At 67.4% G+C, this 56944-nt stretch carries 55 protein-coding genes (1 of these 55 cut by a window edge); 18 read left to right on the top strand and 37 right to left on the bottom strand.

The window, feature by feature from the left end; genetic code table 11:
• Together gltB and CEX88_RS21320 are read right to left on the bottom strand one after the other, a co-directional pair.
• Positions 1-2436, bottom strand: the 5' portion of a protein-coding gene (gene gltB, locus CEX88_RS21325; RefSeq protein ID WP_094295013.1) for a glutamate synthase large subunit. The gene continues 2157 nt to the left of window position 1, outside the view; the window shows 2436 of its 4593 coding nt (coding positions 1-2436); the start codon lies at positions 2434-2436; its stop codon lies off the left edge, out of view.
• A gap of 413 nt (positions 2437-2849) precedes the next feature.
• Positions 2850-4937: a heavy metal translocating P-type ATPase gene (locus CEX88_RS21320; RefSeq protein ID WP_094295012.1), complete on the bottom strand. Its 2088-nt coding sequence runs from the start codon at positions 4935-4937 to the stop codon at positions 2850-2852.
• A gap of 54 nt (positions 4938-4991) precedes the next feature.
• Between CEX88_RS21320 and CEX88_RS21315 the strand changes: the two genes are divergently transcribed.
• Both CEX88_RS21315 and CEX88_RS21310 read left to right on the top strand, forming a co-directional pair.
• Positions 4992-5795: a PaaI family thioesterase gene (locus tag CEX88_RS21315; RefSeq protein ID WP_094295011.1), complete on the top strand. Its 804-nt coding sequence runs from the start codon at positions 4992-4994 to the stop codon at positions 5793-5795.
• A gap of 24 nt (positions 5796-5819) precedes the next feature.
• Positions 5820-7244: a chloride channel protein gene (locus CEX88_RS21310; protein ID WP_094295010.1), complete on the top strand. Its 1425-nt coding sequence runs from the start codon at positions 5820-5822 to the stop codon at positions 7242-7244.
• Here CEX88_RS21310 and CEX88_RS21305 read toward each other — a convergent pair.
• The 3 genes from CEX88_RS21305 to CEX88_RS21295 form a co-directional block, all read right to left on the bottom strand.
• Positions 7237-7800, bottom strand: a complete 564-nt coding sequence (locus CEX88_RS21305) for a Dps family protein (RefSeq protein WP_094295009.1) — start codon at positions 7798-7800, stop codon at positions 7237-7239. The genes CEX88_RS21310 and CEX88_RS21305 overlap by 8 nt on opposite strands.
• Positions 7801-7881: 81 nt before the next feature.
• Entirely contained in the window at positions 7882-8793 is a 912-nt protein-coding gene (locus tag CEX88_RS21300; RefSeq protein ID WP_094295008.1) for a DNA-3-methyladenine glycosylase family protein, read from the bottom strand.
• A 9-nt stretch (positions 8794-8802) separates the two neighbouring features.
• On the bottom strand, positions 8803-9183 hold the full coding sequence (locus tag CEX88_RS21295) for a DUF427 domain-containing protein (RefSeq protein ID WP_094295007.1): 381 nt from the start codon (positions 9181-9183) through the stop codon (positions 8803-8805).
• Between CEX88_RS21295 and CEX88_RS21290 the strand changes: the two genes are divergently transcribed.
• Together CEX88_RS21290 and CEX88_RS21285 are read left to right on the top strand one after the other, a co-directional pair.
• Positions 9182-10780 carry an HNH endonuclease signature motif containing protein gene (locus CEX88_RS21290; protein ID WP_238382145.1) on the top strand — a complete coding sequence of 533 codons (1599 nt, stop codon included), beginning with the start codon at positions 9182-9184 and terminating at the stop codon, positions 10778-10780. The two genes, CEX88_RS21295 and CEX88_RS21290, sit on opposite strands and share 2 nt — an antisense overlap.
• A 124-nt stretch (positions 10781-10904) precedes the next feature.
• A complete protein-coding gene (locus CEX88_RS21285; RefSeq protein WP_066841894.1) occupies positions 10905-11561 on the top strand; it encodes an enoyl-CoA hydratase-related protein in 657 nt (218 codons plus the stop codon).
• 71 nt (positions 11562-11632) lie between these two features.
• Here CEX88_RS21285 and CEX88_RS21280 read toward each other — a convergent pair whose 3' ends face one another.
• From CEX88_RS21280 to CEX88_RS21265, 4 genes are read right to left on the bottom strand one after another with little or no spacing between them, the layout of a single operon-like run.
• Complete coding sequence (locus tag CEX88_RS21280; RefSeq protein ID WP_094295006.1) at positions 11633-12451, bottom strand: class I SAM-dependent methyltransferase; 819 nt, start codon at positions 12449-12451, stop codon at positions 11633-11635.
• Positions 12452-12464: 13 nt separating this feature from the next.
• Entirely contained in the window at positions 12465-13469 is a 1005-nt protein-coding gene (locus CEX88_RS21275) for an NAD-dependent epimerase/dehydratase family protein (protein WP_094295005.1), read from the bottom strand.
• Positions 13466-13972: a nuclear transport factor 2 family protein gene (locus tag CEX88_RS21270; protein ID WP_094295004.1), complete on the bottom strand. Its 507-nt coding sequence runs from the start codon at positions 13970-13972 to the stop codon at positions 13466-13468. The genes CEX88_RS21275 and CEX88_RS21270 overlap by 4 nt, the downstream gene beginning before the upstream one ends.
• Positions 13973-14010: 38 nt before the next feature.
• The gene (locus CEX88_RS21265) at positions 14011-14409 is read right to left on the bottom strand and encodes a hypothetical protein (RefSeq protein ID WP_094295003.1); all 399 of its coding nucleotides are present in this window, start codon (positions 14407-14409) and stop codon (positions 14011-14013) included.
• Positions 14410-14468: 59 nt separating this feature from the next.
• Between CEX88_RS21265 and msrB the strand changes: the two genes are divergently transcribed.
• Together msrB and msrA are read left to right on the top strand one after the other, a co-directional pair.
• Positions 14469-14930: a peptide-methionine (R)-S-oxide reductase MsrB gene (gene msrB, locus CEX88_RS21260; protein ID WP_094295002.1), complete on the top strand. Its 462-nt coding sequence runs from the start codon at positions 14469-14471 to the stop codon at positions 14928-14930.
• Positions 14927-15442, top strand: a complete 516-nt coding sequence (msrA, locus tag CEX88_RS21255; RefSeq protein ID WP_064418161.1) for a peptide-methionine (S)-S-oxide reductase MsrA — start codon at positions 14927-14929, stop codon at positions 15440-15442. The genes msrB and msrA overlap by 4 nt, the downstream gene beginning before the upstream one ends.
• 4 nt (positions 15443-15446) lie before the next feature.
• On the opposite strand, the gene CEX88_RS21250 is transcribed toward msrA, so the two are convergent.
• Together CEX88_RS21250 and CEX88_RS21245 are read right to left on the bottom strand one after the other, a co-directional pair.
• Complete coding sequence (locus CEX88_RS21250) at positions 15447-16778, bottom strand: cytochrome P450 (protein WP_094295042.1); 1332 nt, start codon at positions 16776-16778, stop codon at positions 15447-15449.
• Between the two features lie 8 nt (positions 16779-16786).
• The gene (locus tag CEX88_RS21245; RefSeq protein ID WP_094295001.1) at positions 16787-18154 is read right to left on the bottom strand and encodes a cytochrome P450; all 1368 of its coding nucleotides are present in this window, start codon (positions 18152-18154) and stop codon (positions 16787-16789) included.
• 99 nt (positions 18155-18253) lie between these two features.
• Here CEX88_RS21245 and CEX88_RS21240 point away from each other — a divergent pair, with 99 nt between their 5' ends.
• Positions 18254-18859, top strand: coding sequence for a TetR/AcrR family transcriptional regulator (locus CEX88_RS21240; protein WP_064395038.1), 606 nt, complete (start codon positions 18254-18256; stop codon positions 18857-18859).
• Between the two features lie 3 nt (positions 18860-18862).
• Here CEX88_RS21240 and CEX88_RS21235 read toward each other — a convergent pair whose 3' ends face one another.
• Positions 18863-19432 carry a TetR/AcrR family transcriptional regulator gene (locus CEX88_RS21235; protein WP_066841911.1) on the bottom strand — a complete coding sequence of 190 codons (570 nt, stop codon included), beginning with the start codon at positions 19430-19432 and terminating at the stop codon, positions 18863-18865.
• A 66-nt stretch (positions 19433-19498) separates the two neighbouring features.
• Here CEX88_RS21235 and CEX88_RS21230 point away from each other — a divergent pair, with 66 nt between their 5' ends.
• Positions 19499-20149 carry a class I SAM-dependent methyltransferase gene (locus CEX88_RS21230; RefSeq protein ID WP_094295000.1) on the top strand — a complete coding sequence of 217 codons (651 nt, stop codon included), beginning with the start codon at positions 19499-19501 and terminating at the stop codon, positions 20147-20149.
• Here the strand turns inward: CEX88_RS21230 and CEX88_RS21225 are convergent.
• From CEX88_RS21225 to CEX88_RS21215, 3 genes are read right to left on the bottom strand one after another with little or no spacing between them, the layout of a single operon-like run.
• Entirely contained in the window at positions 20146-21225 is a 1080-nt protein-coding gene (locus CEX88_RS21225) for an MMP endo-(1,4)-3-O-methyl-alpha-D-mannosidase (protein WP_094295041.1), read from the bottom strand. The two genes, CEX88_RS21230 and CEX88_RS21225, sit on opposite strands and share 4 nt — an antisense overlap.
• On the bottom strand, positions 21212-21943 hold the full coding sequence (locus tag CEX88_RS21220) for a class I SAM-dependent methyltransferase (RefSeq protein ID WP_067080230.1): 732 nt from the start codon (positions 21941-21943) through the stop codon (positions 21212-21214). The genes CEX88_RS21225 and CEX88_RS21220 overlap by 14 nt, the downstream gene beginning before the upstream one ends.
• On the bottom strand, positions 21937-23172 hold the full coding sequence (locus CEX88_RS21215) for an MMP alpha-(1->4)-mannosyltransferase (RefSeq protein ID WP_094294999.1): 1236 nt from the start codon (positions 23170-23172) through the stop codon (positions 21937-21939). Before CEX88_RS21215 ends, CEX88_RS21220 begins: the two co-directional genes overlap by 7 nt.
• 222 nt (positions 23173-23394) lie before the next feature.
• Here CEX88_RS21215 and CEX88_RS21210 point away from each other — a divergent pair, with 222 nt between their 5' ends.
• From CEX88_RS21210 to CEX88_RS21190, 5 genes are all read left to right on the top strand, one after another.
• Positions 23395-23796 carry a DUF3224 domain-containing protein gene (locus tag CEX88_RS21210; protein WP_094294998.1) on the top strand — a complete coding sequence of 134 codons (402 nt, stop codon included), beginning with the start codon at positions 23395-23397 and terminating at the stop codon, positions 23794-23796.
• A 220-nt stretch (positions 23797-24016) separates the two neighbouring features.
• Positions 24017-25372, top strand: coding sequence for a type VII secretion-associated serine protease mycosin (gene mycP, locus CEX88_RS21205; protein WP_094294997.1), 1356 nt, complete (start codon positions 24017-24019; stop codon positions 25370-25372).
• Positions 25369-26766 (top strand): type VII secretion protein EccE, encoded by a 1398-nt coding sequence (eccE, locus tag CEX88_RS21200; RefSeq protein ID WP_094294996.1) that lies wholly within the window; start codon positions 25369-25371, stop codon positions 26764-26766. The genes mycP and eccE overlap by 4 nt, the downstream gene beginning before the upstream one ends.
• A gap of 26 nt (positions 26767-26792) precedes the next feature.
• Entirely contained in the window at positions 26793-28319 is a 1527-nt protein-coding gene (locus tag CEX88_RS21195) for a PPE domain-containing protein (protein WP_094294995.1), read from the top strand.
• Positions 28316-28645: a YbaB/EbfC family nucleoid-associated protein gene (locus tag CEX88_RS21190; RefSeq protein WP_238382144.1), complete on the top strand. Its 330-nt coding sequence runs from the start codon at positions 28316-28318 to the stop codon at positions 28643-28645. Before CEX88_RS21195 ends, CEX88_RS21190 begins: the two co-directional genes overlap by 4 nt.
• Here the strand turns inward: CEX88_RS21190 and CEX88_RS21185 are convergent.
• Genes CEX88_RS21185 through CEX88_RS21170 form a run of 4 tightly spaced genes read right to left on the bottom strand, consistent with a single transcriptional unit; the run spans position 28642 to position 31747 of the window.
• Positions 28642-29136 carry a TIGR04338 family metallohydrolase gene (locus CEX88_RS21185; protein ID WP_094294994.1) on the bottom strand — a complete coding sequence of 165 codons (495 nt, stop codon included), beginning with the start codon at positions 29134-29136 and terminating at the stop codon, positions 28642-28644. The genes CEX88_RS21190 and CEX88_RS21185 overlap by 4 nt on opposite strands.
• The gene (locus CEX88_RS21180) at positions 29133-29909 is read right to left on the bottom strand and encodes a DUF2786 domain-containing protein (RefSeq protein WP_094294993.1); all 777 of its coding nucleotides are present in this window, start codon (positions 29907-29909) and stop codon (positions 29133-29135) included. The genes CEX88_RS21185 and CEX88_RS21180 overlap by 4 nt, the downstream gene beginning before the upstream one ends.
• Positions 29910-29918: 9 nt before the next feature.
• Complete coding sequence (locus tag CEX88_RS21175; protein WP_420799239.1) at positions 29919-30881, bottom strand: alpha/beta hydrolase family protein; 963 nt, start codon at positions 30879-30881, stop codon at positions 29919-29921.
• 26 nt (positions 30882-30907) lie between these two features.
• Complete coding sequence (locus CEX88_RS21170; RefSeq protein ID WP_094294991.1) at positions 30908-31747, bottom strand: alpha/beta hydrolase; 840 nt, start codon at positions 31745-31747, stop codon at positions 30908-30910.
• 16 nt (positions 31748-31763) lie between these two features.
• On the opposite strand from CEX88_RS21170, the gene CEX88_RS21165 reads away from it, so the two are divergent.
• On the top strand, positions 31764-32786 hold the full coding sequence (locus tag CEX88_RS21165) for a sigma-70 family RNA polymerase sigma factor (RefSeq protein ID WP_094294990.1): 1023 nt from the start codon (positions 31764-31766) through the stop codon (positions 32784-32786).
• Between the two features lies 1 nt (position 32787).
• Here the strand turns inward: CEX88_RS21165 and CEX88_RS21160 are convergent, their stop codons facing one another.
• Positions 32788-33708 (bottom strand): DUF4436 family protein, encoded by a 921-nt coding sequence (locus CEX88_RS21160; RefSeq protein WP_094294989.1) that lies wholly within the window; start codon positions 33706-33708, stop codon positions 32788-32790.
• 152 nt (positions 33709-33860) lie between these two features.
• Between CEX88_RS21160 and CEX88_RS21155 the strand changes: the two genes are divergently transcribed.
• On the top strand, positions 33861-34985 hold the full coding sequence (locus CEX88_RS21155; RefSeq protein WP_094294988.1) for an NDMA-dependent alcohol dehydrogenase: 1125 nt from the start codon (positions 33861-33863) through the stop codon (positions 34983-34985).
• On the opposite strand, the gene CEX88_RS21150 is transcribed toward CEX88_RS21155, so the two are convergent.
• Positions 34960-35424, bottom strand: coding sequence for a MarR family winged helix-turn-helix transcriptional regulator (locus tag CEX88_RS21150; RefSeq protein ID WP_094294987.1), 465 nt, complete (start codon positions 35422-35424; stop codon positions 34960-34962). The genes CEX88_RS21155 and CEX88_RS21150 overlap by 26 nt on opposite strands.
• Positions 35425-35491: 67 nt before the next feature.
• Here CEX88_RS21150 and CEX88_RS21145 point away from each other — a divergent pair, with 67 nt between their 5' ends.
• Positions 35492-36253 carry a pirin family protein gene (locus CEX88_RS21145; RefSeq protein ID WP_094294986.1) on the top strand — a complete coding sequence of 254 codons (762 nt, stop codon included), beginning with the start codon at positions 35492-35494 and terminating at the stop codon, positions 36251-36253.
• Positions 36231-37535 carry a PQQ-dependent sugar dehydrogenase gene (locus CEX88_RS21140; RefSeq protein WP_094294985.1) on the top strand — a complete coding sequence of 435 codons (1305 nt, stop codon included), beginning with the start codon at positions 36231-36233 and terminating at the stop codon, positions 37533-37535. Before CEX88_RS21145 ends, CEX88_RS21140 begins: the two co-directional genes overlap by 23 nt.
• On the opposite strand, the gene CEX88_RS21135 is transcribed toward CEX88_RS21140, so the two are convergent.
• Positions 37532-37813, bottom strand: coding sequence for a GlsB/YeaQ/YmgE family stress response membrane protein (locus CEX88_RS21135; RefSeq protein WP_064427698.1), 282 nt, complete (start codon positions 37811-37813; stop codon positions 37532-37534). The genes CEX88_RS21140 and CEX88_RS21135 overlap by 4 nt on opposite strands.
• A 273-nt stretch (positions 37814-38086) precedes the next feature.
• Between CEX88_RS21135 and CEX88_RS21130 the strand changes: the two genes are divergently transcribed.
• On the top strand, positions 38087-39172 hold the full coding sequence (locus tag CEX88_RS21130) for a phosphodiester glycosidase family protein (protein ID WP_238382142.1): 1086 nt from the start codon (positions 38087-38089) through the stop codon (positions 39170-39172).
• A gap of 10 nt (positions 39173-39182) precedes the next feature.
• Here the strand turns inward: CEX88_RS21130 and CEX88_RS21125 are convergent, their stop codons facing one another.
• The 15 genes from CEX88_RS21125 to CEX88_RS21055 all read right to left on the bottom strand — a co-directional run bounded on the left by CEX88_RS21125 (position 39183) and on the right by CEX88_RS21055 (position 56937).
• Entirely contained in the window at positions 39183-41618 is a 2436-nt protein-coding gene (locus CEX88_RS21125) for an alpha/beta hydrolase family protein (RefSeq protein ID WP_094294983.1), read from the bottom strand.
• Between the two features lie 140 nt (positions 41619-41758).
• Entirely contained in the window at positions 41759-42529 is a 771-nt protein-coding gene (locus CEX88_RS21120) for a fructosamine kinase family protein (protein ID WP_094294982.1), read from the bottom strand.
• Between the two features lie 3 nt (positions 42530-42532).
• Positions 42533-43363, bottom strand: a complete 831-nt coding sequence (locus CEX88_RS21115; protein WP_094294981.1) for an SDR family NAD(P)-dependent oxidoreductase — start codon at positions 43361-43363, stop codon at positions 42533-42535.
• Positions 43364-43372: 9 nt separating this feature from the next.
• Entirely contained in the window at positions 43373-44053 is a 681-nt protein-coding gene (locus tag CEX88_RS21110; protein WP_094294980.1) for a YoaK family protein, read from the bottom strand.
• Positions 44054-44068: 15 nt separating this feature from the next.
• Entirely contained in the window at positions 44069-45004 is a 936-nt protein-coding gene (locus tag CEX88_RS21105; RefSeq protein ID WP_094294979.1) for a prolipoprotein diacylglyceryl transferase, read from the bottom strand.
• A complete protein-coding gene (locus CEX88_RS21100) occupies positions 44971-45522 on the bottom strand; it encodes a mammalian cell entry protein (protein WP_094294978.1) in 552 nt (183 codons plus the stop codon). Before CEX88_RS21100 ends, CEX88_RS21105 begins: the two co-directional genes overlap by 34 nt.
• On the bottom strand, positions 45519-46493 hold the full coding sequence (locus CEX88_RS21095; protein WP_094294977.1) for an RDD family protein: 975 nt from the start codon (positions 46491-46493) through the stop codon (positions 45519-45521). Before CEX88_RS21095 ends, CEX88_RS21100 begins: the two co-directional genes overlap by 4 nt.
• Complete coding sequence (locus tag CEX88_RS21090) at positions 46490-47131, bottom strand: hypothetical protein (RefSeq protein ID WP_094294976.1); 642 nt, start codon at positions 47129-47131, stop codon at positions 46490-46492. The genes CEX88_RS21095 and CEX88_RS21090 overlap by 4 nt, the downstream gene beginning before the upstream one ends.
• Positions 47101-48666 carry an MCE family protein gene (locus tag CEX88_RS21085; RefSeq protein ID WP_094294975.1) on the bottom strand — a complete coding sequence of 522 codons (1566 nt, stop codon included), beginning with the start codon at positions 48664-48666 and terminating at the stop codon, positions 47101-47103. The genes CEX88_RS21090 and CEX88_RS21085 overlap by 31 nt, the downstream gene beginning before the upstream one ends.
• Before the next feature lie 121 nt (positions 48667-48787).
• Positions 48788-50353, bottom strand: coding sequence for an MCE family protein (locus tag CEX88_RS21080; protein ID WP_094294974.1), 1566 nt, complete (start codon positions 50351-50353; stop codon positions 48788-48790).
• Between the two features lie 3 nt (positions 50354-50356).
• Entirely contained in the window at positions 50357-51508 is a 1152-nt protein-coding gene (locus CEX88_RS21075; RefSeq protein WP_420799238.1) for an MCE family protein, read from the bottom strand.
• Positions 51508-53139, bottom strand: coding sequence for a virulence factor Mce family protein (locus tag CEX88_RS21070; protein ID WP_094294972.1), 1632 nt, complete (start codon positions 53137-53139; stop codon positions 51508-51510). The genes CEX88_RS21075 and CEX88_RS21070 overlap by 1 nt, the downstream gene beginning before the upstream one ends.
• A gap of 11 nt (positions 53140-53150) precedes the next feature.
• A complete protein-coding gene (locus CEX88_RS21065; protein ID WP_094294971.1) occupies positions 53151-54719 on the bottom strand; it encodes a virulence factor Mce family protein in 1569 nt (522 codons plus the stop codon).
• Positions 54716-55747 (bottom strand): virulence factor Mce family protein, encoded by a 1032-nt coding sequence (locus CEX88_RS21060; protein ID WP_094294970.1) that lies wholly within the window; start codon positions 55745-55747, stop codon positions 54716-54718. The genes CEX88_RS21065 and CEX88_RS21060 overlap by 4 nt, the downstream gene beginning before the upstream one ends.
• Positions 55744-56937, bottom strand: a complete 1194-nt coding sequence (locus tag CEX88_RS21055; protein WP_094295039.1) for an MCE family protein — start codon at positions 56935-56937, stop codon at positions 55744-55746. The genes CEX88_RS21060 and CEX88_RS21055 overlap by 4 nt, the downstream gene beginning before the upstream one ends.
• Positions 56938-56944: the final 7 nt, after the last annotated feature.

Genomic DNA, 56944 nt, shown 5'->3' with positions numbered 1-56944 from the left:
CCACTGGTACTCGCCGCCGACCTCGAGTTCGCGGTGCGCCCACTCGTCGGGCCGATCGAGATAAGCCAACGCGTGCCGGGCGGCGATGTCGTCGGCGATGTCGTCGAGGTCGATTCCGCCGACGGGACAGGTCAATCCGGTGAAGTACTCGTCGAGCACCTGCTGGTTGATGCCGATGGCCTGGAACAGCTGGGCGCCGGTGTAGGAGGCCAGCGTCGAGATGCCCATCTTCGACATCACCTTCAACACGCCCTTGCCCGCGGCCTTGACGTAGTTGGCCTTGGCTTGGTCACTGGAGATACCGGTGATCACGCCGCGGTCGACCATGTCCTCGATCGACTCGAACGCCATGTACGGGTTGATCGCCGCCGCGCCGAAGCCGCACAGCATGGCCATGTGGTGCACCTCGCGGGCGTCGCCGGCCTCCACGACCAGCCCGACCTTGGTGCGGGTGCGTTCCCGGACGAGGTGGTGGTGCACGGCCGAGACCGACAGCAGCGACGGGATCGGCGCCATCTGCTCGTTGGATTCGCGATCGGAGAGCACGATGATGCGTGCTCCCTCGCGGATCGCGGTCGACACCTTGGCGCGCACGTTGTCCAGCGCCTCCTTGAGACCCTGCCCGCCGCGGTTGACCGGATACAGGCAGCGGATGACGGCTGCGCGGATGCCGTGCTTACGGCCGCGGATCTCGTGGTCGGGGTCGACGCAGATCAGCTTGGACAGTTCGGCGTTGCGCAGGATCGGCTGCGAGAGCACGATCTGCCTGCAGGATTCCGGACCCGGGTTGAGCAGGTCGCCCTCCGGTCCGACTGCGCCCTGCAGGCTGGTGACGACTTCTTCCCGAATGGCGTCCAGAGGTGGGTTGGTCACCTGGGCGAACAGCTGCTGGAAGTAGTCGTAGAGCATCCTCGGACGCGCCGATAGCACCGCGATCGGCGTGTCGGTGCCCATCGAGCCCAGCGCCTCGGCGCCGGTGCGCGCCATCGGCGCGACCAACAGGTTGAGCTCCTCGTAGGTGAAGCCGAAGATCTGCTGGCGCAGCACCACACGGTGGTGCGGCATCCGCACATAGTCGCCCGGCGGCAGCTCATCGAGATCGAACAGGCCGGCGTTGAGCCACTCCTGGTAAGGGTGCTCGGCGGCGAGTTCGGCCTTGATCTCCTCATCGGAGACGATGCGGCCCTTGGAGGTGTCGACCAGGAACATGCGGCCGGGCTGCAGACGCATCCGCTTGACGACGGTCGACGGGTCGAGTTCGAGCACGCCTGCCTCCGACGCCATCACCACCAGGCCGTCGGCGGTGACCCAGATCCGCGACGGACGCAGGCCGTTGCGGTCGAGCACGGCGCCGATCACCGTGCCGTCGGTGAAGCAGACCGATGCCGGGCCGTCCCACGGCTCCATCAGCGAGTCGTGGAATTCGTAGAAGGCCCGGCGGGCCGGGTCCATCGACTCGTGTCGCTCCCACGCCTCCGGGATCATCATCAGCATCGCGTGCGGCAGGCTTCGCCCGCCCAGGTGCAGGAGTTCGAGCACCTCGTCGAACCGGGCGGTGTCCGACGCCCCGGGGGTGCACACGGGGGTGATCTTGTCGAGATCCTGATTCGGGCCGAACACGTCGGTCTTGATGAGCGCCTCTCGCGCACGCATCCAGTTCTCGTTGCCGGTGACGGTGTTGATCTCGCCGTTGTGGGCGATGCGCCGGAACGGGTGGGCCAGCGGCCACGACGGGAACGTGTTGGTCGAGAAGCGTGAGTGCACGATGCCCAGCGCACTGGTGAGCCGGTCGTCCTGCAGGTCGAGGTAGAAGGCCTTGAGCTGCGGGGTGGTCAGCATGCCCTTGTAGACGAAGGTCTGCCCGGAAAGGCTTGGGAAGTAGACGGTTTCACGCCCGGGCCCGTCCTGGCCCGGCCCCTTGGTGCCCAGCTCGTGCTCGGCGCGCTTGCGCACCACGTACGCGCGACGCTCCAAATCCATGCCCGACGCACCGCCCATGAACACCTGCCGGAATGTCGGCATCGCGTCGCGGGCCAGCGCGCCCAGCGGCGAGTCGTCGATCGGTACCTCACGCCAACCCAGGACCTCGAGTCCTTCGGCCTCCGCGATCTTCTCGACGGCCTCACACGCGGTCGCCGCATCCTTCGACGACTGTGGCAGGAACGCGATTCCCGTGGCGTAGCTCCCCGGCTCCGGCAGCTCGAAGTCGACCACCTCGCGCAAGAATGCGTCGGGAACCTGCAACATGATGCCCGCACCATCGCCGGTGTTCGGCTCGGCACCCTGCGCGCCGCGGTGCTCCAGGTTCACCAGGGCGGTGATCGCCTTGTCGACGATGTCGCGACTGCGGCGGCCGTGCATATCGGCCACCATCGCGACGCCGCACGCATCGTGCTCGAACGCGGGGTTGTACAGCCCTTGCATCCTGGGCGCCATTCGCACCTACCCTTTTCCTGCACGTCTTATGAAGCTTCTGCCTGACAGCCGTAGACAGCGGCGGTTAGCCGGTCCGGCCATGGAGTGCCTTCGTGCAGCATCGAACGCCGGCCTGTATCCACTTGCCCCGAGTGGAGAAAACGATATGACAAACACCGGGTGACATGCCAACTTAGTAGACCCTAACTAGATCGGCGGGGCGGTGCGGCCGTCTCGCTCGCCACCACTCGGTTTTGCACCGAACTTCGTTGCCGCCCTGGGGTTTTCAAGGCGTCCACCTGTTCTGCAGCGGGGCGCGGTACACATCACACTTGCCTCCCGACGCCGCCTGGCGTTTGCTGAAGTGCGCTATTTCGGCGCTTTTCCCAGCTTAGACCGCTGCGTAGGGGTTTGCGAAAAGCCTAGCCAGATTCTTAGGAAACCGCTTTCAGGCTGGCTTCGGGGGTGAGGTCCAGCCGGCGCAGCAGCTGCGCGTTGAGCGCCACCACGACCGTCGACGCCGACATCAAGATCGCGCCGACGGACATCGGCAGGATGAAGCCGACCGGCGCCAGCACCCCCGCGGCCAGCGGCACCGACACCAAGTTGTATCCCGCTGCCCACCAGAGGTTTTGCTTCATCTTGCGGTATGCGGCCCGGGACAGCTGCAGTACCGACAGCACCGAGCGCGGATCCGACCCGGCCAGGATCACCCCGGCCGAGGCGATCGCCACATCGGTTCCCGCGCCGATCGCGATGCCGACATCGGCCTGGGCAAGCGCGGGGGCGTCGTTGACCCCGTCCCCGACCATCGCCACCTTGCGCCCGTCCCGCTGCAACTCGGCCACCTTTGCCGCCTTGTCCTCCGGACGTACCCCGGCGAACACCCGCTCGATCCCCAGGTCGGCGGCCACCGACTGCGCGACGGCCTCCGCGTCGCCGGTGATCATCACCACTTCGATGCCCAGCTTGGTCAGCGCCTCGACCACCTGGCGGGACTCCGGTCGCACCTCGTCGGCCAGCTTGATCGCACCGGCGGCCTCACCGTCGACCACGACGTGCAGGATGATCGCCCCTTCGTCGCGCCACCGCCCCGTTTCGGGCAGGTCGGCGAGCCCCGCTTCGGCCAGCATCCGCGGCCCGCCGACCTGGACGGTGCGGCCCCCGACCGTGGCCTTGACGCCGACCGCCGGGGACGAGCTGAAGTCGGTGGTCGGCGGCAGGTTCAGCGAGCGGTCGCGCGCGGCCGCGACGATCGCCTTGGCCAGCGGATGCTCGGAGTACGCCTCGGCCGCCGCCGCCCACGTCAGGACATCCTCGGCGGAATGGCCGGGTGCAGTCGCGACCGTGGTGACCGACGGCTCCCCCTTGGTCAGCGTGCCCGTCTTGTCGAACAGCACGGACTCGACGGTCCGCATGCTCTCCAGCGCCAGCCGGTCCTTGATCAGAACGCCTCCGCGTGCGGCGCGTTCGGTGGCGATCGAGACCACCAGCGGTATCGCCAGCCCCAAAGCGTGCGGGCAGGCGATCACCAGGACGGTGATGGTCCTGATGACGGCCGCGGCGGGCAAACCCACGAACGACCACACCACCGCGGTGACGATCGCCGCCGACAGCGCGAACCAGAACAGCCAACCCGCCGCCTTGTCGGCCAGGCGCTGCGCCCGCGACGACGAGTTCTGCGCTTCGGTCACCAACCGCTGGATACCGGCCAGCGTCGTGTCGTCGCCGACCGCGCTGACCTGCACCCGCAGCCCTGAGTCGGTGGCCACCGTGCCGGCAACGACGTGGTCGCCAGCCCCCCGGCGAACCGGCCGCGATTCGCCGGTGACCATCGACTCGTCGACGTCCGCCGTGCCGGCGATAATCTCGCCATCGGCAGGGATGTTGCCTCCGGGGCGCACCAGGACGACGTCGCCCACACGCAACTCGGCCGGTGCGACGGTCTCCGTGCCGCCGTCGACGACCCGCTCGGCCTCGTCAGGTAGCAGCGCCGCCAGGGAGTCGAGCGCCGATGTGGTCTGCGCGAGCGAGCGCATCTCGATCCAGTGGCCGAGCAGCATGATCACGATCAGCAGTGCCAGTTCCCACCAGAAGTCCAGTTCGTGGTGCAGCACACCGAGGCTCGCGCCCCAGGACGACAGGAACGCCACCGTGATCGCCAGCCCGATCAGCAGCATCATTCCCGGTGCACGGGAACGGATTTCACTGACCGCCCCGGACAGGAAGGGCCGCCCGCCCCAGACGTACATCACGGTGCCGAGCACCGGCGGCACCCATCGGATCCCGGGGATGTCGGGCAGCGAGTAGCCGAGGATCATCGAGAACATCCCCGACAGCGCGACGGTGGGGACGGCGAGCAGGAGCATGGTCCAGAACAGGCGCCGGAACTCGGCGACGTGGCCAGAATGGTCATGGCCGCCCGAATGGTCGTGGCCCTGCGGATGGTCGTGCCCCGAATGACCGACCGCGGCCGTGTCCGGGTGCTGTGTGCCATGGCCGGCGTGCGTCATAGCGGCCATGGTATACCCCCTAGGGGTATATGGCCAGGGCTTGTTCGGTCACGCTGTACCTCGATGTCGCATCCACTGAACACTCCGCTGGGCCGGTTCGGCATCGTGACGTCCACGGACGCGCCCGGCAAGTGCGTGGCCTCGATCCCGGTGGGCGGCATGGTCAACCCCCTGACCGGCGCCCCGACGATCGCGCCCATGGCGATGCTGGTCGACCACGCGTGCGGCCTCGTCAACCACCGGCGCCGCGCCGACGATGAGTGGACGGTGTCCAGCGAGCTGTCCCTGGAAGCCGATCCCGACGCCGCCGAAATCATCGCGGGCGCCCCGGATGTACCGGTGGTCGCGACCGCCCGACCGTTCGGCGCCAAGAGCGACGTCGCGTTGGCGCTGTGCGAGCTGACTCACCGCGACACCGTGCTCGCCACGGCCACCGTGCGTTCGTTCTACATCCACTCACCCGCCGACATCGCACCGTTTCCCGACGGTCCGTCCGGCCCGCTGCCGCCGGGCACGCTCGCCGACCGGATGGCGGTTCGCGTCGCCGAGAGCGGCGGCGCGGGGCGGGTTCTGCTGCAGGACGAGGACCCCGTGCTGAACAACGCGATCGGCATCGTGCACGGCGGGGTGACGGCCATGGCGCTGGAACTGGTGGCGTCGGCCGTACTCGACACCGATGGTTCAGACCGGCCGCTGCGAACCGCGTCGTTGCGGGTCAACTTCATGCGGCCCTTCCACAGTGGGCCCGAATCTCGTTATGTTGGAACCGCTTTGCGCATCGGGCGCCGGACGGGCGTCGCCGAGGGGCAAGCCGTCGGCCCCGGTGGAGGTGTGGCGATCCTCGCCAGACTGACCGCATACCGCTGATACGCGCACTAGCATCTGGAGACCATGGCCGAGACCCGTGAAACCGGCGGCGGCCTCGGGGGATTCGTTCGACGCTCCGGCTACATCCGTAAGTGGCTGATTCTCGGGATCGCGATCGGCGTCATCGCCGGCCTCGGCGCGGTGGTGTTCTATCTGGCGCTCGACTATGCGGGCGACTTCCTGCTCGGTGACCTGGCCGGCTACCGGATTCCCAAACCGGTCGGCGACGGCGGCGATCCCGGCTCGGCGGGCTTCGACCGGCCGTGGGCCATCCCGCTGGTGGTCTGCGGCGGCGCGCTCGTATCGGCGTGGCTGGTCGCAAAGTTCGCACCCGAGGCCGAAGGGCACGGCACCGACAGCGCGATCGAAGCCGTGCACACCGACCCCCGCGCCATCCGGGGACGAGCCATCGTGATCAAGACCATCGCCAGCGCCCTGACCATCGGGTCGGGCGGCTCCGGCGGCCGCGAAGGCCCCGCCGCGCAGATCTCCGCGGGCTTCGGATCCATGCTGACCCGCTGGCTGAACCTGTCCGACGAGGACGGGCGGATTGCGGTGTCGCTCGGAATCGGGTCGGGTATCGGGGCGATCTTCGGCGCCCCGCTCGGCGGCGCGGTGCTGGCGGCCTCGATCGTGTACCGCCGAGACTTCGACTACCGGGCGTTGATTCCGGGATTCATCACCTCGGCGACCGCCTACTCGGTACTGGGTTCGATCCTCGGCTTCGACCCGCTGTTCGGATTCGTCGCTGCCGACTACCGCTTCGACAGCCCGCTCGATCTGGGCTGGTTCGTCGTGCTCGGCGTCGTCGCGGCCGGCGTCGGCTACCTCTACGCGCGCATCTTCTACGGAACCGTCGCACTGACCGGTCGCCTGCCCGGCCACAAGGTGCTCAAACCCGCGGTCGGCGGCCTGGCGGTGGGACTGCTGGGCCTGGCGATCCCGCAGGTTCTGGCCAGCGGATACGGATGGGCGCAGAAGGCCACGGCCACCGACACCCTGATGGCGATACCGCTGTGGATCGTGCTGCTCCTGCCGCTCGCCAAGATCGTGGCGACGTCGCTGTCGATCGGCACCGGCGGTTCGGGCGGCATCTTCGGGCCCGGCGTCGTTATAGGCGCCTTCGTCGGCGCCGCGCTGTGGCGACTCGGCGATCTGGTCGACGCCCCTGGAATCCCCGACAGCCCCGCCACCTTCGTCGTCGTCGGCATGATGGCGTGCTTCGGCAGTGTCGCGCACGCGCCGCTGGCCGTGATGATCATGGTGGCGGAGATGACCGGTTCGTTCTCGGTGATCCCGTGCGCGATGGTCGCCGTCGGTATCGCCTACATGTTGATGTCGCGCACCGACGTCTCGATCTACCGCGCGCAGCGCCTCGACCGGGAAGCCGCCGACGCCGCGCGTGGCGCCGACGGACGCCGGCCACCTCCGCCCGAAGCGGCTACTTGACCGGCGCCTTCTTCTTGGCCTGGCTGGCGGCCTCCTTCTCCGTCGACGCGCCCTTGTTGCCCAACTGGCCGCCCGAGTTCTCCAGGTGCGCACGCACGAACCACTGGAACTTCTCCAACTCCGCGGCGTGGCCGATCAGCATGTCCTCGGTGACCGGATCGGAATCCTCGGCGTCCTCGATGTTCTTGCGGGTGTCCTCGATGACTCCGTCGTAGACGAGATCGAGTGCGGCCAGGTGCGCCTGCACGGTGTCGCGGTCCAGCGAGTAGTCATCCCAGGATCGGTCGCCGATGATCGCGCCCGGGGTGCCCTTCGGGGAGAAGCCGAGAGTCGCGATGCGCTCGGCGACCTCGTCGGCGTAGCCGCGCACCAACTCGACCTGCGGGTCGATCATCTCGTGGACTCCGATGAAGTTCGGGCCCACCACATTCCAGTGAATGTGCTTGAGCGTCAGGTGCAGATCGTTGTACCGGCTCAGCTGCTTCTGCAGCAGCTCGGCCATCTTGGCCGCATCTTTGTCGGTCATTCCCGGAACGGTGTACGGGGACTTAGGCATGGGAAAACTCCTTTGCACGCATACGGTGTCGAGGGTTCGACTACCCGCTGCGTTGGCGAGGTAATCACCCCATCACAGGCGTCACATCTCGATCAGATTCGGGATCGCCATGCGCGGGCCGAACCGCGGAAGCACCGCAAGACCGCTCACTTCCAACAAGCGCACAGCGCGGTGACGGTGCGGGCGAAGCGGTTCGAGCAACTCGACCATCGCGGGATCGTCGATCGGATGACCCAGCAGGCTCCACCCGACCATCTTCGCCAGGTGGTAGTCGCCGACCGAGAGCGCATCCGCGTCACCGAACGCGCGCTGACTCGTCTCGGCGGCGGTCCACTCACCGACCCCCGGAAGCGACGCCATCGCGGCACGCGCCCTGGTCGGTGACCGGGCGCCCAGTCGTTCCAGCGAGTCGGCGCGCTGAGCGCACACGACGACGGTGCGGGCGCGGCGCGGATCGACGTTGGCGCGGTGGAACTCCCACGACGGGATGCGGCGCCAGACGTCACCGGGCGGTGCCACCCGCATGTGCGCGGGCGCCGGTCCGGGTGCGGGGGCGCCGTACTTGGTGACCAGCAGCCGCCACGCGCGGCGCGCGTCCTTGCCGTAGACCCGCTGTTCGAGCACCGCGGGAATCAGGGCTTCGAGCACGCGGTCGGTGCGGCCCAGCCGAAGATGTCGCACGCGTCGATGCGCGGCGGCGATGGTCGGTTCCGTGGGCGCAAAGCCGACGCTGTCGTCGTACGCGCCGAGTTGGGCGGGCAGGGTCTCGGCGAATTCCGTCGCACCCTCACCCCACGCTTCGCAGTCGACTGTGTCTGGTGCCGATTTGGTGAGGCGCGCGGAGACCGGGCCGCTGCGCATCAGGCTGGTGCGCCAGATCGCGCCGTCGGGCGCGTCGAAGTAGCAGGGGTCTTTTCGGCCACGCCGCAGCGGCGCCAGGGTCAACGCGGGGCTGACCGGGCCGTCGAAGACGACGCTGACCGAGGTGTGCACCGGCCAAGGTTATGCCGGGTCCACGACAACCTGCGCCTTGTCCGGATAGAACGCGACGTGCCCGGCGATGGGGGCGACGGCCGGGTAGGGCTTCTGGTAGGTCCAGATGGCGTCCTCGATGACGGCGCCGGTCTCGGTCACGACGTGGTAGTAGCCGGCGTCGCCCTTGAACGGGCAGTACGTCTGGGTATCGCTTTGCCGCAGCTTGTCTTTGGCGACGTCGGCAAGCGGGATGTACTGCACCGCCGGATAGGTTGACTCCTGCAGCGTCAACGCCCGATCCGTGTCGGCGACGATCTCGCCGTTCACCCGGACCGTGACGTGTCTGCCGGTCGGCTCGACGGTGATCGGGTGCTTCGCGGTGGGCTCGAGTATGGGTCGATCGCTCATGTCATGGCCAACGCACGAGGTGCTGGTCGGAATTCCGGACGTGTCGGTGGGTGGTGGCATAGTCGAACACATGTTCGGATCGGACTTCGCAGAGGCCGACGACGCCGCTGTGGTCGCCGCCATCGCGGAGGGTGCACGTGCGGAGGCGCAAGCCGCCGCACGCCGGCTCGCGGCCATTGCAGAGTTGGTCCGGCGCAAGGTCTGCGATGACGACGAGCGGCAGCGGTCCGCGTTCGATCCGTGGGATGCCGTCGCCGCCGAGGTGGCCGCGGCGATGACGGTCGGTCATCGGCGCGCTTCGGGGCAGATGCGCATCGCGCAGGCGCTGCGCGAGCGGCTGCCACAGGTTGCCGCTTTGTTCGAGCAGGGCGGTATCAGTGCGCGGATCGTCTCGACGATCACCTGGCGCACCACGCTGATCGAGGATCCTGAGGCGTTGGCACTCATCGACACCGCACTCGCCCAACGGGCGTCGCGGTTGAGTCCGCTGTCGGAGCGGCGACTCGACGATGCGGTCGACGCGCTCGTCCACCGGTTCGACCCGCTCGCCGTGCGGAAATCAAAAACTACGGCCCGCACCCGGGACTTCCACTTCGGGGACGAAGACGACGCGGCCGGCACCACTTCGGTGTGGGGCCGGTTGTTGGCCACGGACGCGGCCGCCCTCAAACGGCGCGTCGCCGAGATGATGAAGGGGCTGTGCGACGACGATCCGCGCAGTATGGGCGAGCGGCGCGCCGACGCTGTCGGTGCGTTGGCGGCCGGCCATGACCAATTGGCTTGTGCGTGCGGATCGCCGACATGCGCCGCTGCCGGTGTGCAGGCGTCGAATGTCCTCATACACGTGATCGCCGATCAAGCCGCGATCGACGATGCCACTCGCATAACCAAAGGCGAGGCCGCTGCCACAACCGAAGGCGAGGCCGCTCCCGCTACCGAATGCGACGCGGTCAGCACTGCCTTCCGCGACACAGGCGGCACCGCCTCACCCCGTGGGGACGCGTTACGCCCCAAGAAGCGTGGCACTGCAGTACTGCTGGGCCACGGGGCGTTGCCCACGTTCCTACTGCCCTGGCTGATCAGCCGCGGGGCGAAGGTGCGCCCGATAAAAATGCCGGGGTCGAAAGCCGAGTCGCGGTATCAGCCGTCAGCGGCGCTGGCCGAATTCGTGCGCATGCGTGATATGTACTGTCGCGCACCGGGATGCGACGTGCCCGCCGACCTCTGCGATCTCGACCACACGACCCCGTGGCCCCTGGGACCCACGCATCCGTCGAACCTCAAATGCCTGTGCCGTAAGAACCACATGATGAAGACATTCTGCGGCGGCCCTGACGGATGGCGCGACATACAGCTTCCGGATGGGACTGTCATCTGGACCGCACCGAGCGGCCACACCTATACGACCTACCCCGGTAGCAAGCTGTTCTTCGAATGGGACACGACCACGGCCAACTTGCCACCGCCACCGGATATTCCACCACCCGCACCTGATCGAGAAGCAAAGATGCCGAAGCGAAGACGCACTCGCGCGGCCGAATTCGCCGCACGCATCAAAGCTGAGCGGGCGCGTAATGTCGATCCTGCACCGTTCTAAGAGCCGACGCCGGCTAGTGCGGTCGGTCGCCGAACCGCGCCGCTACCGCGATGTGTGTCAACGACGGGTCGGCCTTATTCAGGTAGTACGCCGTCCGTTCCGAAGTAGGTGGTGTAATCGGCTGATGGCACAACTTGAACGGCACGGCGCGGTGTACGTGTTGCCCCTCGGCGAGGACGAGAACCGCTTCCACCCCGACCGGCTGACCGCGATGAACTCGGCACTCGACGAGGTGGAGGGCGCCGACGGGCCGAAGGCCGTCGTCACCACAGGCAGCGGCAAGTTCTACTCCAACGGGCTCGATCTGGACTTCATGGCTGCCAATCCCGATGCGGCCGAGGCCAACCTCGCCGACGTGCACGCGCTGTTGGCGCGCGTGCTGGCGTTCCCGGCGCCGATCATCGCCGCGGTGCAAGGGCACGCCTTCGCTGCCGGAGCGATGCTGGCGCTGGCCCACGACCAGATCGTCATGCGCGCCGATCGCGGCTTCTTCTGCCTGCCCGAGGTCGACCTCGGTATCCCGTTCACCGCCGGGATGAACGCGCTCATCCGGTCCCGCCTGCCGATCGCGACCGCGCACGAGGCGATGACCACGGCGCGGCGGTACGGCGGCGAGGACGCCCGCGCGGCCGGAATCGTCGCCGCCACCGCCGGGGAGGGTGACGTCCTCGACGCAGCGGTCGCCCGCGCCGATGCGCTGGCCGCCAAAGCCGGCGCGGTGTTCGGCACGATCAAGGCACGCTTGTACGCCGAAGTGATCGCCGAACTCAAGGTGCGCTAGCCGCCGAAGTGAACATCTGCACGAAACACGGCTCATTTTTCATGCATATCTTCAGTTTCGAGTGCAACTCCTCAGAACGCCCAGCGGTGATACTGCGCCATGTACCGCAACGCCGGCAGCGCCGACATCGCCCGCCCCATCGCCCGGTAATACCAGGTGACGTCGCGGAATGTCGGCGAATCGAACGGTGACACCCACGCCAGCAACCGCACACCGGGCACCGCCTCGGCGATATCGTCCGGACCGTCGACCCCCCACTGCAGCGTCGCCCCCGAGCGCCGCACCACCGCGTTCAGGACCTGCGACCGGATGCCGAGCCGGCTGAACGCGTCGAATTGCAGTTCGCCGGAGGGAAACCCGTCGACCACCCGCCGCAGCAGCGCCGCACCATCGGATTCCGTCAGGTACATGGTGAGGCCCTCGGCGATCATCAAAGTCGGCCGGTCCGAGGGGATTTCGGGCAACCACGAGGCATCCGTGACCGAGGCGCCGATCACCCGGTAACGGTCGCGTTCCGGATAGAGCTGCGTGCGCAGACTCGCGACCTCCGGATAGTCGATGTCGAACCAGTCGACCCCGGGCCCGGTGTCCACCCGAAACGCCCGCGCGTCCAGCCCGCATCCCAGGTGCAGCACGACCGCCCGCGGGTGCACGGCCAGGAACTGGCGCGTCCACCTGTCGAAGTGCGCGCTGCGGGTGGTCACCGATGCCGAATTGGCCGGTGTGATCGTCGTTTTCGACCAGTCATAGTCGATGCGCTCGACGATGTCCTTGGCGAACGGGTCACCCAGGATCGGGTTCGGCAGGTCGGCGTCGAGCGCCTTGGCGTAGAACGTCGCAAGCATGTTCTGCGGCGCACCGGACAAATCGACGGAAAGCTTGTCGGGCATCTCTACCGGCGGGCTAGCCTGCCTTGCTCGTACGCCGCGCGTCCCGCAACCCCGCCCAGAACCTGGCGGCCTCACGGATCGACTCCTCAACGGGCCTTGGACTCCAACGCAATTCGCGTCGGGCCTTGCTGCAATCCACTGGCGCTTCCGCACGCATCAGCCGCAGCGAGCCGAGCGAGAACTTCTCGTCCTTGCCGGTCACCCGCGCCTTGGCGGTGCCTAGGGCGGCCATCGCGTAGGAGACCGGCAGCGGGAGCGACTTCGTCGGCGCAGGCATCCCCGCGGCTTCGGCCGCGATGCGCACCACCTCCGCATTGCTGATCATCTTCTCCGAGATCAGGTACCGCTCGCCGACTCGACCGTGCTCGGCGGCAAGGATCATGGCGCGCGCCGCGTCGTCGACACCCACGGCCTCTAACTCGATGCCGCGCATCACGAACGGCAGCTTGCCGAACGCCGCCCCGGCGATGATCGCGCCGTGCGGGGTGCGGCCCCAGTCGCCGCCGCCGTAGGTGGTCGACACGCACATCGCCACCGCGGGCACGCCGTGCTCGCGCGCATATTGCAGCACCAGCGTCTCGGCCTGCACCCGCGACCGCACATACGGCGTCAGACCTTTGTCCACGATCACGTCGTCCTCGGTCGCCACGTGCCCACGCCTGCGGCCGACCGTCACATAGCTGCTGGTGTAGACGAACCGCCGCAGACGCATGTCCTTGGCGACCTCGAGCACGTTTCGGGTGCCTTCGACGTTCGTATAGAACAGCGGCGTGGGGTCCTTGAGCCAGCCGCGCGTGTCCACGACGCAGTAGTACACGTCGTCGACTCCGGTCATCGCCGCGCGCAGCGTGGCGTTGTACCAGATGTCTCCGAGGAAACGCTGCACGGGCAGATCGTCAATGCTCTTGGTGTTCGCGTTCGGGCGGACCATGACGCGGACGTCGTGACCGGCGGCCACCAGCTGCCGGGTGACATGGGATCCCAGGAAACCGTTGGCCCCGATGACCAGCTTGCTCACTTGCCTCCTCCGTACTGCTTCATCCACTCCTCGGCCTCAGGCGGCAAGGTGCCGAGTTCGGCGGCCTTACGGCACCATTTGACCGTCGCCTTGACGAACCGCAACGGGTTGTAGATGTCCTCTTGCCGTCGCCACAGTCCGTCGCCGGCGTAGGTGACGATCGAGATGTTGGTGGCGCTGATGACGGTGCCGTCGCCGGGGTCGCGCATCGGGTTGTCCAGCTCGCAGATGATGCGGCCGGTCGGCGCGTCGATCACGGTCCACCGCGACGGGAACGACGTCATGTAGCTACCGGGAAACGACTCCATCGTCTTCCAGATCCAGGGGCGCACCTGTTCGCGGCCGCGCATGGTGCCCGCCGCGTGCTCGACGTAGATGACGTCGTCGGTGTACTGGTCGACCCAGGGATCCCAGTCGCGGGTCTGTGCGGCGCGGTCGACCGTCGCCTCGAACTGTTCGAATGCCGCGGCCAATTCGTCGCGGCTGAAGGTGCTGCCCGTCACACCAGAACTAGAACACGTTCTACCGAGCTTGTCGAGGGTCAGAACGCGGTCAGCACCTGGCGGCTGCCCAGCGGATTCTGCAGCGGGACGTCGAGGATCCCCGACACCGCGATCATGATGCAGGGCCGGCCCGCGGCTTCGGGAAGCGCGCCGCCGACGAGTTCGACGGTGACGGTTTCGGGTGTCTCCTGCACGGTCGCGTGCACGCCGTAACACTGCGGTGTGCCGGTGGTGAAATGCACCCCGATGGCGCGGTCGCCCGCGACACGGTTGTATGACTCGGCGCGCATCGGGTGCGGGTCGACGATCGCGGGATTGTCGATGAACAGCAGGCCCGGATAGCCAGGCCGTTCGGGCAGCACCGCCGTCTCCGCCGATGCCGCCGGGGCCGCCCACAGGGCCAACGCAGCGGCGATCACAGCGAGGAACAAGCGCATCACACAACCGTAATCGCCGGCTGGAACATGGCGGTCGGTTCGGTGGTTATACAGGCACTATGGCAAAGCAATACAACAAGAATCCGGCCGCGGTGAACGCGTTGTCGCCGGAGCAGTACCAGGTCACACAGAAAAACGGCACCGAGCGGCCCTTCACCGGCGAGTACTGGGACAACCACGAGCCGGGCATCTACGTCGACGTGGTCTCCGGCGAGCCGTTGTTCGCCTCGGTCGACAAGTTCGACAGCGGGACCGGGTGGCCCAGCTTCACGCGTCCGATCGAAGCGACCAACGTCGTCGAGAAGCGCGACTTCTCGCACCTGATGGTCCGCACCGAGGTGCGCTCGGCGCACGGCGACAGCCACCTCGGTCACGTCTTCACCGACGGCCCCCGCGCAGAGGGTGGGTTGCGCTACTGCATCAACTCGGCTTCGCTGAGGTTCATCCACCTCGACGACCTCGAGGCCGAGGGGTATGGCGAGTACAAGAAGCTGTTCGTAAATGAGGAGGCGCAAGCATGAGCGACCACAAGACGGCCATCCTGGCGGGCGGTTGCTTCTGGGGCATGCAGGATCTGATCCGTAGGCAACCGGGCGTGGTGTCGACGCGCGTCGGCTACACCGGCGGCGAGAACGCCAACCCCACATACCGCAACCACCCCGGCCACGCCGAGGCGATCGAGATCGTCTACGACCCGGCGCGGACCGACTACCGCGCGCTGCTGGAGTTCTTCTTCCAGATCCACGATCCGACCACGAAGAACCGTCAGGGCAACGACGTCGGCACCAGCTACCGGTCGGCGATCTTCTACCTCGACGACGAGCAGAAGCGCGTCGCGCTGGACACCATCGCCGATGTCGACGCGTCAGGACTGTGGCCCGGCAAGGTCGTCACCGAGGTGACCCCGGCCGCCGACTTCTGGGAGGCCGAGCCCGAGCACCAGGATTACCTGGAGCGGTACCCGAGCGGCTACACCTGCCACTTCCCGCGCCCGGGCTGGAAACTGCCCAAGCGCGAAACGGCCAACCAGTAGCGCGCTAGCTGCGGTGGCGCACCACGACGCGGCCGCCGTCCTTCGGGGTGAACGCGATCCCGCGGAAGTGCACCTTCTCGTCGGGTGCGTCATCGGTCTCGATCACGAAGTGGCGCAAGATCGTTCGCAGGACGACGTCCATCTCGACGTTGGCGAACGCGGCACCGATGCACCGGCGCGTCCCGCCGCCGAACGGCACCCACGCCGTCGGCGGACGCTTACCCAGGAACCGGTCGGGATCGAAGCGTTCGGGGTCGGGGAACACGTCTGGGTTGGCGTGCATGTTCGCCAGCGCGACCATCACGGTGTAGCCGTGGGGGATCCGCCACTCGCCGGCGTCGAAATGCGGTGCGAGCACATGGCGTCCGGAGAAGTCGATGACGGTCCGGTTGCGCTGCAGCTCGTTGATGAAGGCCTGGCGGTACTCGTTGCCGCCGGCGTCGTTCTCCTCGACCAGTTTGGCCAGCACCGCGGGATGGCGGCGCAACCGTTCGAATGCCCAACCCAGCGTCGACGCGGTCGTTTCGTGGCCGGCACCCAGGAGGGTGAGCAGCTCGTCGGAGATGTCCTGGTGCGACATCGGGGTGCCGTCCTCGTAGGTGCTGCCCAGTAGCAGCGCCAGGATGTCGGTGCGCTCCTCGCGGGCGGGGTCGGCCTCGGCTTTGTCGATCAACGCGAACACGGTCCGATCGAAGTTGCGCCGGAACGTCTCCAGTCGGCCCCACGGGCTGTAGGGACCGGTCTTGAACGGCGGCTCGGGCAACGTCGCCATGCGCGAACCGAGCTTGGCCCACGGCGGGATGATCTCGCGCAGATAGTCCAGTTCGGCCCCATCGGCCCCGAACACGGTGCGCAGAATGACATTCAGCGTGATCCGGTTCATCGGTTCGAGCGTCGCGAACTCGACGCCCTCTGGCCAGGTCGCGGTCTCGCGGAGCGTCTCCTCCTCGATGATCTTCTCGTAGTTCTTGATGCTCTGGCCGTGAAACGGCGGTGCGAGCAGCTTGCGGCGCTTGCGGTGCTCGACGCCGTCAAGCGCGAAAACCGAACCGGGGCCGAAGATCCGGCTGAGGTTCGGCTGCACGTTGATCAGGTCGTCGGTGCTCGCCAGATACACGGTGCGGATCAGCGCCGGATCGGCGATCACCACGCTGCGACCGAAGAACGGCACGTTGATCGCGAACACCGGACCGTATCGCTGAAGCGCTTTGCCCAGAAACCAGCGGCGGAATCCCGCCATCAGCACCATCTGAACGGGTTTGGGCAGCGGTACCGCCGGCGGCAACTTGCCGGGCGTGACCGGTGCTTGCTGGTCGGCGGCGGTGGCGTTCGTCATCGGTTCCTTCACTCCTCCTGCGCGAGCGGTGTCTTGCGGCGGTGCACCACGATGCGGCCGCCGTCCTTCGGGGTGTAAGCCACGCCGCGCGAGTGCGTCTTCTCCGCAGGCGCCGCCGTGGTGTCGATCACGAAGTGGCGCAATACAGTCCGCAGCACCACGTCCATCTCGACGTTGGCGAACACGGCGCCGACGCAGCGGCGGGTGCCTCCGCCGAACGGGATGAAGGCGAAGGTCGGCGGTCGCTCGTCGAGGAAGCGCTGGGGGTCGAAGCGCGCGGGGTCGGGAAACTCAGCGGCCCTGTCGTGCATCAGCGAGATGCTCGCCAGCATCGTATAGCCCTGTGGGACAACCCATTCACCCAGCTCGAAGGTGGGCGAGTAGACGTGTCTGCCCGCGAAGTCGATCACCGTGCGCGACCGCTGCACCTCCGCGAGCACGGCCTGCCGGTAATCGTTGCCGTCGGTCTCCGCCTCGATTACCAGCTTGGCAAGGACGTCGGGGTGGCGGGTGATCCGCTCGAACGCCCAGGCCAGGGTCGAGGCCGTGGTCTCGTGTCCGGCCGCAAGGAGGGTCAGCAGTTCGTCGCCGATGTCCTTGCGGGACATGGCGCTACCGTCCTCGTAGGTGCTGCCGAGCAACAGCGCAAGAACGTCGGTCCGCTCGTCGAACCCGGGATCGGCCGCGACCCGGTCGATCAGCTTGTCGATGGCCTCGTCGTACTGCCTGCGGTACTCGGCCAGCCGCCCCCACGGACTGAACCGGCCGTACGTGCGGGACGGAGCGGGCAGCGACGCCAGGCGCGAACCGAGCGTCACCCACGGCGGGATGATGCGCCGCAGGTCGTCCAGCTGTTCACCGTCGGCGCCGAACACCGCACGCAGGATCGCGTTGAGCGTGATGCGCATCATCGGCTCCAGTGTCGGAAACGCTTGACCCTCGGGCCAGTTCGCCGATTCGCGCAGGGTCTCCTCTTCGAAGATCGCCTCGTAGTTCTTGACGCTCTTGCCGTGGAACGGCGGTGTCAGCAGGCGCCGCCGGCGCCGGTGTTCAGACCCGTCGAGCGCGAACACCGAACCGGGGCCCAGCACCCGCGAGAGATTGGGTTGGATGTTGCCGACGTCGTCGGTGTTGGCCATGAACATCTGTTTGGCAAGTTGCGGGTCGCCGATGACGACCGTGCGGCCGAAGACCGGGACGTTCATCGTGAAGACCGGGCCGTGGAGGCGGGCGAACTGGGCGACGGTCCAGCGCCGGGAAACCGCGAATGCGAGACCCAGCAGCGGCTTGGGAATCCGCGCCTTCGGCGGCAGCTTGACCGCGGCAGGCGACGCCGCTGCGGGTGTGGGCTTATCGACGACCAAAGCTTCGCTCATGACGCTCCCAGCCTGTTCCCCGGTACTACGATGTACCGTAGGTTCGTGTAGTACGGTACCGCTTGGTACCAGCAGGCGCAAGGCTGTCGAGGAGGCGGTATGACCACTGCGCTGGACAACGGCGCGCATACCGCGGCCGACGGCGCGTTCCGTGACCGCCTGCTCGACGGTATGGCCGCCTCGATCACCGAACGCGGCTATCGCGACACCACCGTCGCCGACATCGTGCGGCAGGCGAGAACCTCCAAGCGCACGTTCTACGAACAGTTCGCGAGCAAAGAGGAATGTTTGATCGAGCTGCTGCGGCGCAACAACGAGACGATGATCGCCGGGGTGCGCGCAGCGGCGGACCCCGATGCCGACTGGCGCGCCCAGATCCGCTCGGCGGTGACCGCCTACGTCGACCACATCGCGGCGCGACCGGCCATCACGCTGGCGTGGATTCGCGAGGCGCCGGCACTAGGCGCTGTCGCACATCCGCTGCATCGCGAGGCCATGGAGAATTTCACCGACATGCTGGTCGACATCAGCAGCACGCCGGGCTTCGAACGCGCTTCGCTGACTCCGATATCGCGTCCGTTGGCGCTCATCATCCTTGGCGGCCTGCGCGAGCTGACCGCCCTCTTCGTCGAGGATGGCCACGACCTGGGCGGCATCATCGAGCCGGCGATCACCGCGTCGGTGGCGATCCTCGGCTCGCGCTGACGGTCAGTTCAGGATCAGCCGCGCCGATTTCTCCAGTCGCTCCGCGATTTCGGTGTACGACGCATATCCCATGCCCGCGCGCACCAGCGCACCGGAGTACAGCATCTCCAGCGTGTCGATGACGTCGGGATCCGTGTCGGCGCCCAAGGCCGCGGCCAGCCGGTCTCGGATCTCGCGGCCGATGCGCAGCCGCAGCACCTCGACGTCGGGGTCGCGACCCAGCAGCGCCGTCGTCACCGCACCGGCGAACGTGGGCTCGTCGGCGACCAGCAAGGCGATGTGGCGCAGCACCTCGATGACCCGTGCGGCGGGGTCCTCGGACTCGTGTGCCGCCGGTGGAGATGCCGCGAGCCTGCGCCAGAACACCTCGGCGACAAGGTGTTCCTTGGAGGAGAAGTAGGTATAGGCGGTGGCCGCCCCGACGCCGGCATCGGCGGCCACGCGGCGCACGGTGAGACCGGCGAACCCCTCGCGGTTAAGGAGTTCCACCGCGGCGCGGCCGAGGCGGTCGACAGTGTCGGCTTGTTTGGCGGTCAGACGGCGCCGAGTCGACTCCAAGGCCGTGTCGGACACATGTCCGGACGCTACTACAACACCCCTGCACCAGCAATGATCCGCTGCGACTAGATTGAGTCACCGATGCGCACCACAGACGAACTCTTCGCCCTTGCCGAGAAGGTCATCGGATTCATGCCCGCCGACGAGGGCCGGGCCCTGTTCGACGCGGCCGTGAAGTATCTCGGCGACGGCATCGGCGTCGAGATCGGCACGTACTGCGGCAAGTCCACCGTGCTGCTGGGCGCCGCCGCACAGCAGACCGGCGGCGTGATCTACACCGTCGACCACCACCACGGCTCAGAAGAACACCAGCCGGGCTGGGAGTACCACGACGAGTCGATGGTCGATCCCGTCACCGGCGTGTTCGACACGTTGCCGACGGCTCGGCACACGCTCGACGCCGCGGGCCTCGACGACCACGTCGTCGCGATCGTCGGCCGGTCACCGGTGGTGGCGCGGGGATGGCGAACTCCGTTGCGCTTCCTGTTCATCGACGGCGGCCACACCGAGGAAGCCGCACAGCGCGATTTCGACGGCTGGGCCAGATGGGTGGAGGTGGGCGCGGCGCTCGTCATCCACGACGTGTTCCCCAACCCTGACGAGGGTGGGCAGGCGCCGTTCCACATCTACCAGCGGGCGTTGAACACCAACCATTTTCGCGAGGTCTCGGCAACCGGATCCATGCGGGTGCTCGAGCGCACGGACGGCGTCGCCGGCGAGCCGCTGGACTAGCGGTCGCTGGTCGCGCACTCGCAGTCGTACTCGCCTTCGAGCCCGCGCGGAAGGTCTGCGCCCCGGAAGATTCCACTGGCGGCCGACGTCGACGACAGCGCGTCTGCGGCCAGGATCATCGCCGCGCCGGTCCACGTCGTACGTTCCTCCGGCCAACGCTTGCCGTCGGCGAACACCAGACCCGTCCAGTAGGAGCCGTCGTCCTCACGCAGATGGTGCATCGCTGCGAACTGCTCCCTGGCACGCACCGCGTCACCAATCGCATCCAAAGCCAGTACCAGTTCACAGGTTTCGGCCCCGGTCACCCACGGCCGGTCGTCGACGCACCGGATACCCAGTCCGGGAACCACGAAGTCGTGCCACCGCTCGTCGATCCGCATCCGCGCCGCGGGACCGCGCACCGCGCCGGTGAGCACCGGGTAGTACCACTCCATCGACCAGCGGTCCTTCACCGTGAACGCCTCGGGATGGTGGGCGATCGCATGGCCGAGCCTGCCGACCGCGACCTCCCATTCCGGCTGCGGGTCGTCGAAGTAGTCCGCGAGCGCCAGCGCGCACCGGATGCTGTGGTAGATGCTCGCGCACCCCGTCAGCAGGGCCTCGGGTTCGATGGCCGAAGGACTTCTCGCCCAGGCGATCTCACCGCCACTGAGCTGCATGCCGAGCACGAAGTCGATCGCCTTGGTGACCACCGGCCACATCGTCTCCGCGAAACGGCGGTCACCGGTGACCAGCACGTGGTGCCAGACGCCGGTGGCGATGTAGGCGCAGAAGTTGCTGTCGCTGTTGGCGTCCTCGATGACACCGTTGCGCAACTGCATGGGCCACGATCCGTCGCGGCGCTGATGCGTGCGCGACCACTCGAACGCCGCGCGTGCCGGCTCCAGCAACCCGGCGACCGTCAGCGCCATCGCGTTCTCGATGTGATCCCACGGATCGGTGTGGCCACCGTCGAACCACGGCAGCGCACCCGAGGACTCCTGGTTAGCGGCAATCGATTTCGCGGTCTGACGGCACTGTTCGGGTGTCAGCACCCCGGGAACGCCCGGGACGCCGTCGAGTTTAGGCGTCAGCACCGGCACCCACCGGTTTCGTGAAGTACAACGCGACGCTCTTGCCGATCAGCGGGTTGAGCAGCGACTCGGCCGTCTTGGTCAGCCAAGGGCGGCTCATCATGTCCCACACCAACATCCGGTGGTATGCCTTCACCGCGACGTGATCCGAATTCTCGGTTCCCACCGCGCATTTGAGCCACCAGTACGGGGAGTGCAAGGCATGCGCATGATGGGTGTGCTCGAGCCGGAGGCCGTGGGCGAGCACTTTGTCGCGCAGCCGGTCGGCGTGATAGATCCGCACGTGCCCGCCCTCGTTGGCGTGGTACTCATCGGACAGCACCCAGCAGAGCTTCTCGGGGAGCCAACGCGGCACGGTGACGGCAAGCGTTCCGCCGGGCTTGAGCACCCGGACCAGCTCGGCGATCGCCTTCTCGTCCTGGGGCACGTGTTCGAGGATCTCCGAGGCGATCACACAATCGAAAGTGCCGTCGGCATAAGGCAGATCGAGCGCGTCACCCTTGACCGCCTCGGCCTTGGCCGTCGGCGGCGCCTCACCCTGCTCGCGCATGGCTGTCAGGATCTCGTCGACGTCGTTGAGATCGGCGGCGCTCTGGTCGAACGCGACGACGTCCGCCCCGCGCCGGAAGGCCTCGAAGCTGTGCCGGCCCGCGCCGCAACCCACGTCGATCACCTTCGTGCCCTCGCCGACGCCGAGCCGGTCGAAGTCGACCGTCAGCATGCGCCGACCCGTTCGCGTGCCATCTCGTAGACCGCAACCGTCTGCGCGGCAACCGATTGCCAGCTGAACACCTCCACCGCGCGTTTGCGTCCGTTCGCACCGAGGCGGGCCAGCTCACGCGGTGAGTCGAGTAGTTCGCCGAGCACCGCGGTCAATTCGTCGACGTCGGCGGGCTTCACCAGCCGGGCGCAATCGCCGTCGGCACCCACCACCTCGGGCAGCGCACCGGCGCGGCTGGCCACGATGGGCGTGCCGCTGGCCATCGCCTCCACCGCCGGCAACGAGAACCCCTCGTAAAGCGATGGGATGCAAGCGACTTCGGCCGAGGCCAGCAGGTCGGCCAGCTCGCTGTCGGACAACCCGCTGGAGCTGTGCACGATGTCGGAAATGCCGAGCTCGGCGATCAGCTTCTCGGTGGGACCGTTCGGTTCGAGCTTGGCGACCAGCTGCAGTTCGAGATCGCGTTCGACGCGCAGCCGGGCCACCGCGTGCAGCAGGTGCCTGACGCCTTTGAGGGGAACATCGGCGCTGGCGATCGCGATGATGCGGTTGCGCACCCGTCGCTCGGCGGGCTTGAACATCGCGGTGTCCACGCCCAGCGGCACAACGTGCAGCTGGCTGGGCGCGACGCCGAAGTCCTCGGCGATGTCAGCCGCCGACGTCGACGACACGGTCAGCAGTTCGGGGATCTCGCAGGCCACCTGCTTCTGCATCTCGGCGAAGCCGTACCACCGTCGCACCAGCGGTTTGCGCCACCACTTGGCCGCCGCGACGTCAACCACCTTGTCGCGGGTGATCGGGTGATGCACGGTGGCGACCACCGGAAGGCCGAGGCCGGCGATCTTGCGGAGCCCGGTGCCCAGGCACTGGTTGTCGTGCACGACGTCGAACTCGTGGCGACGTTCAGCCAGCAACCGCGCGGCGCGCAGGCTGAACGTGCGCGGTTCGGGGAAGCCCGCCGTCCACGTGGTCAGCAGCTCGAGCAGGTCGATCGACGTCTTGATCTCGTTGGGCCACGGAATCCGGAACGGATCGGGTTCCCGGTACAGGTCCAGGCTGGGCACCTCGGTCAGCCGAACGCGGGGATCGAGTTCCTCCGGGTAGGGCTGGCCCGAGAACACCTCGACCTCGTGGCCCAGGTCCGCGAGGCCGCGCGACAGGTAGCGGACGTAGACGCCCTGCCCACCACAGTGGGTCTTGCTCCGGTACGACAGAAGTGCGATGCGCATGTTCAACTCAAGACGATGCGCAGAAGCGGCTGAATCCAGGGCCGGTGAGCTGGACAAATCGTGTCACGCAACAACTCCGAACCTTCTGGACATGTGTCCAGACTATAGTTTGACGTGCTAGCGGACGCAACGCGACCGTGATGCCTTGACTATCACAGTGACCGGGGGTGCTGCCCGTCGGCCTCTCGGTTCCCCGGTCCGGCGACCGGGTATCCGCCGGTCATGAGCAGACACATCGAGGCGACCTTCCAGATCGCCAGCTGGGATGAGACGCCGTTCGAGAACGGCGACGAAGCCACCAAGCTCACCGAGGCCCTGGTGACGAAACGCTACGAGGGCGACATCGAGGGCACGTCGACGACCAAGTGGCTGTTGGCCTACGGACCGGACAAGAGCGCGCTGTTCGTCGGCATCGAGCACGTCACCGGCACCATCGCGGGCGCGACCGGCGGCTTGGTGTTGCTGCACGACGGCGCCTACCGGGACGGCGTGGCCAGTGGAGAGGTGCGGATCGCATCGGGCACCGGCGGGCTGGCCGAGGCGGCCGGCAACGGGAAGTTCCGCGCCGACCCTGCGGGAGCACTGACCCTCGACGTCGACGGTCTGGACATCGCGGTCACCTAGGTCACAGGCGCTGCGGTAACCGACGGGGTCGCCCTGGTAACGGGCGTGCGCCACCAGATAGTGGAATGACTCCCCCGAGCGGCCCCTTAAGATTGGCTGCGTGCAATCGGCCCATCGGCGTGACGTGAGCGTTTGCCCTGCGCAACGGGCAGATTTCAGTTTGCTGCCGGTGTCGTGGCACACCGCCGACCAGTCCGGCCGCCGTGGAGGTGCGTAGCGCGTGCGCCTCTTCGAACGCGTCGGCGTGCTGACGGCTGTGCTGTTGCTGACCTTGATCGCCGCCCCTCCGGCGGCGGCGATCGAGCCGCCGACAATCGATCCCGCGGCCGTGCCCCCGGATGAGACCGGGCCGGATCAGCCGATGGAGCAGCGCCGGGTCTGCTCGGCGCCGACGGTGTTTCCGAACGCGAACTTCGCCGACCGGCCCTGGGCGAACGACTACCTGCGGTTGTCCGAGGCGCAGAAGTTCGCGACGGGCGCGGGCGTGACGGTCGCGGTGATCGACACCGGCGTCGTCGGCTCACCGCGGGTGCCCGCCGAACCGGGCGGAGACTTCGTCGACCAGGCCGGGAACGGCATGTCGGACTGCGATGCGCACGGCACGTTGACAGCGTCGATCATCGCGGGCCGGCCCGCGCCGAACGACGGCTTCGTCGGCGTCGCGCCCGACGCCCGCATCCTGTCGCTGCGCCAGACCTCCGAGGCGTTCCAGACGGTGGGGACGCGCCAGGACCCCAACGACCCGAACGCCACCCAGACCGCAGGATCGCTACGCAGCCTCGCGCGCGCGGTGGTGCACGCGGCCAATCTCGGCGCGCAGGTCATCAACATCAGCGAGGCGGCCTGCTACAAGATCACCCGCCCGATCAACGAGACCAGCCTTGGCGCCGCGATCAACTACGCGGTCAACGTCAAGGGCGCGGTCATCGTCGTCGCCGCGGGCAACACCGGCCAGGATTGCGCGCAGAACCCGCCCGCCGATCCCGCCGTTCCGACCGACCCGCGCGGTTGGAAGCAGGTACAGACGATCGTCAGCCCGGCCTGGTATTCACCCCTGGTGCTGACGGTCGGCGGGATCGCTCCGAACGGACAACCGAGCACGTTCTCGATGTCGGGTCCGTGGCTCGGCGCCGCGGCGCCTGCCGAGAACCTCGTCGCGCTCGGCTACGACGGCAATCCGGTCAACGCGCTGCAGGGCCAGGACGGCCCGATCCCCATCAGCGGGACGTCGTTCGCCGCGGCCTACGTCTCCGGGCTGGCGGCGCTGCTCAAACAGCGCTTCCCCGCGCTCACGCCGGCCCAGATCATGAACCGGATCACCGCGACGGCGCGTCACCCGGGCGGCGGCGTCGACAACTATGTGGGCGCCGGGGCGGTCGACCCCGTCGCCGCGTTGACGTGGGACGTGCCTCCCGGCCCGGAGCAGGTGCAGTACCGGGTCAAGGAGCTTCCGCCGCCGGTGTTCACCCCGCCGCCGGATCGCGGGCCGATCACCGCGGTGGTCGTCGCCGGAGCCGGGCTTGCGGCCGCGCTCGGACTCGGCGCGCTGGCCCGTCGCGCTTTGAGGCGCCGATGAACAGGGTCCTCGGCATGTTCGGCCTGCGCTTCACGACGGGCCACGCGATCTGGGCGGCGGCGCTGATCCCCGCGACCGTACTGGTGTTCGCCGAGCTCGACCTGTTGTGGCTCGGAATCACTCTCGCGGTGCTGATCGCGCTGGGTTCGGTGGTGACCATCCGCGGGCTGCGGATCACCGGTTGGGTGGCGGCGGTGTTCGCGTGGCGGCGCAGGCACCGCGACGTTCCGCAGCGTCCGTCCGAACCCGCGGTGGGCGCGACTGTGATGCCGGGCGATCACGTCGCCGTGCGATGGCAGGACGAGCACCTGACCGCGGCGATCGAACTGGTGCCGCGTCCGTTCACCCCGACGGTGATCGTCAACGGCGCGGCGTTCACCGACGACGTCGTCGACACCCGGCTCGTCGAACAACTCGTGGCCGCGCACTGCCCGGACGTGGAGGCCGACGTGGTGTCGTCGGGGTATCGCGTCGGCAAAACCGCTCCCGCAACGCTGATTTCGCTGTACGAGCAGGTAGTAGGTCCGTACCCGGCTCCGGCGAGCCGGCGCACCTGGATCGTGCTGCGCGCCGACCCCGAGTCCACGCGCAAGTCGTCGCAGCGCCGCGAGTCCGGGGTGGCCGGGCTTGCGCGGTACCTGGTGTCCTCGGCCACCCGGATCGCGGATCAGTTGGCCGGCAACGGAATCGATGCTCGCCCCGCGCGCAGTTTCGACGATCTCGACCGGGCCACCGAGATCAGTTTCGAGCGTGAGACATGGTCGGCGATCAAGGGCCGCAGCACGTTCACCGCGGCCTACACCGCGCCGGGCGGACCGGACGTGTGGTGGTCGGCGCGCGCCGACCATACGATCACCCGGGTCCGCATCCGGCCCGGTGAGGCCCCGCGCTCGACGGTGCTGCTGACCACTTTGGCCAATCCGGCCACACCGCGCGGCTTTTCGTGTCTGTTCGGCGGGCAGCGGGCGGCTCTGCACGGCATCAGCCCGGTCGGCGACCGCCACTACGAGCTGCCGATCGGGTCGGCGGGGGTGCTGGTCGGTGAGACCGCCGACCGCTACCCCGTCTACATACCGTTCGACGACATCGACGTGAGCATCAACCTCGGCGACTCGCGGCTGTTCACCCAGTTCATCGTGCGGTCGGCGGCGGCAGGCGCCGTGGTCACCCTGACGCCGCAATTCAACGAGTTCGCCGGATACGTCAACGCCAGGATCGGGGACGAGGCCAAGGTGGCGTGGCCGCATGCGACGACGTACTTGAGCCCGCACCCGGGCCTCGGCCGGGTGACGTTGCGCAACAACTACATCGAGACGCCCCGTCATCGCCAATTGCCGATAAGGCTGATCAATCCGCGCGAGGAAAGTCGCTACCAGATGGTCCTCGAGGGCTGAGCCGACATGCGGGCGCAGGGGTAACGATGGGCGAGATCCAGCGGGTCGAACCGGCGGAGCTCACCAAGCAGTCCGCAGAGATGCACGGGACGCAGTGGCACACCCCCGTCGCCGAAGCGGTGGTGCCGCCGGATGCGCTGCCGTCCTCGGCGGCCGCGGTCGCCAACCTGAACGCGAACGCGCAGTCGCTGCTGGAGTTTCAGCGGTGGGCCGAGACGGAGAACCAGCGCATCGCCGAGATGCTGCAGATCGCCGCCGACGCCTACACCGAGGTCGACGAAACCTGCGGACGAGCGATCGAGAACCCCGACCGACGGGCAGCGGTCGAGGCGATCGCGGTGCCCGCCTCGGCGACGCCGCCGCCCGCGCTTCCCCATCCGGTCGGCACTCCGCAGCCACTCGATGCGGCCGGCTACAGCGACGTGCACGAGACGCAGGCTGACCTGGTCGCCGGGGACGACGGTGCATCGCTGAAAATGGCTATGCTGCAGTGGGGTCTGGCCAGTACCCGAGTCAGGGACGCCGCGCCGCGGCCGCCCAGCGGCGACTGGGAGGGCCGGGCCGCCGACGCCGCGTACGCGAGGATGGCCGAGTTCAGCGGCTGGCTGGAACAACTCGCCGAGGGCTGGCACGACCTCGCGGAAGCGGCAGCAAAAATCGTTGCGGCACATGACGTCGCGAAGGCCGAGCATGCAGGAATCCATACCGAGTACGTGGCGTTGGAGACCCAGCTGCGTGAGCTCGCGGCGCAGACGACGGTGGGCAACTCTGTCGCGACTTCCAACGAGATGGCCAAGATCGGAAGGCGGCTGCAGGAGCTGCAGCAGCGGTCCGACGACGTGCGCCAGGACTATGCGAGCGGCGCCACCTTCTCACCCGTGCGGCCCGCGATGCCGTCCAGCCCGGACGCCGACAGCGCCTCCGTCGTCGGTGGCCCGGGCGGCACACTCGCACAACCCGGTGGCGGTCGCGCGGGTGTGCCGTCGTCCGGCCCGCTGCCGTCCGGGACCGCGGACCGGGCCGGTGGTGCGGCGCGCCCGGGTGGCGCTTCGCCCGGAGGTCGCGCTCCGGCCGGCGGTGGTGCGCCGTCGAGCGGTGGTGCGCCCTCGGGCGGTGGTGCGCCGGCCGGGGCTGCGGCGTCAGGCCCGAAGTCGACCGATCCGCACGTGCGCCCCGCTGCTGTCGGCGGCGCCGGAGCGGGCGGCGGAAGAGGGGGTGGCGCCGCCGGCAGCGGCGGCGGCGGTGGCATGCCTGCGACGCCGATGTCGGCCCCGGTGACCGCGGAGACGGTCGCACCCGCCCCGACCGTGCCTGCCGCGGCGGGCGGCGCACCGGGATCATCGACGGACGGCCGCGCGGGTACGCCCATGGCCGGCGGTATGGCCCCGATGGCGCACGGTGCGGGCGCCCAACAGGGCAAGGAAAAGCGGCGCGATCCCCGAGTCGCGCCCGACGAGGACCTCTACACCGAGGACCGGCCGTGGACCGAGGCGGTCGTCGGCATTCGCAGGCGCAGGGCGGTCTCCGACGGCGAGAGCCGAGACGACACGTGAGCGACGACATGCACCCCGACGTCGCCGCCGTGTTGCGGCAGGCCCAGCAGTTGCAGTCGCTCATGGACGAGCAGCTGGACCGAATGAATGCTCAAACCTTCACCGGCACCGACGAATCCGAGACTGTACAGGTGACGTTGGACGGTCACCACCAGCTGACGGGCGTGGTCATCGAGGACGGCCTGCTGAGCCTGGGCTTCGAGGAGGTCCAGAAGCGGCTCAACGAGGCGCTGGATTCCGCGACGGCCGCGGCCACCGCGTCGCTGGAGGCCGACCGGGACCGGATCGACGCCGCCGTCGCCGACATCACCGACGGGAACCGCTAGCGCACACCCTCTTTCGCGTACACCACGCGTAACACGTGGGCCACCTCCGGCCCCATCACCGTGTCGGCGAGTTCACAGAAGGTGGCCACGAACTGCGGTCCGTGCGGCGGCGCCGCCTCGCACAGGTGGTGTGCGATCTCGTGCAGCACCACCAATTCGCGCAGCGCCCAACGGGTCCGGACTTCGGGCACCGCGATGACGGCGCCATCGTCGTCGAGTTCGTAGTGAGCGGCGCTGGCTCCCCGCCTGGGCCGCACGTGCAGCGGGGCCACCCGTGGCCAACGTCGACGCACTGCGGGCATCGCCAGTACCTCATCGACATAACGCTGCACCGACTCCACCGACGCGAACCGTGCCTCGGGCGGCAGGGTCAACGAGGTCCCGAAGAAGTCGATGGCGCGGTTGCCGTGCTCGGCGGCCCGGTCGAACAACGTCCGGACGAACTCCTCGGCGGCGTACACCTTCGCCCTCTGGGTGTCGCGCGGCGTCACGTCTCCCCGGAGGCGCGGCGCCCATTCGCGGGCAGCGCCGAACGCGCATTGGCGATTTCCGGGCTGGGCCCGAGCCTGGCCTTGCGGCCCGCGCGGTCACCGGCACGGCGGGCGGCCGAGGAGTAGCCGGCCGTCGCGCTGGTCGCCCGCCACGTCCCGCGCGCCTCGGAGGTTTCGCGGTAGAAGTCGCGCAACTCGAGGTCCTTGTCCCGCAACGCGATCGCGGTGCCCGGCTGGCTGTCGCGGCTGTTCGTGGCCTCCCGGCGTGCTTCCTCCCGCGCCTCGACCAGCCGCTGGCCGATGCGGGCGCCGAACGCCAACTGGAAGTTGATCCGCGCGGTGATGGTGGGCGTGGGGCGGTGAGCGCCCGACTCGATGTAGGCCTGCGAGGCCCTGACCATTTGCATGACCAGGCCCGCGTACAGCGCATGGCTGGCGTCGATGTCCTCGGGAAATCCGTAGGCGTAGACGAATGTCGAGTTCGACGCGACATCGCATTTCACGTCGTTGGCGTGTGCGATCACGGTGAACAACTGCACATACGTCCGCAATCCTCGGGTGCCCGCGTTGCCGATCGTGATCGTGCGCTGCACCGGCATCTGCGCCTTCGTGCGCTGATCGGAGTGCGACCGCGCCACGGCCAGGTCGATGGAGGTGGCCGTCGCCAACCGCTGCGCCGCGGCCATGAACGCCTCCGCCTCGTGCGCGTTGTCGGTGCCTTCGGCCTGCCGCAGCAGGGCGGCGATGCGGGCCAGCATCTTGTCGTCACTCATGGCGCCAGATTAGGGCTGCTCGGCGACAAAGCGGTCCAGCGCTTCGACAACCTGTGGAGAAAGCGGATCTTGGGAGGCGTAGTTGGCGACGTTGTCGCTCGGGTCGTCGCGCAGCACGTGGTTGACGCCCTTGAGTTCCACGACCGTCAGCGCGGTGTGCCCAAGCGCGTCCGCGAGGGGTCGGATCGAGTCGCACGATGCCTGCGCGTCGGAGTCCGAACAGGTCAGCAGCACCGGTGTGCCCGCGGGCACCTTGGCCGCCAGCGTCAGCGGGTCGATCTTGTCGGCTTCGACGACCGCATTGACGTTGCCCGGGTTCAGCATCGCGCCGAGTCCCTCGGGCAGGTTCGCAGGCGCCGTCCCCGTGGTCCGGACCTGCTCGACGGCCGCCAGCCACGCGGTCAGGGTTCCTGCAGCGGCGCCGGCGCGCACCCGGTTGGTGATCATGTCGAGGTAGCGGCCGGGCAGCGGCTGAAAGAGGCCGAGCGCGTGGATCTTTGGAGCACCGGCGTCGGTGTCACCGGCCAGCGTCATCGCGTGGATGGTGCCTTCGCCCACCGCGTAGACCGAGATGCGGGAGTCGTCGGTCCGCGGCTGATCGGCCAGGTAGCGCACCGCGGCCTTCGCGCCCGTGGTGTAGACCGAACTGACCACCTCGGTGGGCCGCTGCGCGTACGGGCCGAGACCGGTCTGGCCGGTGCCGACCTTGTCGTAGCGCAGGCTGGCCACGTCGCGGTCCGACAACAGTTCGGCGAGTTGGCGCATGTTGCCGACCGGCCCGGCGACCTGGTTGTCGCCGTTTCGGTCCGTGGCGCCGCTCTCGGAGATCAGCAGCGCGGCGGGCCCCACCGTGTCGCCGGTCTCGTGCCGGTAAGTGCCGTGGATGGTCAGCTCGTCGGCGGTGAAGCCGACGTTCTCGTCGACCCACTGCACGTCGCCCGAGGGCGAACATCCCGACAGTACGATGATCAGTGAAAGCGCCCCCGCGACAACTGCTTTCAAAGCTTGGCCTCGATCCACGAGGTGACGTCGTCGAGGACGAGGTCACGCTCGGGCTCGTTGAACACCTCGTGGTAGAGGTCGGGATAGACCTTCAGGTGCGCATCGGTCGATGCGACACACGACAACAGGTGGCGGCTGCCCGCGACGGGGATGAGCTTGTCCTGTTCGCCGTGCACCACCAGCAGCGGCGCGGTGAGCGCGGACGCCCGCTGCGGCATCGTCTCGCCGACCTTGATCAGCGCCTTGGCCACCCCGGCGGGGAGCTTGCCGTGGTGCACCATCGGGTCGGCCATGTACGCGGCCACCACGTCGGGGTCCCGCGACACCGCTTCGGTGGGCAGTTGCTCGACGGGCAGGCCCGGCAGGATGCCGCCGAGGACCTTGGCCACAGTGATCATGACCGGTGACACCGCGTCGTGGGCGTAGACGGCGGGCCCCGACAGCACCATCGCGGTGTAATCGTCGGGGTGCTCGACGCCGTAGGCGAAGACGACGCCGCCGCCCATGCTGTGGCCGACGACGATGAGCGGCAGGCGGGGGTGCTCTTCGGCGGCGATCGTCACCAGGGTTCCGAAGTCGCCGGTGTATTCGCCGATGTTGCGCAGGTAAACCCGTTTGCCATCGGAGCGCCCGTGGCCGCGCAGGTCGAGCGCATAGGTGAGCAGACCGGCCTCGCCGAACCGCTGCGCGACGTGGTCATACCGGCGGGCGTGCTCGGCGTATCCGTGGCACAGCACGACCACACCGCGCGGATCACCCTCGGGAGTCCAGACGTCGTAGACGATGCGCACACCGCCGATACCGTCGAAGCTGCGTTCGCTGCGGGTCGTGGCCACGCAGCGAGACTATCCGTTGTCGGACCCACTGATTAAGCTCGGCGGCGTGACGGTCCTGGCCCACGATGTCGACGACAGCAGCGCCGAGGATGCCTTCCTGGCCGATGCCCAGCGGTATCGCCGTGAACTGCTCGCGCACTGCTACCGGATGACCGGTTCCCTGCACGACGCCGAGGATCTGGTGCAGGAGACCTATCTGCGGGCGTGGAAGTCGTTCAGAGGCTTCGAAGGCAAATCGTCGGTTCGCACGTGGCTGTACCGGATCGCCACCAACACCTGCCTGACGGCGCTGGAGAGCAGGCAGCGCAGGCCGCTGCCGACGGGCCTCGGCGCCCCGAGTTCCGATCCGCTCGACGACATCGTCGCCCGTGAGGAGGTGCCGTGGCTCGAGCCGCTGCCCGATCAGGCGGTCGACCCGGCCGACCCGTCGGTCATCGTGGGCTCTCGCGAATCCGTGCGGCTGGCATTCGTCGCGGCACTTCAGCACCTCTCACCGCGGCAGCGCGCCGTTCTGGTCATGCGCGACGTGCTGCAGTGGAAAGCGTCCGAAATCGCCGACGCGGTCGGCGCGTCGACGGCGGCGGTGAACAGCCTGCTACAGCGGGCGCGTGCGCAGCTGGACGCCGTCGGCCCGAGCGAGGACGACGAGCTGCGCGCGCCGCAGTCGCCGGAGGCCCAAGACCTGCTGACGCGCTATATCGCAGCGTTTGAGAGCTACGACGTCGACAAGCTCGTCGAGTTGTTCACCGCGGATGCCGTGTGGGAGATGCCGCCGTTCGACGGCTGGTACCAGGGCCCGGAGAACATCGTGGCTCTGTCGAAAACGCACTGCCCTGCCGAAGGGCCCGGGGATATGCGGTTCATTCGGACCACCGCCAACGGTCAGCCGGCCGCCGCGCTCTACATGCTCAACCGCCAGACCGGGGCACACGAGGCCTTCCAGATGCACGTGCTCGACGTGACGGCCCGCGGCATCGCGCACGTCGTGGCGTTCCACGCCACGACCTTCGCCCCCTTCGGGCTCGCCGACACCGTCTGAACTACGGCTTACGGCCCAGCGCGTACTCGTCGATGGTCAGGCCCACCTTTTCCGCTTCGGCGCGCTCATAGGCGATGTCGTGCCGGTAGCCGAGCACGACGCTGGTGATCAACGCGATCGAGATGACGCCCTCGGCGATGAAGAACGCCACGAAGTCGATGAGCGAGCCGATCGGCGGGCCGCCGGGCACGGCGTTGCGCAGAGGGATCAGTGCGAACAGGATCGCCGCCATCATCGAGCAGGCTGGCAGGACAAGACCTCTGCGCCACCGCAGCGCGTAGTAGGACGCCGTGACGGCGGCCGCGGCCAACCCGAGCATGAGCAGCATCACGAACACGGCGAACACCAGCGTCGGTGCGCTGCGGTGCAGGAAAAGATCCGCGTCGACGCTGTCGCCTTCGACGTCCGGGTCGGGGCCCAGCGCGACCCGGAAGAAGGAGTCGTTGTTGAACACGGTGAGCGTCGTGGGCAGCGAGGTGCCGTCGTCGGCCGCGATGTTGAGCCCCAGGAAGGCGGTGTAGCGATCGAAGGGGTAGTCGGTCGGGATTCCGACCATGCCGAACTTCTGCTCGATGACAGGCACGGTCTCTCCGCTCGGCAGGTTCACCGAGGCGTTGGTGAAGGAATTGCTCAGCAGCTTGGTGTCCAGGTTCAGATGGCCGTCTTCATCGGCGTACTTCCCGTTGGCCTCGACGTCGGTGATCGTCGCCGCCACCGTCGTCGTCTCGGTGTCGACCCGGTTCACCCACACGGTGAGATCGATCCGGTCGGGCTTGTCGAAGTCGCCGAGTTGCAGACCGTCCTCGGCCCAGTGCCTGCTGGACGCGTACAGCGCGAGGTTGCCCGCCATCAGCAGCACCAGCGCCACAGCGAAGACGGTAAACGCTCGCACAGCGCGCCATCGCGGCGAAGGTGTGCTCATCGCGGGCAGCGTATTACGAAGGTGCGCACCAAAGCGGCTCGACGCGCAGGTGGCTGGCCTACCGCGGTGTCTGCGATGGGCCGAAGCCCTCATCTGCGCAGTTCACAGCGGAGTTGACACTCGTTCTGTAACGTGTTCTATAGTCAGCGGCCATGAAGACCAAGGGCGCGCTGCTGTGGGAGCTCAACTCACCGTTCCGCATCGACGAGATCGAGATCGGTGACCCCGTCGCCGACGAGGTACAGATCCGCCTGCACGCCGCGGGCATGTGCCATTCGGACTACCACCTGACCACCGGCGCCACCCCGATCGGGCTGCCTGCGCTCGGCGGACACGAGGGCGCCGGCGTCATCACCAAGGTCGGCAAGAACGTCACCGGCCTCGAGGAGGGCGACCACGTCATCCTCGCGTTCATCCCGGCGTGCGGGCAATGCGCACCGTGCCTCAAGGGCTACCGCTCGCTGTGCGACCGCGGCGCGGTATTGCTCGGCGGCAAGGCGATCGCCGACGGCACCTCCCGGGTGCATGCCGGTAGCACCGAGGTCTCGCCGATGAACCTGCTCGGCACCTTCGCGCCGCACATGACGGTGCACAAGGACTCCGTCGTCAAGATCGACAAGGACATTCCGTTCGAGTCGGCCGCCCTGCTGGGCTGCGCGGTTCCGACGGGCTTCGGGTCGGCCACCAACGTGGCCGAGGTCAACCCGGGTGAGACCGTCGTGATCGTCGGCGTCGGCGGCATCGGCATGAGCGCACTGCAGGGCGCGGTCATCGCCGGGGCCCGCCACGTGGTCGCGATCGACCCGAACGAGTGGAAGCGCGAACAGGCGATCAAGTTCGGCGCCACCCATGTCTACCCGTCGATGGCCGAGGCGATCGCACCGGTCATCGACCTCACCCACGGCGTGATGGCCGACAAGACGATCATCGCCGTCGGGGACATGAAGGGCGAGTACATCGAAGAGGCACTGACGCTGACCACCAAGACGGGCACCTGCGTCGTGACGGGCATGGGCTCGATGATGGACGTCGACGTCAAGCTCAACCTGTTCCTGTTCACGATGTTGCAGAAGACGTTGAAGGGCAACATCTTCGGCGGTGGCAGCTCGCACATCGAGACCCCGAAACTGGTCGGCCTGTACAAGTCGGGCTTGCTGAACATCGACGACATGGTGACCAGGACCTACCGCCTCGAGGACATCAACTCCGGCTATGCGGACATGCTCGACGGCAAGAACATCCGCGGCGTCGTCACCTACGACGAGGCGGACTGGTAACCAACCGGTCCAGCACCGCGTTCAGAACCTCGTCGAACGCCCGAAGCTGTTGTGGTGTCAATCCCTCGAACACCGTGCTGCGCACGAGTTCTGCGTGCCCCGGAGCAGCCCTCTGCAGCGCTCCGAGCCCACCGTCGGTGATCGACACGCTGGCGCCCCGCCGGTCGTCGTCGCTGCCGTGCCGCTCGAGCAGTGCGCGCCCGCGCATCCGCCGCAGCTGGTGTGACAACCTGCTCTGCTCCCACCCGAGCGTCTCGGCCAGGTCGTTGATGCGCTGCGGACCGCGCTCGTTCAGCGCGACGAGGACCTCGTAGTCCGCCAGCGACAGCTCGCAGTCACGTTGCAGTTGCCGGTGCATGGCCGTCTGCAGACGGCTCGTGACTGACAGGTACTTCCGCCAGACCTCTTGTTCGCGCCTCGTCAGCCACACGGAATACATGACACATCATCTATGTTGTCGCGTCCAGTAGCCCCATTTAGGCTGGGCGCCGAGCGAGAGGTAAGCCATGACCGCCCCCACCGTCGACATCCGCAGGGCAGACAGCCGCGCGAAGACCGCGATCTCCTGGCTGGACTCCAAGCACTCGTTCTCCTTCGGCAGCCACTACGAGCCGGACAACACCCATCACGGCCTGCTGCTCGTCAACAACGACGACCGGGTAGCGCCGGGTACCGGATTTGATACCCATCCGCACCGGGACATGGAGATCGTCACCTGGGTCTTGCGCGGATCGCTGGTGCACCAGGACTCCACCGGCCACTCCGGCGTGATCTATCCCGGCCTGGCGCAACGGATGTCGGCCGGCCGCGGCATCCTGCACTCCGAGAAGAACGACTCGTGGACCTTGACGGGCACCGAATCCCACAGTGAGCCGGTGCATTTCGTCCAGATGTGGGTGATCCCTGACGAGTCGGGAATCGACCCCGGCTATCAGCAACTCGAGATCGATGACGAACTGCTGCGCGGCGGTCTGATCACGATCGCCAGCGGCATGCCTGAACACCGGAACCAGACCGCAATCTTCATCCGCAACAAGTACGCCGCCCTACACGGCGCGCGGATGCAGGCCGGTGACAGCGTCGAGTTGCCCCACGCCCCCTATCTCCACCTGTTCGTGCCTCGCGGCGAGGTCACGCTCGAGGGCGCGGGCCCCCTGGGTGAGGGCGACGCGGTTCGTTTCACGGGTACGGGTGGCCAGCGCGTCACCGCCGCGACGTCGGCCGAAATTCTAGTCTGGGAGATGCATGCGAGTTTGGCTGCGGCTTAACGCGATCGCCTGCATCGCAGGTGTGATGCTGGCGACGGGCTGTTCGTCGGATTCAGGGCGCGCACCGGCGCCGGACCCGTCCCCGAGTGAACCCTCGGCCACCGCGGAAGCGACCTCGGACCTGTCCGAGGTGACCGTCACCGTCGACCCGGCCCTGGCGCAGGCGCCGTTCAATGAGCCGCGTCAGGCGCTCGTTCCCGCCGGTTGGTCGATGGCGGTGTGGGCGCGCGTTCCGAAGGCCAGGCTGGCCGCGTGGGCACCCGACGGCGCGCTTCTGGTGTCGCAGCCCAGCACGGGCGAGGTGTTGCGGCTGCAGCCCACCGATGCGCAACCTCGCCAGTCGACCCTGCTCTCAGGACTCGACCAGCCGCATGGGCTCGCGTTCGCAGGTGACACGCTCTACGTCGCCGAAAGCGACCAGGTCGACGCCTACACCTACGCCGACGGCGCGGCCACCGATCGGCGCACCGTGGCGGCGGATCTACCCGACGCGGGAAGTCCGGACCTGCGCGGCGCGTATGCCCACGCCCTCAAATCAGTCGCGATCGGCCCCGACGGCAGCGTCTACTTCTCGATTGGCTCGACGGGCAACATCACGGCCGCCGATCGCGACGCCGATCCGCCGCGCGCCACGATCATGCGGGTCGCGCCGGGAGGTGGCCCCGCCGAGCCGTTCGCGACCGGGGTCCGCAACGGGACCGGCCTGGCGATCGCGCCGGACGGAGCGGTGTGGACCGCGGTCAACAACCGCGACAACGTCGCCGACCCGCAGACCGGCCAGGTCCGCCAGGATTACGTCAGCCTGCATCCGCCGGAATCGGTGGCGCGACTGACACCCGGCCGCGAACTGGGCTGGCCCTTCTGCAATCCCGACGGTGGGCCGGCGCGGCTGCCGTTGATCCGCGACGTACAGACGAACGCCGACGGCAGCCGCCTCGACTGTGCGGCCCTGCCGCCGATCGAACAGAGCCTCGGCGCACATGCCGCCCCGCTCGGGATGAGCTTCACCGACGGCGCGTTACCGGCCCCGTACTCCAGCGGCGCCCTCATCGGCGTGCACGGGTCATGGAACCGCGAGCCGCCGTATGCCCCCGAGGTGGCGTTCTTCGGCTGGCGCAACGGCGAACTCGCCGACAAGCAGACGCTGGTCGGCGGGTTCCAGTCCGAAGACGGCTCGCGGTGGGGCCGACCGGTCGCCGCGGTGGTCGGGCCCGACGGCGCCGTCTACATCACCGACGACTACGCCGACGCGGTCTATCGGTTGGCCCCGCCGGGGCGTTAGCGCGTTCTCGGCGCTCCCGTGCCCCGCCGTCCGGTGATCGCCACGTAGATGCCAATAAGGATGATGGCCACTACCAGCCCGATGACGAATGGGATCGGGGAGAACATCTTGTCCCCGGTGCCGAACATCTCATTCGAAATCCACGAGCCGAGCAGGGCTCCCACTGCACCGAGCAGCACGGTGATGAGAACACCGATGTTCTGCTTACCGGGCAGAATCAGGCGCGCCAGTGCGCCGAGGATTGCGCCGACGACAAGCGCAACGATGATCGTCCACATATGTGACTCCTTCGGTTGGCGGCACTATGTGCCGCTAAGCACACAGTGCCCGTCTTGAGCGGTTCGTAACCCCTTGGTTCGACCCTCCGCTCTTCTCCGGGTGCGTGGCCGCACACCAATGATTTGACTCCTGCGGGACCTTCCATGGCGCCGGAGCATCGAATCGCGACCCGCCAGCAACGCAACCGTGATGTAACTGCGACATATGTTGACAGTGGGACTGTAGTGAATAATGTGGTATTCGTTCCTCCGCCAACATCAAAGGGGCCTCGCGTGTCGGCGCGACCAGCAAACATCAGACGCTTCGCGGCATCGGCCACGGCACTGTTGCTGTGCGCGGTGCTGTCTGCGGTGTTGTCCATGGCCCCCGCCGCCAATGCCGCCGGCGCACGCGAGAAGCTCGCCACCGCGATCGCCAACACCCGAGGGTCCTATCTCGTCTACAACTTCGGCGGTGGCCATCCCGCCCCGATGCTCAACGCGGGCGGCGGCTGGTACGAGACCACCAGCGGCGGGCGTCTGATGATCATCAAGGCGGCCTCCACCCGGCTTGCGCCGCGACTGCTGGTCGACTCGCACCGGGGTTATCAAGCCCGTTGCGAGCGCGATCCCCGCGCCCGCACCGGGGAGGGGCTGTTGCAGGCGTCCGAGATCTTCACTCCGCTGCAGGCCTGGCAGGCGCTCGGACAGCCGACGATCGCGATCAACGCCAACTTCTTCGACGTGCGCGGCCAACGAGGCGGCTCGTGGAAGTCCACCGGATGCAGTTCACCGTTGGGCGCCTACGTCGACAACACCCGCGGCCAGGGTAAGGCGAACATAGCGGTGACCGGCACCGTCGCCTATGCGGGTAAACAGGGGTTGTCCGGCGGCAACGAGCACTGGAAAGCGTTGTCCACCATGATCCTTCCCGTGGGCGGTGCGCCGTATGTGGTGCCGCCTGCCAGTCCTGACGACTACGACGCGGCCTCGCCGGTGGTGCAGCGGCTGGTCGACGAGGGCGCGCGGTTCGTCGCGGTCGCCGGTATCGGTCTGCTCGCGCCGGGTGACACCGGTCAGCTCAACGACGGCGGACCGAGTGCGGCGCGCACCGCGCTCGCGTACTCCAAGGACAAGGACGAGATGTACGTCTTCCAGGGCGGGAGCTACACCCCCGACCAGATTCAGGACCTGTTCCGCGGGTTGGGCAGTGACACCGCGATCCTGCTCGACGGCGGCGGCTCGTCATCGATCGTGCTGCGCCGCGACACCGGCGGTATGTGGACCGGCGCGGGCGTGCCCCGCGGATCCTGTGACACCCGGCAGGTGCTGTGCGATTCGCGCGAACGCGGACTACCGAGCTGGCTCGCGTTCAATTAGGTCGTTCGCATCAGGCCGCAGCGCTGCCGGACCCCTCGCCGGATGCGCCGGAGGTGGTGCCGGACGTGCTGCTGCCGGCATCACCGCTGGTCACGCTCGGAGAGTCGTTGTCCGGCTTGGCATGTCGCGGTGAGGATCCCGGTACCGCCTTGACCGGCTCACCGTTGTCGGGCTTGGCGTGCTTCGGGCCGGACTTGGCGCCCGTGTTCGGGCTGAACTTGTTGCCCGGCTTGTAACCCTTCTTCGACGTGTCACCGTCCTTACCGCCGGTCTTCGTTTCGCCGGTCTTCGTCTCATCGGCGGTGGTCTTATCGGCAGGGGTCTCGGCGGTCTTGGAGGCCTCGGTCTTGGTGCCCGTCTCGCTCACCGTGATTTCGCCGTCGTCCTCGGCGGGTTTCACCCCCTCGGTCACGGTCTCTTCGGCGACGCCCCCTTCCTCGGCCGGCTTCTGAACGACGACTTCGTCTTTAAGCTTGTCTGCGACCACTTCGTCTGCAGCCTGGCCTGCGACGACTTCGTCGAGCGCTTCCTCGCCCTGCGGTTCGTCGGTCACGAGGGTGAGCATCCGCGCGCCGGAATCGGGCAGGTCGGTCGGCGAAGGTAGTTCGCCTGCCTCCTGCGCGGTGTTCGGGAGGATATCCTCGGTGGCCGCTTCGAGCGCCTCGTCGACGATGTCGGTCAGCACACTGGTTGGCGTTGTGCCCCAGAGGGATCCGCCGGTGAGGAACCTGAGCAGACTGGTCAGGACGTTCGGCGTGCCCACCGTCGGGTTGTCGCTGAAGAACTCCTTGAATATGCCCTGGACCAACTGGTTGAAGATGACGCCCGGAACCTGGGCCCAGTCGACATTCGGGAACGACATGAACGGCGTCGGGTCGCCGGCCTCGTCCAGTGACCGCTCGTAACCGCCGGTCTGCGGGTTGTAGTAGACGTCGGTGTAGCCGAGGTTCACCAGGCTGGTCAACGCCGGTGCAAGCGCGTTGGCCACCATGCTGAACGGGTTGTAGCGCGCGACCCCTCCGAGAGTGACGAGGTTGAGCACGTCGGCGGCAAGGTACAGCGGCTCGAGCAGCGGCAGGGTCGCCGAGCGCAGCGTGAGATAGAGGTTGACCGCGAGCGGATCGCCGTCCCGGATGCGCTGCGCGAGATCGTCGAGCTCCAGTAGCTGCTGGGGGTCGAGCGTGACGCCGCGAAGCATATAGGTCGGAAGCAGGCCTGCAAACAGGTTGTTGGCCAACGAGAATGGGTTCGGCCACGCGGCGAAGTCACTCAGCATGTCGTACTGGACCGTCGCGTCGAGCTTGATCGGGATCAGGTTCGCGCCGCCGACGGAAAGGCCGGTGCCGGGCAGCGGGATGCCCCCGCTGTAGGAGGCTTCGGTCTCCGGCGTGACCGTCTTGATGCCCGCCAGGCCGAACAGAGGATAGAAGCGAGCGAACATTCCGCCGTTGGCCCGCCCGGGATTGCGCAGCAGGATCATCGGGAGGATGGTGATGCTGCCCAGGAGCGGATGCTCGGCGGCGTTGTCCCCGCCCGGTTGATTCACCAGGTCGGCGACGATCCGCTCGTATGCCGCCCCGGCGGAGAAGGCGCCGAGCCCCATGCTCAGGACCACCGGCACCCGGACCTCGACGGCGTCGATGTCGGGGATGGGGATGTTGAGCAGGTCCAACACCGGGTTCAGGATCTCCAGCTCGCGCAGCACTGACTCGAGGCTGACTTCCACGTCGAGGTATGGGGTCTTGTTGACCTCCTCGGCGATGGCGCGCGGCAGGCCGGGCACCCAACCGAGGTCGACTCCCAACAGCTTGAGCACGGTGAACACCGGGCCCGCGGTGATCACGTTGACCGGTCCGGGCAGGTTGGAGAGGTTGAACGGATCGCTGAGGTCGAGGCCGAGCAGGCCGAACAGGCCGCCGATGGTTTCCGGCAGCGAGCCTGCCAGCAGGTTGCTGAGCTGCTGTTCCACGCCGGGGGTGAGTATCCCAAGGGGATCGATGAGTGCGCCCACGACTCCCGGTACGTCGATCGGTATCGCGCCGACAACGTCAGCGAGCAAACCTGGCGGTATCTCGCCCAGCACCCCGCCGAGCAGGTTGTTCAGCACCGACTCCGGGTCGGCGCCGGCCGCCTGTGCCAGCACGGCGAGGTTGAAGTTCTCGACTACCAGCCGGATCAGCACCTCTGCGGCGACCTGGCCGAGGTCGTAGACCGCCGGACCGAGGCCGAACGTGAGGTCGGGGATCTCATCGGGCCCGGGCCACTGATTCACCGCCGCGGCCAGGTTGACGTGGGTATCTACTAGAGTCTTCGCGTCGTCGCTCGGCTCGGGCAGGGGTGCGGCGCCGACCGTGAGCGCCGTGGCCGTCGCAGTGGCCGCGCCGATCGCCGCGATTTTCGTGGAGGGGCGGCTGCGTTTGCCATGCCTGCCGTGTCTGCCAGCCACTGATCCGGTCCTTTCGAACGAAACAGCAATTTACGTGACCGTAACAGGCAGGCTCTCACGAGACTACAATTTGAGCAAATTTGTTTGCTCGGTAAATAAGTTACCTTATCGAAATAGATGCGTCAGCCAGCGCATTCGCTCTAGAACCCGGCGAGGGCGCTGCGCGCCGCCACCGATGTTTGCCGTGTGTAACCGCCGCCGAACAACACGACGTGGGCTAACAGCGGATAGAGCTGATGCAATCCGACTCGGCCGCACCATCCCGCCCGCAACTCCCGCACGGATTGGTAGCCGTCGATCACCTCGTCGAGGTGGGGACAGCCGAACAGCGCGAGCATTGCCAGATCGGTCTCACGGTGACCGCCGTGGGCGGCGGGGTCAATCAGCACCACGCCGTCCGGTGTCCACATCACGTTGCCGCTCCACAGATCGCCGTGCAGGCGGGCGGGCGGATCGTCGTCGTCGAAATCACCGTCTTCGCACCTGGCCATCACCGTGTTGACCGCCGCGCGGCACTCCACGTCCAGTTGATCCGCCGCGGCGCGTGCCATCGGCGCCAACCTCTCGCGTGCATAAAAGGTGCCCCAGCGCTCATGCCCCGTCAACGACATGGGCAGCGGATCGTGCATCGGCCCGAAGAACCCTGGCCCTTCCCATCCGTCCGGCGCGGCCCCGAACGCCGCGGCTCCGGCATCGTGCGTGCGCGCGAGTCGGCATCCGAACTCGCGCGCCGCGGATCGGGACGGTGCGACGCTCTGCAGTTCTTCCAACGTGAGGCTAGTGTCGCCGTAACCGAGCACAGCTGCACACGGAACACCGTCCTCGACGGCCGAAAGCCATTGCAGCCCAGCGGCTTCACACGCGAAGAAGCTCACAGGCGCAGAGGCGTTGCGCTTGACGAACTCCCTCATCGGTCAGGGCTGACCGGACACCCGGCGCAGCACTGCGTCGCGCACGCGCGTCGGCAACTTCGGAACCACGGCCACCTGCAGCTTGGGCCCCAGCCCCACCACATAACGAGGTCGCGGGCGGCGCGCGGTGAGCGCCTCCTCGACCACGACGGAAACCTTCTCGGGAGGAACGGCCATCCGTTGGGCGACCGGCACCATCTTCTTCATTCCCGCGATGTGTTCGGCGTACAGCGCGCGGTGCTCCGGAGAAAGGGCGGCCTCGGCTTCGACCACCATGGTGTCGGCGGTACGCCACATGTCGGTGTCGGTCTGCGCCGGCTCCACGATGACGACCGGTATCCGCCACGGCTGCAACTCCATCCGCAACGCGTCGGCCGCGGCCTCGAGCGCGAACTTGCTCGCGGCGTAGGCTCCGAGCAACGGCATCGACACCCTGCCGTTCACGCTGGAGATGAACACGATCCGGCCGCGCGCTTCCCGCATCCGTGGCAGTACCGCCCGAGTGACGGCGAGCTGGCCGATCACGTTGACCTCCAACTGCTTTCGCCATTCGTCGGACGTCACCGCCTCCATGGGGCCGCTGACGACCACCCCGGCGTTGTTGACGACAGCGTCCAATCGATCAGGCAAGACGTCGGCCAACGCGGCGATCTGGCCGGCGTCGGTGACGTCGAGGAGTACCGCCGAGATCCGGTGCGGATCCAGCGCGGTGACCGCCTCGACGTCCGTCTCGGTGCGGACACCGGCGATCACCTGCCAACCACGGGCGGCCAGGTGCTCGGCGATGGCCCTGCCGATTCCCCGTGACGCGCCGGTGACGAGTACCGAAGGCATGCGGCAAGCCTAGCGGCCGCGCCTGTCCCCGACCCAGAACAAGATCCCGCTGAGCGCCACCATTGCCGCGGCCAGTCCGATGATCGGCGCGACCGTGAAGCGGGTCATCGTCGCTCCCACGACCGCCCCACCGCACATCGTCAGAACCACGCTGTAGCGCAACTTCTCCCGTTCACCGGTGCCGCCGGCCAACCGGCTGTCGAAGCCGATCCGCACGATGGTCGTCGTCAACACCGTCGTCGACAACTCCTGGATGCCGAACTGCTGGGCGCTGGAATTCTGAACGCCGAACGCCACGGCGAGCCCGGCGATGAGGAGCAGTTTCGTGTTGTCCTGATAGTCGAGCACGCCGGTCCCGGCGAGCACCGACAGGGCCGCAAGCAGCACGACCTCGAAGGTCATGGTGATCGACAGCCAACGGCGGACATCGGTGCCGAGGTGTCGGGTGAACCGGCCACTGGCCACCGCGCCCGCGACAAAGCCGGCGAACGCGACCAGCGCGGCGGTCACGTCCACCCCCGAGTGCGGCACCAGCCAGAAACCCAGGAAGATCACGTTGCCGGTCATGTTCGCCACGAACACGTGGCCGAGCTTGAGGACGCTGACCGCATCGACCAGACCGGTCGCGAACGTCAACAGCAGTAAACAGGTGATCGTCAATCGTTCTGAGACAGGGGATTCGACAACCACGCGTCAACTTCCCGACTACAGCTGCGGTGTCAGGTCCAGCGACGTGATGGTCGACATGTTCGTGATCAGCCACTTCGCATCGCGGCGTTCCATCGTCAACCGGTAGGACAGGTAGCGCAGCGAGGGGATGTTCTTGCTCATCGGGCTGGTCGCCACCGAGTTGGTGTAGACGATCGCGGTGGCCTCGTCGGGGGTCAGCGTCTCCACCGCCGCGCCCATTACCTGCGTGGTGTTGGTGACCTGCGCCTGTTTGTTCGTCGCGACGATCGCGTCGATGTACTTGCGGTATTCGTAGGCGAAGTCGCCACCGAGGAACGCCGCCGACCGCTCCGGCAACGTCTCCATGTTGTCCGGCGTGTAGGTCCACAGCGTGGAGATCGCACTGGCGGCGGTGCGAGCGACGTCGAGTTTGGTGTTGATCTCGGCTCGCTCCGACAAGTAGGGCTGCAGGGTCGACGCGGCGAACGCGGCCGCACCGACGAACAACACGGCGGCCGCCACCATCGCCGCGATGAGCCGCTTGCCCGCGGGCCGGTGCGGGACGAAGCGCACCTCCTGTGGCACGACAGCGGGCTCGTCGCTTGGGTCGGGCTCGACGGCTTCGGTCTCGGCAGCTTCGGGTTCTGTGGCGACCAATTCCGAGGCGACCGTTTCCGTTTCGGCCTCTTCGGGTTCCGAGGCGGCTACCTCCTCCGCGGAAGTGTCGACGGTCTTGTCGTCCGTTGTCTCGACGCTCGTCCGTCCCCGGCGTTTCGCTTTGCCGACCGGCTGGGGTGCGGGCGTATCCGCTGCGGTCGCCGCCTCCTGCGCCGCGCCGGAATCTGCTGCGGCTTCGGCCGATTCCTTATGCCTGCGGCGGAGGAGGGACCACCGCCGCCGTCGCGGCGCCGGGGTGGATTCCGCCGAGGGTCCGGTGGTCAGATCACCTGGATCAGCTGGCTGATCTTCCACTGCTGTCCTTCCTTGATAGCCGTTGCTATCCAACGACTTCCGCTCTCGACTGTCGACTTGCCGTCCGGCCCTTTGGCGGAGACCTTGGTCGCGACCAAAATGTCGGCGCTGCCGTTGTCGTTCCACCGCTGCACACCCGCGGCCAGTACGGATCCGCTGGTGGGCTCCGCCTGCGCGACCTGGATCAGGATTTCGTTCTGCTTCTCCTTGAACGTCTTGGCGAAGTCGCCCGTACCCTGCGCCAGGATGCGTTCCACATAGGCGTTGGCGTTGAAGGGGTCCAACGACGTGTAGTCGGTCATGAACTCGCTGACGTACACCAGCGCGGCGTGGTCGTTGGCGACCGTGCGGCGATTCTTCTCGTGGCTGACCAACATCAGAGATCCCGCCGCGATCGCGCCAACCATCAGAAGTGACGCCACGGCGGCGATGATCGGCAGCCCCCAGCGGTGCGGTGGCTCCGGTTCCACCTCGAAGAAGTCCCGCTCGTCGGCGTCGACTCTGCGCCGCGGACTCATCGGCCCTGTGCAGTCATCTGCGGCCGCTTGAGCACGGTGAGGTTGGCGATGCGCCACTGGCCGTCACCTGATTTGGCGAACTCGGCCTGCACGGTGGCGGTGATGAACTTCAGCTCATTGGGGTTATCGCCCCGCTGGCCCTGGAGCGCCAGCAGCATCTCTGCGGTGTCCGGTGTCGCTTCGAGCACCGCGCTGCTGACCGCCCAGTACTCGTTGGAGGTGACACCTGCGCTCTGTCCGGCCTTCTGCTGCTCGATCAACTGCTGCCGGTAGCCGTCGGTGGTCAGCGATTGGGCCCGCTTGAAGTCCTGCTGCATGGTGTCGCTCTTGAAGCTCAGCATCTGCTCGACAATCCGCGGGCCCTGTTCGGCGATCTGCTGTCTGGTCTGCTCGACCGCACGCTCGTGTCGGTACACCACCAAGTAGTTCACTGCGACGGCCGTCGCGCAGGCCAGCGTGGCGGCAATCAGCACGACAGCGGTGAGCTTGCGGACGTTGCGCTCCGGCGGCGGCACCGGACGCACCTCGGTGCGCAGCAGGAGGTCGGCGAAGGTGCGGCGGCGCCGATCCCACAGCGGCCACAGCCACCCGATGAACAATGCTGCGGTATCGAGCAGGTGTGCGACGTCGCGCAGCAGCAGACGCCACACTCCCGGCGGCGAACCGTCGCGCTTCTCAACCGCGATACCGAAGACGGCACGCCCCAGCGAGAAACCCAGGACGGTCGGCAGTACGAGGCGATTGACCGCCATCGTCAGCACGACCATCCCCATCGCCACCAGATATCCCCACCACAGCGGGCTGCGCTGCGGTGCGGTGAGCGACACCAGCGCCAGCGTCGTCACCACGGCGAGCCCGATGAGGACGTCGACGGCGAATGCGCCGGCCCTCGCCGACCAGGGCGCTGTCGGCTCGTCGACGGCCACGTCGGTGCCCGTCGAGTCCGGAGGCGCTTCGATCAGGGACGTCACGAGGTGACCTGGTCGAGTTTGGCGATCTTGTAGGAGCCTTCGTCGTCGGGCGCCATCTTCACCCGCAGGCGATATCCCTGCTCCTGATCGGCGATGTCGGAGTTGGTCACCTTGACCCGCACCGCGACCAGGACGTCGAACGTTCCGTCGTCGTTGTGCTTCTCCACGGCGGCACGCATATCCGATACCTGCACCTGGACCTGAGCCGCCTGATAGGCCTCGGCCAGCACGCCGGCGTACAGCGAGGACTGCACGGCGAAGTCACCCGTCGAGCATTCGATGATCTTGGACTGCGCGGCCGTCATGGCGGCGGTGTCGGGAGCGTGCGTCGCCGACACGCAGTCCTTCGCCGCCTGCACAGCGGCGGCCTCGGCGCGGTCGGCGGCCGCGACCTTCTGATCGTTGCGGAACAACAGGTATCCCGCGACGCCGCCTGCGCCGGCCAACAGCACCAGCGCTGCGCAGATGCCGGTGGCCATCCCGCGCCCGATCCTGGACGGGCGGCGAGGTGCGGCCTCATGTTCTACGGTGTCCGGGTCCTGCGCGGGTGCGCTGTCTGCAGATACTGCTAACGGCTCCTCTGGCGTCTCATCAGCATCGGTGGGGTTCAGCCGGCGGGTGCCAGCATCTCCTTCCATCCGTCATCTCCTGGGTTGCTCGAGTTGCTGACGTTGTATCTCACGCCGTCGGGTCCGACCACCTGCCCGCCGGCTGGGCTGTAGACCGCTGAGGAACCGGGTGGCCCTGGTGCCGGAGTGTAGATGCACGGGTTGGGTTGCTGTCCACTGCAGGTCACGCTGCCCTGTCCCGGCGGGGACAACGGGTCGCTGACCGGCGCTGTGACCCGGGGCGGCGGCAGGTCGCCGGCCGGTGCCGGGTTCATGCCGTTGTTGATCGAGGGGGCTTGGATCACACCACGCCCGGGGTTCACGCCCTGGTCGCAGCGCGCTCCCGGCGCCGGGCACGACAGGACCTGGTTCGGGTCGCCGTACCACGGGTTGGTCCCCAGCGGCACGTACGGTTCGTCGCTGCGGCACTCCTGCGGGGTGGCCGCTCGCTTACCCGGCACGTCGACGCACGGATAGTTGCGGGCTCCGCGAACCACGTTGGCCTGAAAGTCTTTCGGAATCTTGCAGTACGTGCCCTTGGGCAGCGGCGCCATCGAGACGTCGGCCGGTGCGCGCCATTCGGAGGCGGGTAGAAAGCCGGTCAGACACGGCGGGGGCTGGTTGATCGACAACGCCAGCGGCAACTGGCCGACGTCTTCGAACAGCAGACCCGCCTGGGCGACCGATGAACCCTGCGGCAACATCACCAGGACCTGTTCGAGCCCTTTGTGGTACCGCTTGAGCATGTCGATGACGATCGTCAGGTTCGCCAGCGTCTGCGGAAGCGACTCACGCACCCCACCGAAGACCGCGTTGACCTGATCCAGCGTCGGCGCGGCCTGCTGCAGCCCACTGCGCAATGCCGGATCCTGCTCGGCGGCCTGCGCGGCGATCACGTTCAGATTGCGCGACCACTGCTCGATGTTGTCACCGGACTGCACCTGGCTGTCCAGGATCGGCCCGACGTTCTCGATGATGTCGTTGACCTGCGGCAGGTTCTGCTGAAAACCCTCCGCGATATGGGTCGTCGAATCCACCAACCGCTGCAGCGCAGGACCCAAACCACCGACCGCCTCCGAGGTTTCGGTCAGTAGCCTGTCGATCTTCTCCTTCGGCAACACCGCAAGACCCCGGTTCGCCGCATCCAGGGCCGGGCCCACCTCGCTGGGCACCGTGCTCTCGGTGATCGTCGAGCCCGGCGCCAAATACTGGCCGGGGCTCCCCGTGGAGACCAGGTCCAGGTACTGCTCGCCGATCGCCGACACCGAATGCACGTTCGCCGTCGCATCAGCGGGAATCTTGTAGCGATCCTCAATCATCATCACGGCCACCGCACCGCGCTCGGTCGGCTCCACCGAGGTGACCTTGCCGATCTGGGTGCCGCGGTAGGTGACGTTGGCCGTCGCATACAGACCACCCGAACGCGGCAGCTCAGCCCGCAGCTCGTACTGCCCGATCCCCATCAGCGACGGGATGCGCAGGTAGTACCACCCCAGCACCACCAACGCGACCACGGTCAAGATCACGAACAACACCAGCTGAATCTTGATGAACCTGGTCAGCATGACTCATCACCCCACCCTTGAACCGTCGCAGCGGTGAGCGCCGAATGCGTGCACCGTCCCCAAGACATCGGTCCTCGCCCGGTCACGCCGACCAGTGTTGGCGCTAGGACGACTGGCCATCTCAGCTGGCGGGTGCCAGCATCTCCTTCCACCCGTCATCTCCGGGTGTGCCCGTGTTGTTGACGTTGTACTTCACGCCATCCGGGCCGACGATTTGACCGCTGGTCGGACTATAGACCGCTGAGGAACCGGGCGGACCCGGCGCCGGGGTGTAGACGCACGGGTTGGGCTGCTGCCCACTGCAGGTCACGCTGCCCTGTCCCGGTGGAGTGAGCGGATCACTCACCGGGGCAGTCGAATTCGGCGGCGGCAGGTCGCTGGCCGGTGCCGGGTTCCTACCGCTGTTGACCGACGGCGCCTGCATTACCCCGCGCCCGGGGTTCACCCCCTGGTCGCAGCGCGCTCCCGGCGCCGGGCACGACAGAACCTGGTTCGGGTCGCCGTACCACGGGTTGGTCCCCAGCGGCACGTACGGTTCCTCGCTGCGGCACTCCTCCGGCGTGGCCGCGCGCTTACCCGGCACGTCGACGCACGGATAGTTGCGTGCACCGCGAACCACGTTGGCCTGGTAGTCCTTCGGGATCTTGCAGTACGTGCCCTTGGGCAACGGCGCCGGGCTGGTGTCGGCCGGTGAACGCCATTCGGAGGCCGGCAGAAAGCCGGTCAAACACGGCGGGGGCTGGTTGATCGACAACGCCAGCGGCAACTGGCCGAGGTCTTCGAACAGCGTGCCGGCCTGATTCATTGCCGCGCCCTGGGGCCAGACGACAAGGACCTGCTCGACGCCCTTGTTGTAGCGCTTGAGCATGTCGATGACGATCGTCAGATTCGCCAGCGTCTGCGGAAGCGACTCACGCACCCCACCGAAGACCGCGTTGACCTGATCCAGCGTCGGCGCGGCCTGCTGCAGCCCACTGCGCAATGCCGGATCCTGCTCGGCGGCCTGCGCGGCGATCACGTTCAGATTGCGCGACCACTGCTCGATGTTGTCACCGGACTGCACCTGGCTGTCCAGGATCGGCCCGACGTTCTCGATGATGTCGTTGACCTGCGGCAGGTTCTGCTGAAAACCCTCCGCGATATGGGTCGTCGAATCCACCAACCGCTGCAGCGCAGGACCCAAACCACCGACCGCCTCCGAGGTTTCGGTCAGTAGCCTGTCGATCTTCTCCTTCGGCAACACCGCAAGACCCCGGTTCGCCGCATCCAGGGCCGGGCCCACCTCGCTGGGCACCGTGCTCTCGGTGATCGTCGAGCCCGGCGCCAAATACTGGCCGGGGCTCCCCGTGGAGACCAGGTCCAGGTACTGCTCGCCGATCGCCGACACCGAATGCACGTTCGCCGTCGCATCAGCGGGAATCTTGTAGCGATCCTCAATCATCATCACGGCCACCGCACCGCGCTCGGTCGGCTCCACCGAGGTGACCTTGCCGATCTGGGTGCCGCGGTAGGTGACGTTGGCCGTCGCATACAGACCACCCGAACGCGGCAGCTCAGCCCGCAGCTCGTACTGCCCGATCCCCATCAGCGACGGGATGCGCAGGTAGTACCACCCCAGCACCACCAACGCGACCACGGTCAAGATGGCGAACAGCACCAATTGGAACTTGATGAATCTGGTCAGCACGGGTCATTCACCACGTTCCACCAACGGACCGTTCGGAGCGTTGTGCGGGTTCGGGGTGAACCTCACATCCGGGATCATCGTCGCCGGATCACGACCCCAGGCCTGCTCGAGTGCACGCAGCATGCCCGAGACTCCGGTGCCGGACAGGATGCCGTTGTCGACCGCGGACAGTGTCAGGTCGACCATCAGCGACACGTTGAGGTAGTCGCCACGCACGACCTTCGGCACGTTCTCGATCGAGAACGGCGCGGTGAGCATCAACTTCAGCGCTCCGATCAGGTACGGCGAAGCCCGGCCCAGTTGCTTGAGCGGTCGCTGCAGGGCGGCCAGGTTTCTGTTCAGGTCGTCGCTGGCCGGTCCCAGGTAGTCGTTGGTCGCCCGGCTGATGCGCCCGAGCGCCTCGACGGCGTCGGCGAACAGGTCGCGGGTGTCCGCGAAATGCTTTATCAGCGGCGGGAACTCGGTCAGGACGCGGTCGAGGGTGTCGTTGCGCTGCGCGACGACCGACAGCAACCGGTCGGTGGAATCGATCGCGCGGGTGATGTCCTGGCGCTGCTTGTTCAGTTCGTCGGTGAACGTGTCCAGCTTGTTCAGGAACTCGCGGATCTGGTCGGCCCGACCGTTGAGCACGTTGAAGATCTCGGTCTGGATGACCTCGAGGTTCTGCACTCCGCCGCCCTGCAGGATGGACGCGATGCTGGCGAGCACGCGTTCGGTGGAGGGGTAGGCCGACGCATTCGCGAGTGGGATGGTGTCGCCGTCGCGCAACGGTTCCGGTGACGGGTTCGGCGGGGGTTCCAACTCGACGTGCTGTGAACCCAAGAGGCTGGTTTGGCCGATGCGGGCCAGTGCGTTCTTGGGCAACTCGATGTCGGGCTGCAGATCCAGGGTCAGCGTCGCGACCCAGTTCTTCAGTTCGATGGCACGGACGCGGCCGACATAGACGTCGGCCACGCGCACGCGGCTGTTGACGTTGAGCGCCAAGGTGTCCGGCATCTGCACGTAGATGGTCGTGCTGTCCGGGCCCGTGCCCGGGCCGCCCGGCAGCGGCACGTTCGCGATTCCCTTCCAGGAACTGCACGAACTGAGCACCAGCGCGATCGCGCTCAGTGCGATGGCGCGACGGGCGAACCTTCTCCACTTGTGCGCGATCATCATCTACCTGCCTCTGCTGGTAGCGGTGGTCCCGCAGGCGCTGGGGCGGCGGGGGCAGGCGCGGGGCCTGCCAGTGGCGACCCACCCGGATCGCCCGGGATCACACCGGGCGCCGGCGGCGGTGGCGGACCGGGCTGCGGGTACCACGGTGGGGGCAGCGGGTTGTTCTGGTCGAACGCATTCGGCGGGCCGGGCAGGTTGCCGTCGCGGGTGGTGCCGAATGCCGGCGGCGCCCCCGGGACCGCGCAATCGGGCCCGCCCAGCAGTTCCGCGAGGCACTCCGGGGTCATCATGTTGGCCGTGAAGGGTTGCACGTCGACGCCCTGCATGCCCGGCGCGGCGACCCAGCCCGGTTCGTGGTTGCCGTGCGAGAACAAGGTGTCGCGCGACCAGATGCCCGGGACAGTGGTGTCCTTGTATCCCGGATGCGGCTGCAGCCGCGGCTCGGAGTACGCGATGTGCTTGGGCAGCGTCATCGCCGAGGCGAACTGGTTCACGCCGAACGGCGGGAAGTTGAACTTGATCGCGTCGAGGATCGGCGCCAGGTACTGCGCACACATCTCCGCCGACTCCTGATACCCCAGTCGGCTACCCGCTTGGATCGAGCTGCAGACGAACTGCAGCGGGTTGGCGAAGTTGTTGATGACGGGGATGCCCATGACACCACCGGTGACCGGGGAGACGATGTTCATCAGGTTCGCCCCGAGGTTGGGGAACACGTGCAGCGCGGTCTCCAGGCCGTTGCGCGGCTCGGGCTGAAGGATCGCGTTGGTCACGTCGGCCAGGTTGTTGATGTCATGGGTCAGCACCTCGGCGTTCTCGTCGAGGAACGCCCGCGTGGTGGTCAACAGCTGGTCGAGGTCCTGCAGCGCGTTGGCGACCTCCCGGTCGGTGTTGGTGAACGCGTTCGTGAACTCGGCGAGGTCGTTGTTCAGGGCGACGAACTGCTGATCGCTCTGGTGCAGCGCATTGACGAACAGCGCCAGGCTCTTGACGACGCCGAAGAAGTCGTCGCGGCCCTCGTTCAGCGCGAACAACGCCTCCGAGAGGTTGTTCAGCGTCGCGTTGAGTTGCTTGCCCTTCCCGGCGAAGCCGTCGGCGGCCGACTCGATGATGTCGCCGAACGGACCCTTCGGTTGTTCCGGTGTCGGACCCAGATCGGTCAGGATGCGGTTGATCGAGTCGCGCAGTTCGTCGTACTCGACCGGCACCTGGGTGCGGTCGATCGGGATGGTCGCCCCGTCCTCCAGCACCGGCCCGCCGGTGTAGGGCGGGGACAACTGGATGTTGCGCGACGCCACCAGGCTCGGGTTCAGGATCGACGCGGTCGCGTTGGCGGGCACCTTGAACTTGTTCTCGTAATGGAACGTGACCTTCATGCGGTCGCCCGCGGGCTGGATCGAGTCGATCTGCCCGACCTGCACACCCATGATCGTCACCTTGTCGCCGGGATACAGCGCAAGGGTGTCGCTGAAGTAGGCGGTGACGGCGTTGGTCGTCAGCTTCTTGTACAGGTTGTAACCGACGAAGGCGGCCACCAGCGCCAGCACCACGATCAACGCGCCGATGATGACGGTCGCGCGGGAAACCGCGGGCAGCTTCAGGTTTCGGACGTTGAAGATCGTCGACATCTGCTAACCCCCTAACCCTGCTGCGATCCCGGCGGAAGGAACGGTGGATTCCCTGGAAGCGGCGGCTGGCCCGCGGGTGCCAGCTGTTGTCCTGGTCCCGGCACCGCAGGCGCGGGCAGCGCCGGTGGCAGCGGGGCGATACCGGGGGTGAAGTCCGGCGGTTGCGGGGGCATCGGGCCGACGGGCACGGTGCGGGCACCCGGCGGTGCGGGCGGAAGCTGGCCGTGCGCACCGGGCACGTTCGGCGGGATCTGGCCCGGGATGGCCGCGGCGGGCACACCCGGCGACGGCTGCGGACCGTGCACGTTCGGATCCGAGGTCGCCACGTTGGGCGGACCGTATACGGGTCCACCGAACGGACCCACGGAAAGGTCCGCACACGGCAGTGGGTCGCCGGGCCGCGGAAGACCGTCGGCCGGTGGCGTATACGAACAAGGCGATCCCTTCAGCACACCGGGTCCCGGGTTCTCCGGGGTGCCCTCGAGCACGGCGGGTCCCGGCGGCGGGGCGCCGTTCTCGAAGCCCTGCGCGTTCGGGTCCGGGAACCGCCACGCGGGCAGGCCCGCATCGCGCCAGAACTTCTCCGGGTCGATCCCGCGCTTCTTGAAGGCGGCGTCCACGAACGGCTGCAGGATCTGGCCCGGGAGCAGGTTGACGAGCATCACCTTGAAGTACGGACCCGATGCGACCGCTTCACCCAGCGACGCCACGAAGCTGGCGGTGGTGACGAGCGTGTCCATCAGGTCGAATCGGCGCTCCTTCAACACGTCGCTGACGACGCGCAACTGTTCGAGCACCCTGTTGAGGTTCGGGTTGTCGTCGATGAAGCCCTTGACCTGTTCGGAGAACGCACCGACCCGCTCGAGCAGCATGCTGACCGCGTACTGGCGCTCGTTGATGGCGCCGAGCAGCGTCTGGGCGTTGACCAGCAGACGGTTGATCTGTTCGCTGCGGCTACCGAGAATGCCTGCGATCTTGTTGGCGTTGGCCAGCAGCTTCTTGATGTCCTCATCGCGCTTGCCGATGGTGTCGGAGAAGCGGGCCACCCCGTCGAGCGCGGCGCTCAGGTGCGGATAGGTCTGGTCGATGGTCTCCGAGAGCACGTTCAGCGATTCGCGCACCGTCTGGGTGTCCCAATCGGAAGCAGCCTTGGTGACGTCGAAGAACGCGTCGTAAATCTGATACGGCGTCGTGGTCTGGCCGAGCGGAAGCACGCCGTTGGCACGCAGCGGATCGGATCCGCGCGGCTCGATCTCGATGTTGCGGCGGCCGAGGATGGTGTCGGTGCGGATCGCGGCGCGGCTGGCCGTGCCGATCTGCGTGCCGTCGAGCGAGAAGCCGATCCTGACCCTGTCGCCCGCGATCTCCATGTCGCGCACGAGGCCGACGTCGACGCCCGCGATGCGCACCTTGTCGCCCTTGGTGATGCCGCCGGTGTCGGAGAACTCCGCGTAATAGGTGGGTGTCGCGAACAGCATGGGCACGCTGGCGAAGCTCTGCCCCACCCCGATCACGATGATCAGGATGATGATGCCCATCAGGCCACCACGGACCCGGTTCGACCCTTCGAGCGTCCTCATTGCGGCGTGCACCTACCCGACGGCTGGCTGAACAGTTTGACAGTCCGGACGGGGCCACCCGGCTGGAGCCCGTTGAGGCGAAGCGAGATGTCGCAGGCGTAGAAGTTGAAGAAGTCGCCGTAGATGCCGCCGGCGCGCCCGATGATCTTGAACGCCGTCGGCAGCCTGGTGAGGATGTCGTTCAACTGCTCCCTCTGGTCCACCAGCGGCTGCTGCACGGCCTCGAGGTGACCGACGGTGCTCTGCAGCAGCGGCCGGTTGTCGGCGAGCAGATCGGCGACGGTTCCCGCCGCGTCGCTGATGTCGGCCACCGAGCTGGCGACCGGATCCGCGCGGTTCTTCAAGCCGGTGATCAGCTTTTCGAAGTCCTGCACGGTCTGGTCCAACTCCGACTGGTGCCTGACGGTGGTGTCCAGCACGGTGTTGAGGTTCCTGATGACCTCGCCGATGGCCTGGTCACGGTCGGCCAGCGCCGAGGTCAGCGAGGCCGTCTGGTCGAGGATGTCGTTGATGGTGCCGCCCTGACCCTGGAAGACGGTGATGATCGAATGGGCGATCTCGTTGACCTTCTCGGGATCCAGCGCCCGGAACACCGGCCGGAACCCGCCGATCAGCGCGTCGAGATCCAGCGCGGGATGGGTGCGCTCGATCGGGATGGTGGCGCCGGCGGGCATCCGCTTGTCACTGTCGCCGCGCTTGAGTTCCAGGTACCGGTCGCCGATCAGGTTCAGATAGCGCACCGAGGCGGTGGTGCCCTCGAACAAGGGCAGCGACCGGTCGACGTCGAACTCGACCTTGGCCTGGGTACCGCCGTTGGTCAGCTCGACCTTCGACACCTTGCCGACCTCTACACCCGAAGCGCGGACGAACTGTCCGGAGCGAAGGCCGCTGGCGCTCGAGAAGATCGCGGTGTAGCCGGTGGTGCGGTCGAAGCGCACCTGGCCGAACACCACCACGATGATCGCGGTGAACAGCAGCAGCACCAGTGAGAAGGCGCCGAGCTTGATGGCGGTACCGGTGATTTTCATGGGTTGATCGTGTTCTCCCCGATTTGGCGACCCCAGACGTACTCGATCAGGAGCGGTTGGCCCAACTCGAAGTGGTTGTACGGCGCGATCGACGCACCGGTGTCCATGACCAGGTACGGCGCCGGCCACAGATCACGCGTGATCGGCTGCCAGCAGCCGGGCCGGCCTTCCGGACCGCCCTTGGCGTTCACGCGGGGCAGGTTGTCCGGGTACACCCACGGGTTGCCGGCGCCCATCAACTCCGACAGCGTCCTCAGCGAGTAACCATTGCCGCCGAGCGACGCCGCGACCTTGGGCTCGGCGTCGTGGTAGTTGCGGATCATGCAGTACAGCGCGGGGCTGTACTCGTCGAGCAGCTCGGAGGTGATGACGAGGTCCTCGGCGCCTCGCAGCAGGTATGGGCCCCCGCGCTCGAAGACGTCGCCGCCAGTATTGCCGAACCCGACGGCGGCCATCAATGCCTGGTCGATGTTGCCCTGCTGCTCGTTGAGCGTGCGAGCGGTGGTGACCGCGTTCTCCAACCCGTCGAACAGGTCGGGCGCCGCGTCGGCGTACACCTCGCCGAGGTCGGCCAGCAGCCGGTTGTCCCGCGCGAGCTCGGGCATCCTGGCGTTGACGTCGGTGAGGATCTCGTTGCCGTTGATGATCGACTGGCCGAAGCGATCGCCCAGCCCGTCGAGCGCCTCCGCCGTCGCGCTCAGAGTCTGGTTCAACTTGATCGGGTCGACCTGCTCAGAGAGCGACACGACCGTTTCGAACAAGGTGTTGAACTCCGTCGTCACGGTGGTCACGTCGATCACGTCCGACGACGTGATGCGTTGCGATGTCGGGTTTTCCGGCGACGAGAAGTTGATGTACTTGTTGCCGAACACGGTGGTCGCATCGATGCTGGCGTCGACGTTCTTCGGGATCAACTCGAGGTATTTCGGGTCTACGTCGAGCAGGATCTTGGCCTTCGGCTCATCGCCGACGTTGACGGCTTGGACATCGGCCACTCGGCCGATCTCGACGCCGTTGAAGGTGACCTTGGCGCCGGGATCCATGGACAGGCCCGACCGCGCGGAGATGATCGTCAGCTGTTCGCGCGGCAGGAAGTCGCCGCGGAACTGCATGTACACCAGCACCAGCCCGACGACTGCCAGCAGGCTCAGCACCAGACCGGCCAGCTTGTAGCCGTCTCCTATACACACCTGACGC

The sequence above is a fragment of the Mycobacterium neumannii genome, from assembly GCF_002245615.1.
Classification (GTDB): domain Bacteria; phylum Actinomycetota; class Actinomycetes; order Mycobacteriales; family Mycobacteriaceae; genus Mycobacterium; species Mycobacterium neumannii_A.
This window is presented reverse-complemented; position numbering and strand designations above follow the sequence as displayed.

What these genes read in the sequence shown, in the direction of transcription:
- CEX88_RS21265 (WP_094295003.1), bottom strand. Translation starts at nt 14,409, where the DNA reads ATGCGCTTGTTCCTCGCTGTGATCGCCGCTGCGTTGGCCCTGTGGGCG.
- CEX88_RS21115 (WP_094294981.1), bottom strand. Translation starts at nt 43,363, where the DNA reads ATGCCTTCGGTACTCGTCACCGGCGCGTCACGGGGAATCGGCAGGGCC.
- CEX88_RS21230 (WP_094295000.1), top strand. Translation starts at nt 19,499, where the DNA reads ATGCGCACCACAGACGAACTCTTCGCCCTTGCCGAGAAGGTCATCGGA.
- CEX88_RS21240 (WP_064395038.1), top strand. Translation starts at nt 18,254, where the DNA reads ATGACCACTGCGCTGGACAACGGCGCGCATACCGCGGCCGACGGCGCG.
- CEX88_RS21120 (WP_094294982.1), bottom strand. Translation starts at nt 42,529, where the DNA reads ATGAGGGAGTTCGTCAAGCGCAACGCCTCTGCGCCTGTGAGCTTCTTC.
- CEX88_RS21090 (WP_094294976.1), bottom strand. Translation starts at nt 47,131, where the DNA reads ATGGAAGGAGATGCTGGCACCCGCCGGCTGAACCCCACCGATGCTGAT.
- CEX88_RS21320 (WP_094295012.1), bottom strand. Translation starts at nt 4,937, where the DNA reads ATGGCCGCTATGACGCACGCCGGCCATGGCACACAGCACCCGGACACG.
- CEX88_RS21295 (WP_094295007.1), bottom strand. Translation starts at nt 9,183, where the DNA reads ATGAGCGATCGACCCATACTCGAGCCCACCGCGAAGCACCCGATCACC.
- CEX88_RS21075 (WP_420799238.1), bottom strand. Translation starts at nt 51,508, where the DNA reads ATGATCGCGCACAAGTGGAGAAGGTTCGCCCGTCGCGCCATCGCACTG.
- CEX88_RS21210 (WP_094294998.1), top strand. Translation starts at nt 23,395, where the DNA reads ATGAGCAGACACATCGAGGCGACCTTCCAGATCGCCAGCTGGGATGAG.
- CEX88_RS21100 (WP_094294978.1), bottom strand. Translation starts at nt 45,522, where the DNA reads ATGAGTCCGCGGCGCAGAGTCGACGCCGACGAGCGGGACTTCTTCGAG.
- msrA (WP_064418161.1), top strand. Translation starts at nt 14,927, where the DNA reads ATGAGCGACCACAAGACGGCCATCCTGGCGGGCGGTTGCTTCTGGGGC.
- CEX88_RS21215 (WP_094294999.1), bottom strand. Translation starts at nt 23,172, where the DNA reads ATGCGCATCGCACTTCTGTCGTACCGGAGCAAGACCCACTGTGGTGGG.
- CEX88_RS21305 (WP_094295009.1), bottom strand. Translation starts at nt 7,800, where the DNA reads ATGCCTAAGTCCCCGTACACCGTTCCGGGAATGACCGACAAAGATGCG.
- CEX88_RS21085 (WP_094294975.1), bottom strand. Translation starts at nt 48,666, where the DNA reads ATGCTGACCAGGTTCATCAAGATTCAGCTGGTGTTGTTCGTGATCTTG.
- CEX88_RS21065 (WP_094294971.1), bottom strand. Translation starts at nt 54,719, where the DNA reads ATGAGGACGCTCGAAGGGTCGAACCGGGTCCGTGGTGGCCTGATGGGC.
- CEX88_RS21285 (WP_066841894.1), top strand. Translation starts at nt 10,905, where the DNA reads ATGGCACAACTTGAACGGCACGGCGCGGTGTACGTGTTGCCCCTCGGC.
- CEX88_RS21310 (WP_094295010.1), top strand. Translation starts at nt 5,820, where the DNA reads ATGGCCGAGACCCGTGAAACCGGCGGCGGCCTCGGGGGATTCGTTCGA.
- CEX88_RS21070 (WP_094294972.1), bottom strand. Translation starts at nt 53,139, where the DNA reads ATGTCGACGATCTTCAACGTCCGAAACCTGAAGCTGCCCGCGGTTTCC.
- CEX88_RS21160 (WP_094294989.1), bottom strand. Translation starts at nt 33,708, where the DNA reads ATGAGCACACCTTCGCCGCGATGGCGCGCTGTGCGAGCGTTTACCGTC.
- CEX88_RS21195 (WP_094294995.1), top strand. Translation starts at nt 26,793, where the DNA reads ATGGGCGAGATCCAGCGGGTCGAACCGGCGGAGCTCACCAAGCAGTCC.
- CEX88_RS21280 (WP_094295006.1), bottom strand. Translation starts at nt 12,451, where the DNA reads ATGCCCGACAAGCTTTCCGTCGATTTGTCCGGTGCGCCGCAGAACATG.
- CEX88_RS21150 (WP_094294987.1), bottom strand. Translation starts at nt 35,424, where the DNA reads ATGTATTCCGTGTGGCTGACGAGGCGCGAACAAGAGGTCTGGCGGAAG.
- msrB (WP_094295002.1), top strand. Translation starts at nt 14,469, where the DNA reads ATGGCAAAGCAATACAACAAGAATCCGGCCGCGGTGAACGCGTTGTCG.
- CEX88_RS21180 (WP_094294993.1), bottom strand. Translation starts at nt 29,909, where the DNA reads ATGAGTGACGACAAGATGCTGGCCCGCATCGCCGCCCTGCTGCGGCAG.
- CEX88_RS21315 (WP_094295011.1), top strand. Translation starts at nt 4,992, where the DNA reads ATGTCGCATCCACTGAACACTCCGCTGGGCCGGTTCGGCATCGTGACG.
- CEX88_RS21145 (WP_094294986.1), top strand. Translation starts at nt 35,492, where the DNA reads ATGACCGCCCCCACCGTCGACATCCGCAGGGCAGACAGCCGCGCGAAG.
- eccE (WP_094294996.1), top strand. Translation starts at nt 25,369, where the DNA reads ATGAACAGGGTCCTCGGCATGTTCGGCCTGCGCTTCACGACGGGCCAC.
- CEX88_RS21135 (WP_064427698.1), bottom strand. Translation starts at nt 37,813, where the DNA reads ATGTGGACGATCATCGTTGCGCTTGTCGTCGGCGCAATCCTCGGCGCA.
- CEX88_RS21245 (WP_094295001.1), bottom strand. Translation starts at nt 18,154, where the DNA reads ATGAGCGAAGCTTTGGTCGTCGATAAGCCCACACCCGCAGCGGCGTCG.
- CEX88_RS21290 (WP_238382145.1), top strand. Translation starts at nt 9,182, where the DNA reads ATGTCATGGCCAACGCACGAGGTGCTGGTCGGAATTCCGGACGTGTCG.
- CEX88_RS21250 (WP_094295042.1), bottom strand. Translation starts at nt 16,778, where the DNA reads ATGACGAACGCCACCGCCGCCGACCAGCAAGCACCGGTCACGCCCGGC.
- CEX88_RS21220 (WP_067080230.1), bottom strand. Translation starts at nt 21,943, where the DNA reads ATGCTGACGGTCGACTTCGACCGGCTCGGCGTCGGCGAGGGCACGAAG.
- CEX88_RS21155 (WP_094294988.1), top strand. Translation starts at nt 33,861, where the DNA reads ATGAAGACCAAGGGCGCGCTGCTGTGGGAGCTCAACTCACCGTTCCGC.
- CEX88_RS21060 (WP_094294970.1), bottom strand. Translation starts at nt 55,747, where the DNA reads ATGAAAATCACCGGTACCGCCATCAAGCTCGGCGCCTTCTCACTGGTG.
- CEX88_RS21140 (WP_094294985.1), top strand. Translation starts at nt 36,231, where the DNA reads ATGCGAGTTTGGCTGCGGCTTAACGCGATCGCCTGCATCGCAGGTGTG.